This is a genomic window from Rhodoflexus sp. (genome assembly GCF_053489755.1).
On record NZ_JBRCHD010000032.1, the window covers coordinates 1 to 42,721 of the forward strand.

Here is a 42,721-nt window from a genome sequence, read left to right on the forward strand (position 1 = left end):
CGATGCAATACCGCGCCGATTTTACTTCAGTGATTCACAACTTTTCGCCTGAGGTATTTGACCCCTCGTTTTCTTCGGTGGTGAATCGCTGGCTGCCCAACTTCGGAGCGGGAGCTTATTACCGCACCGACCGCTTCTATGCGGGCTTGTCTATCCCCAATATCCTGACCAACAATTTGAACGGACAGACTAACGTGGCATTCATTGGCAGCAACCGCGCCCGTCAATTTCGCCATGCCTTCTTCACTTCGGGCTATGTGTTTGACTTGAACAAAGGTTTGAAACTGAAACCTTCGTTCCTGTTGAAATACGTGGACGGTGCGCCGCTGGAGCTAGATTTAAATGCCAATTTGTGGCTATACGACATGTTTGCCGTCGGGCTTTCTTATCGTTCGTTTGATTCCATTGATGCGCTGTTTGAGTTTCAGGTAACGCCGCAACTTTCTGTGGGCTATGCCTATGACTATACGCTCACCCCACTGGGCAAATACACCTCAGGCACGCACGAAATCATGATTCGCTATGAGTTTGGTTTTGGCAAATCGCGCATTATCACACCGCGCTACTTCTAAACTAATCGTCAATCACCAATCGCAATCGCTTATGCGTTACGTCATTACCTTACTTCTGTTGCTGACCTTGCCCGCGTTGGCACATGCGCAAACAGTGCGCATGAAATTAGCCAACAGCAAATACGAACAGTTTCACTATGCCGATGCGATTATGATGTTTGAAGACATCGTAGCATCCAATCCCAATAATTTTGAGGCAATTGAAAAGCTGGCGCACAGCTACCGCAAAGTCAATAACAGCAAAAAGGCTGAAGAGTGGTACGCCAAAGTGGTGCAAAATGCGAAGGCACAGCCCATCAACCTGCTCTACTACGCGCAGGCACTTGCAATGAATGGCAAATACAGCGAGGCGCGGCAGTGGTTTGCAGCCTACTCCGCAGCAGCTAAAAATGACCCGCGCGGCGATAAGTTTGCCCGCGCCTATGCCGATTCGGTTATGCGCCGATTCTTTCAGGATTCCGCCCGCTATGTGGTAGATACCGTCGGATTTAACTCACCACAGGCAGATTTCAGCCCGATGTTTTTCCGCAATGGCATTATTTTCAGCTCCAACCGCACCCCGACTGGGGCAACGCCCGTGAAGCATACTTTCCAGTGGAACAAAACCCCGTATCTGGATTTGTACGTGGCGGAAAGTGGCGGCAACAGCGCCAACCGTTTACGCAAGAGCATCAACTCGCGCTACCACGAAGGCCCCGTAACTTTTTATCGCTCCTACGACTCCATCATTTTTACGCGCAATAACTACAACAACGGCAAGTACCGGACCAGCAAGGATAAAACCAACAAGCTGAAATTGTACTTTGCCAATACCAAAACCGATGATTCCGAAGAGTGGACAAACATTACCGAATTCCCTTACAACAGCAACGAATACTCTACCGGACACCCCGCCCTGAGCGCCGACGGTCAAACGCTTTATTTCGTTTCCGATATGCCCGGTGGCTATGGAGGAACGGATATTTACATGTCCGTATTCCGAAATGGGCGATGGAGCAAGCCGCAAAATCTGGGTGCGGAAATCAATACCAAAGGCAATGAAATGTTTCCTTTCATTGACGAAAACGGCGATTTGTACTTTGCCTCCAACGGGCATCCGGGGCTGGGCGGTTTAGATATTTTCGTGGCGCGTAGCAAAAACGGCAAATACATTGCCCCGCGCAACATGGGCGCACCCATCAACAGCAGTCAGGACGATTTCGCCCTGATTTACAGCGAAGATTTGGACGAAGGCTATTTCACCTCCAACCGCGAGGGTGGCAAAGGCGATGACGACATCTACCGATTTACCGTGAAGCGTTGCAAATTCATCATCGTAGCCATTAACGCCCGCACTAAGGAAATCATCACACAGGCAAAAGTAGAGGCGATAGAAGAAGAGACAGGCGTAAACACCCGCATACAAGCGCTCAATGATACACTCTTCACATTCAAGCCGCGTTTTCAGGCGAACTACAAGTTGCGCGTTGTCAAAGAAGGTTTCAACGATGGCTACGCCACCATTTCCGACTCGGTATTGGCTGCTTGCTTGCTGAAAGGTTTAGACGTAAGCGATACTATTTACATTCCCTTAGAACTAACCACGCCCGTATTAGCCAAAGGCGGCGATGGTTCAACACCTGTGTCTGAGTCCACAGGTCGCCCGCGCTACCGCTACAAAGGCGATCCGAACGTAAAGGTGATTGAGGTGAAAAACATCTACTACGACTTTGACAAGTTCAACATCCGCCCTGATGCGGCGCGTGAATTAGATAAGCTGATTGTACTGATGAACGAGTATCCCTCGCTGAAAGTAGAGCTTTCATCACATACAGATACGCGTGCAGACAACCTGTATAACATTCGTTTGGCGCAGCGGCGTTCGCGTTCGGCCTATAACTATCTGGTGATGCGTGGCATTGACCCTGCCCGCCTGATTGTTAACTCGTTTGGCGAAAATAAATTGGTGATGGACTGCCCTGATTATTCAGATTGCAGCGAAGAAGAACATCAGTTGAATCGCCGCACGGAAATTATTATCTTGTCGTACTAAGCAAGTAGCATACCCTTCAGGGTGTGCTATTGCCATAGCTCGTGTCCGCATGAGCTACTTTGATACACATGCGTACATAGATGTTGTTCGTGCGGACACGAACAACGGATTAGTAGCATACTCTTCAGGGTGTGCTATTGCCGTAGCTCGTGTCTGCACGAGCTACTTTGATACACATGCGTACATAGATGTTGTTTGTGTGGACACGAACAACGGATTAAGGACGGCAGCGAACAATATGTAACATACCCTTCAGGGTGTGGAATAATTATCGAAAATAAGCAAACACGCACCCTGAAAAATCAGCGTTCTAAAAACGAATTGTAAAACGATTAACCGACAGCCGTCTATGAATAGATGGAAAATATTTGCAGGCATTATCTCGGCATTTTTTATCGCAGCAACAGCGTGGGCGCAGGGAAGTAAAGACATTGAGCCTTTCCCTCCTCTGGCAGGCTTTGAGGCTGTCTATGCCCAGCAAACCCCTTTCATGGTGCAGGGAGATAAACGCGGCGAAAAAATTCACATCAAATACAACTTCAAAGGCGACAATCCTCCTGCCTTTGTCGCTATTTTGGATTATTACCTGCAACTCGTGAGCGCCAAAGGCGGCAAAGCCCAAAAACGCCTGCCCAATCAGCAGATTTTTGAATATACCGAAAACGGAAAAGATACTTGGCTGCAAATAACAGAAACGCGAATAGGCTCTTACGAACTCATTGGCATTGAGAAAGATACGCCTAAGTTAAACGCCTTGGCTGAGGATGTTCCCCAAGATGCTGAAGGCAGCAAAGACTATCCGCTGTTGCCGCGACTTCCTAACTATTACATCGGCTCGTACAACGAAGAGAACTTTTTCTCCAACGGTCAGGTTTCAGGTTACAAGTATCAAATCAATTACAAATTTGATGTTGAATCGGGCGAAACCCCGATGAAGGATGAAAAAGTAGTGCAGCATTACATTGCCAAAGTGCGCGGTTATGGCGGTAAAATCATTCGCAACGACGGCGCGACTGCTACGCTGGAATTTACCAAAGACCAGATTTACCGCTGGGTGCAAGTAGGCTCGTTTGGCAATGCCTATGAGTTAATTGTAGTGGAAAAAGACCTGACAGGCAAAACGCAGTATGCGCAAAAATCGCAGCCTTACGAGGTGGTGCAGCCCGTGCCTGCTGAAAAGCAGCGCATAGTGGAGAATGCGCCCGCTAAAACCGAAATTGTAAAAACCCGACCTGCCGAACAAAAAACGCAACCTAAAGAACAGCCCGCATCCGTGCAGCCGAAGAAAGAATTGGCAGCTGTTGAGCCGCGCAAGGAGCAGCCTAAAACTGAAACCGTTATTACTACTACGCCATTGTTTGTGTCCCCACAAACAACAGCCCCTGTCATTTCGCAAGACATGACAGGGGCGCAGGACTATGACGCATTGGGTCGTTTCAAAGGCTATATCATTAGCGATTACAAGTTGGAAGACTTTTACATGGGTTACAAACTCAGCGGCGTAAAATACCAGATTAACTACCTTTGGGAAAATCCGCGCATCGCCCCCCCTGCTGATGAGGATGTTGTGGCATATTATATTGACAAAGTCAGAGCGCTGGGCGGTAAAATCATTCGCAACGACGGCGCGACTGCTACGCTGGAATTTACTGAAAACAACGTCTATCGCTGGGTGCAAATCGGCTCTTTTGGTTTTAATTACGAGCTGGTGGTTGTAGAAAAAGACCTCAACCGCGATTACAGCCGGCCACTGGCGCAAAACAAGCCTTACGAAGTAAGGGAGGACAAGTCGGGCATACAAATCCGCACGACTACGGGCGCTGACAATCCACAGGGCAGCACACTTTCCCGCGAACAGCGCGAAATACTGGCAAATGCCCGTCCGGTACCTGTTCCGCAGGCAGACATGAGCAATGCTCGCGATTACGAAGAGTTGCCGCGCCGCGATGGTTACGTGATCAGCAACTTCCGCGAAGAAGATTTCTACATGGGCTACAAACTCAGCGGCGTGAAGTATCAGATCAACTACAGCTGGAGCAACGAAGCAAGTGCGCCGCCCGCCGACGAAGATATTATTGGCTACTACAAAAATCTGGTCGCGCAGTACAAAGGGCGCGTTATCCGAGACGATGGTTCAACGGCTACGCTGGAATATACCCAAAACGGCATCTACCGCTGGGTACAAGTGGGTTCATTCGGCAGAAGCTATGAACTCATTATTGTAGAAAAAGACCTCAACCGCGATTACAGCCGGCCGCTGGCGCAAAACAAGCCTTATACAGTAGAGCAGCCACGCAGCGGCGGACGCATTGCGCAGGGTGCTTTGGCAGGCGCGGGCGTTCTTTCCCCTTCGGCAGTTGAACAAATCAGCGAACTGGGCATTACACCCGAAACTGTCGCGCCGCGCACCTATCCTACAGCCGATGTAGCAGGCAGCGGCGACTTTCGCCTCATGAAACGACTGCCCGGCTATCTGATTACAGCCTATAACGAAGGCGACTACAACCTTGCGCCCGGACAGACAGGTTACAAATACCAGATTGGCTATACATGGGCAGATCCCAACGCTTCCCCTATGCCAGATAACCAAGTTGTAAGCCACTATGTCAATCTCGCCCAATCCTACGGCGGCAGAGCCATCCGCGACGACGGCGAAACCGCGACGTTAGAATTTTACAACGGCCGCGCTTACTATTGGGTGCAGGTAGGCTCTTTCGGCAACGGCTACGAGTTGATTGTGATAGAAAAAGATATGACCAGCGGCAAATCTACAGCCAACATAGAAACGGCGACCAAACGCATGTTTCGCAACTTGACTATGCAAGGTAAAGTGGTGCTGCAAGATATTTTGTTTGAAAGTGGAAATAGCGCGGTACTGACCGCCGATAGCGATGCCTCTCTGGCGCTCATTGCCCGCCTGCTGACCGAGCAGCCGAATTTAAAAATCGTCATTGTGGCACACACCGCCAAAGGCAGGAGCATAGAAGCTGATTTGCTGCTTTCCGATCAACGCGCCAAAGCGGTTGCGCGGCGTCTGATAGACAAATTCAATGTTGCGGAAAGTCGTCTGGAGGCACGTGGAGTAGGCGCGCTCGCACCTATCACTGCCAACGATGCCAAAGGTCGGATGGAAAATGAGCGCATAGAACTTGTCCTCTATTAGGGCAGGTTGCGGGATAAAAGCTAACTTTGCGGTGCAAAATTCAAACGAGGTAGGGAAATGGTGTACATCTGCCGCAAAGAGCATTTTAATGCCGCGCATAGATTATATAATCCGAACTGGTCGCCCGAAAAAAACGCGGAAGTTTTCGGCCCTTGCGCCAATGCCAACTGGCACGGACATAATTTTGAACTCATTGTTACGATTAAAGGCAAACCCGACCCCGATACAGGCTTTGTAATGGATCTTAAAGCGCTAAGCACCATTATCAAGCGCGAGGTTGTGGACAAATTAGACCACAAAAACCTCAATTTAGACGTGGATTTCATGCAGGGCAAACTGACAAGTTGTGAAATCCTGATTCAGGAAATCTGGAAAATTTTAGCCCCGAAAATCAAGGAAAAAGCGCCTAACGCTGATTTATACAAACTTACGCTCTACGAAACCCATCAGAACTTTGTCGAGTACATGGGCGAAGAGTAACTATACATGTAACATACGCTTTAGCGTGTGAGAATCAAGTAAGGCGCACCCTAAAGGGTACGATACATTTTTAATTTGCTTGATTGCTTAAATAAAATCGCGCATCTATGAACATTATTTCGGCTGATAACATCGGCAAAACCTTTGACGGCGAGCGCTGGCTGTTCCGCAACCTGACTTTTGGGCTTTCGCAAGGCGAGAAAGTGGCTTTGGTAGGCATCAATGGCTCTGGAAAAACTACGCTGATGAACATACTGGCAGGTTTGATTTCGCCCGACGAAGGCACGGTATCAGTCCGAAAGGATGTGCGCATGGGCTATCTGACCCAAAACCCCATTTTTGATGAGCAGGCGACTGTTTGGCAGGCTGTTTTTAAGTCCGACCATCCTGCGCTGGCTGCCGTGCAAGCCTACGAACGGGCAATGACCAAAGGCGACGACGCAGCCCTGCAAAAAGCTTTAGAAGGCATGGAAACGCCCGGCGCATGGGAACTGGAATACAAAGTCAAGGAAATTCTGGGCAAACTGGGACTGCACGACATGGAGCAACCCGTTGCACAACTTTCAGGTGGGCAGCGCAAGCGGCTGGCGCTGGCGCAGTTGCTCATTTCCGAAGCCGACCTGATGGTGCTTGACGAACCTACCAACCACTTAGATCTGGATACGATTGAGTGGCTGGAGGGTGTGCTGGCAACAGCCAACCGCACGATCCTGCTCGTTACCCACGACCGCTATTTCTTAGACCGCGTCGCCAATGTGGTATTGGAATTAGACGGTGGAAAAGTATATCGCTATGCGGGCAACTACGGCTACTTTTTGGAGAAAAAAGAAGAACGGATGCAAATAGAAGCCGCAGCGGTGGACAAAGCCCGCAACCTGATGCGCACCGAGCTGGAGTGGATTCGCCGACAGCCCAAAGCCCGCACGACTAAAGCTAAATTTCGCGTAGATGCCTTTGACGAACTCAAAGAGCGCGCCGCCGGAAAAGCCCCTGAAAAGAAACTGGAAATCAACGCAGGAATGGTGCGGCAAGGCAAAAAAATTATTGAGGTTAAGCGCATAGACAAAGCCTTTGGCGATAAAATCATCCTCAAAGACTTCAGCTATACCTTCCTGCGCAGCGACCGCATCGGTATTGTCGGGCAAAACGGCATAGGAAAAACTACCTTCCTCAAACTACTCACCGGCGAACTGATGCCCGATCGCGGAACGGTGGACATGGGGCAAAATACCATTATCGGTTACTACACGCAACAGGAACTAATCGCGCCATCCGATTTGCGCATTATTGATTCGGTGAAAGCCGTTGCGGAGGTCATTACTACGGGTACGGGCGAAACCATTACCGCATCGCAGTTGCTGACGCTGTTCCGCTTTCCGCCTTCGGCGCAGTACACGCCTGTTTCGCGGCTGAGCGGCGGAGAAAAACGCCGCCTGCAACTGCTGCACGTGCTGATGAAAAACCCCAACTTCCTGATTCTGGATGAACCTACCAACGATTTTGACATCCTGACGCTCAATATTTTAGAAGACTTTTTGGCAAATTTTGGAGGCTGTCTGTTGATTGTTTCTCACGATCGCTACTTTTTAGACCGATTGGTTGAGCATCTGTTTGTATTTGAAGGCAACGGCACTATCCGCGATTTTCCGGGCAACTACACCGACTACCGCAACCAACTGGCTGAGGAACAGGCTGAAAAAGCATTTTTACAAGAAAAAGCAGCTAAAACAGCAGCAGCTAATCCTGTTGCAGCTGCCACCAACAAATCCGCCAGCGAAAAACGCCGCCTAAGTTTCAAAGAAAAGCAGGAATATGACAGGCTGGAAAGTGAAATTGCTGCATTGGAACAAGAAAAAATAGAACTTGAAACTCGACTTAGCGCGGGCAATGGTTCGTCTGAAGACTTTGCTCGTTGGGGAAAGCGCTTGCAGGAAATTGCCGCATGGATAGACGAGAAGATGATGCGTTGGTTGGAGCTGGCAGAGATGGCTTAAACGCAGCCGAAGAGCCTTTTGTGGCAAATACGAAAGTGCATTGTTAGGAATTTTCTGATAAATGCGCTATTTTACTGCGTTGGAAATTAAAAAGCTAGAAAGGTAAATTTTTATGCAGGGCCCGTCGTTGAATCTTCCAATCGGGGAAATTGTTGAGCCGATTCTTAGCGAGTCTTATGGTAGAGTGCTGTATTTGCCTCGTTTTCGTACAGTTTTTGTAGAAATGCTTGGCTCTTTTTCTCATAGCCAGTATCAGGGCGTTTATACAACTGCCTACGAGGCGCTCAAGCGCTTGCAAGCGAATGCTTGTGTGGTTAGTCAAATGCGTAGCTACGGATCTTCCTTTCAAGACAGAAACTGGTTGATAACATATCTTTTGCCGCAACTGAGTAAAAGTTTTCCTACCAAAGAATTTTTAATGATCGGTCTTCGGGAAGCAGATCATACCAATGCCAAGCGCTGGATCGCCAACTATTTGGAACGCAGTTTTACAGCATTTGCACCTTTTTCGGTAAAATCTGCGCCTGATTTACAAACCGCGCTTGCGCTGATTACAGAACACCAACAGTCGCTATGGCACTGAGCAATGTGGCATTTTATTGTCATTGCCCTTGCCATCCCCTGCCACGAATAAGCATGCCTGATCTGACGCCGGTGTGCCGTCCTTCGGCTACCACAATACTGCCATTGACAATCACATAGCTGATACCTTCTGCATAGGCATGAGGCTTTTCGAAAGTAGCGCGGTCGCGGATCGTTACTGGGTCAAAAATGACTATATCTGCCTGATAGCCTTCCCGCAGCAGTCCGCGGTTAGTTAGCCCGAAGCGCTGAGCAGGCATCGAAGTCATTTTGCGGATGGCTTCCTCCAGCGTCAGGATTTTCTTTTCGCGTACATATACCCCAAGTACGCGAGCATTGCTGCCGTAGCCGCGTGGGTGCGGTACGTCCCTGCCAAACTGGTAAATACCCGCATCGGAAGCAATCATTGTCAGAGGACTAGCCATGATGCGTTTGACATCCTCTTCGCTCATGCTGTGGTAGATCATTTGTGCACCGCCTTTGAGCAGCATTTCCATGATGGTTTCTATTTCATCGCTCAGCTTTGTTTTTGTTTTGCCGAGCCTTTTGGCGGTGATCTGGCTGATATTCAATCCCTGATAGGTGCTGTCGGGGCGATAGCGAGCTACGAAGGCATAGTCCATGCGCCCCGAGTTGCTGCGCCATGCCATATTTTTAGAGATTTCTGTGGCTATTTGTGCACGTGTTTTCGGGTCGGTCAGGCGTGCATGGATAGCAGAGTCGCCGTCTGCAAGCGCCCAAGCAGGAAATAAAACGCCCAGATTAGTGCTACTGGCAGGGTAGGGGTATTGGTCTAGGTTTACGTCCAATCCTTCAGCGCGGGCGCGCTCGATAGCGGCGAGCATTTCGCTGCTGCGCCCCCAGTTATTATGCCCAGAGGCTTTGAAATGCGAGATCTGCATCGGGATACCGCTTTGCCTGCCAATCTCCAGCGTTTCGTGGATGGCAGCAAGCACCGAGTCGGCTTCATTGCGCATATGGGTAGCGTACACCCCACCGTAGCGGGCAGCTACTTTCGCCAAACCAACGATCTCCTTTGTTTTGGAATAAGTGCCGGGAATGTAGATCAGTCCCGATGATAGCCCCAACGCACCGTCGCGCATCATTTGCTCCATGATAGCTTCCATTTTTGCTTGCTCTTCGATGGTGGGGTCGCGGCGCGAAAGTCGCATCACAGCCCGGCGAATTGTGTTATGCCCTGCCAGCGTACCTACGTTGGGCGAAATACCAATACTGTCCAATTCGTAAAAAAACTTTTTTAGATCGAGGAAAGAACCGCCGCAGTTGCCCGTAATCAGGGTCGTAACCCCATCGTAAATAAAATTTTCTGCCTGTGGCAATTCCTGAATACTGCCTTCTATGTGCGTATGTACATCAATAAAGCCCGGGGCAACGATCTTGCGGCGTGCATCTATTGTTTGGATAGCCTGTGCGTCTGTCAGCCGCCCAACAGCAACAATTTTTCCGTCTTTAATAGCAATATCTGCCTCGTACCAGGGATTGCCTGTACCGTCTGCAATCCGCCCGTTGCGGATCAGCAGATCATACTGTTGCGCGGTAGCTGAAACAGCAGTTAGTAGCACAAACAGAAAAAATGTAAGTGAACATAGTTGCATCGTTGTTAGTCTTTAAACTGCAAGTAATCATTAGCAGTGCTAAAGATAGCAATTTTATCGGTTGCTATTGGGCGCGAGGTAAATTCTTGACCACTTTTGAGTAAAATTGCAAGTATAAGCGCTTTTTGCAAAGTGAAGACACCTTGGTTTGAGACTTATACAGCAACTTACCACAGGCTGCGGAATTGGTTTGCTCGCACAAAGATTGATAGCTTATTTAATTTTTGGCCGCTGCGTGGAAAGCCCGACGAAACTACGTGGCAACGGTGGTCGCGCCGCAGTTGGAAAGGGCTCATCTATTTTTTGCTGTTGCTTCTTTTGTATTTTAAATCGGTAGAATACAATTTGCTGTACCTATTTGGCGATCTGCCGAGCATTGCCCAGTTAGAAAATCCTAAAATCCCCACTGCGTCCGAACTTTACACCGAAGACGATGTGTTGCTGGGGCGTTATTACTTGGAAAACCGTACTCCGGTCAGGTATGAGGAAATTTCGCCGTATCTGATCAATGCGCTGATTGCTACGGAAGATATTCGTTTCTACGAGCATTCGGGTATTGACCTGACAGCAATTGCATCGGTAATTGTCAATACGATTTTAGATGGCGGCAGGTCTTCGCGTGGCGGAGGTAGTACTATTTCGCAACAGTTGGCAAAAAATCTGTTCAAAACCCGCGAGGGCGGCACGCAGGGGCTGCTGGGGCGTATTCCCGGCATTAAGACATTGGTTATTAAGACCAAAGAGTGGATTACGGCGGTTAATCTGGAAAAAGCCTATTCCAAAGAGGAAATTCTGACGATGTACCTCAACACAGTAGATTTCGGCAGCAATGCTTATGGCATCAAAACAGCCGCCAAAACTTTTTTTGCCACTACGCCCAAGCAAATTAACCTGCAACAGGCAGCTACACTTATCGGTTTGTTGAAAGCTCCTACCTATTACAGCCCTATTTTGCGCCCCGAAAACAGTATTCGCCGCCGCAATACGGTACTTGCGCAGATGGAAAAGTACGGCTTTATAGACAGTGCTGTTTTTGCCAAAGCACAAAAACTACCCTTGGGGGTTAAGTTTACAACAGAAAATGCCGAAGAAGGTGCAGGAACTTATTTCAGGGGCGTGATGAACAATTACCTCAAAAAATGGTGTGAAGAAAATGGTTACGATTTGTATGCAGATGGCTTGAAAATTTATACTACGATAGACTCGCGGATGCAGTTTCATGCAGAACGAGCTGTTGCAGAACGGATGCGCGAAATGCAGGCAAAATTCTACGACCACTGGCGAGGTATGAACCCTTGGCGCGACCGCAGTGGCAGGGAAATACCCAACTATATTGAAAAAGCAGTAAAGGCTACCAAATGGTACAAAGCGCTGGTAATCAAGCTCAAAGGCGATACTGCGGCAATTAACAAGGTGATTAATACCCCGCGCCGCATGACAGTTTTCTCGTGGCGCGGCGAAATTGATACCCTAATGAGTCCTGTTGATTCTATCAAGTACTACAAACATTTTCTGCATGCCGGCCTGATGGCAATGGATCCTTATTCAGGCTATATCCGTGCATGGGTAGGAGGTATTAACTACAAATATTTTAAATTCGATCACGTGAAGCAATCGCGTAGGCAGCCCGGCTCAACTTTCAAGCCTTTTATCTATGCGGCAGCGATTGATTCGTTCGGTTACTCGCCTTGCTCTAAGATGATTGACGGACCTGTTGCCATCAGTTATGTAGAAAACGGCGAAAAGAAATTGTGGGCGCCTAAAAATGCAGACTGGACGTACAGCTACGATACGGTTTCGCTGCGGCACGGCATCGGGCGATCGCTGAATACAATCGCTGCCAAAGTGATTAAAGAAATTGGCTGGCATGCAGTGATTAATTATGCCCAAAAAATGGGTATTACAAGCCCCTTAGATACTGTTCCCTCTGTCGGACTTGGCACAAGCGACGTATCCCTCTACGAGATGGTAGGCGCTTATGGTACATTTCTGAACGGTGGCGTATGGACTGAGCCAATGTTCATTACGCGCATTGAAGATAAAAACGGACGCATTATCCAACGTTTCAACCCTAAAAGAAGGCGCGCACTATCACCCGAAAGTGCTTTTCTGATGGTGTATATGCTGCGCGGTAGTATGCAGGAGCCGGGCGGAACTTCGGGCAGGCTGTACTCCTACCGCGGCTTGTGGGGCAACGAGATCGGCGGCAAAACAGGTACATCTACCAATTATGCCGACGGATGGTACATTGGTATTACCAAAGATTTGGTTGCAGGAGTCTGGGTAGGCGGCGAGGATAGAAGCATTCACTTCCGAACCTCCGAACTGGGCGAAGGATCTAAAACGGCATTGCCGATTTTTGGCACTTTCATGGAAAAAGTTTACAACGATACCGTTGATATGGGTGTTTCCAAAGGGCGTTTCCCAACCGAAAAGGAATTAAAACTGCGGATAACGAAGCCCTACTTCTGCCCTACACCGATCAAGCCCAAACCTGACAGTGTGCGCATAGCCGACTCGCTCAGGCAAGTGCAACTCCTGCTCAATGCAGCAGGCAATTAGCGCCCGATCCAGTCTAATGCTTTGTCTATGCTGCCAAAGAAGCGCGTATATAGCGACTTTGCCCGTTGTTCGTCGAAGGTTTGGTCTAAAGACATTGCTTCCACAACGTCTTTGGGGTACACAAAAGCAATCTTCTTAACACCCATCGCTTCGTATTGTGGTACTATTGTACAGTCGTGCCATTCTTGTATGTGGGGGAGCATGATAAAGTGTCCCAATGATGCATCTACCAAAAACTTTTTTATTCCTGATGTGCGCAAAAGCTCTACTAGCCGCAGGAGATGCTGCTTGAATTCCTGTTCGGGCATATTCGAAGCTGTATCTTTCCATCTAATCAGTAGCAAGTCATTGCTATTGGCAGTAATAGTCCAATAAAGTGTCTGATCAAGCATAGAAGTTTAGGTTGGTTGAGTAACTGATGCAAATCTCTGTAGAAAACTTTAAACCCTGTATATTGCAATTATCTTTAACAACTGCTGACTATGCAAATACTTTTTAAGTGCCTCGGTGCAGCCCAAACCGTTACGGGTTCTAAGTATATTCTTGATATAGGTAAGTTTCGTTTGATGGTTGATTGTGGCTTATTTCAGGGATTGAAGGAGCTACGGCTGCGCAACTGGGAGTTATTCCCCATCGAGCCTTATACAATTAATGCTATTTTGCTTACCCATGCGCATATAGATCACATTGGCTATCTGCCTCGTTTGTACAAACAGAGCTTTCGCGGGCCGATTTACTGTACCGAAGCAACAGCCGATCTGCTCCCGATGATGCTGAAAGATGCCGCCAAATTGCAAGAGGAAGAGGCAGCTTATGCAGCGCGAAAAGGCTATTCCAAGCATAGTACGCCTATGCCGCTCTATAACTTCAAAGATGTAGAAGAGGTGCTGCCGCTGATTGTACCTGTTCCTATCCGAACCGACCATTCCTTCCATGAGCAGATCAGTCTGCGCTACGAGGATGCGGGGCATATTGTCGGCGCAGCCTCGCTCACGCTCACCGTTACAGGCAATCACCAGTCTAAGAAAATAGTATTTTCCGGTGATCTGGGCAGTAGCCACGATCCCTTGCTCAATCCGCCTACGGCACAGCAAGCGGCGGACTGTCTGATTGTAGAATCTACCTACGGCGGACGTACCATGCCCAAAGTAGATGTTTTAGAAGCCCTTGCGCAGGAAATAGAAAGTGCTTTTGCCGAAGATGGCTGCCTGCTGATCCCTGCTTTCGCACTTGGACGCACGCAAAACCTATTGTACTACCTGAAGCAATTGTTTGACAAACGGCGGTTAAAACCTTTCCCTGTGTACGTGGACAGCCCAATGGCCATAGAAGCTACGCGGCTATATGCTAAGCATCTCTCGCTCGACAATCATTCGAGGCACTACGATGCAGATGAACTTTTTCACTTTCCCTCGCTGCACTATTGCAGCGAGATTGCAAATTCCAAAAATATCAACGAAGTGCGCTCCGGTGCAGTAATTATTTCGGCAAGCGGCATGGCAACAGGCGGGCGCATTTTGCATCACTTGTACAACCGTCTGCGTCGTCCGCAGGATACTGTACTTTTTGTAGGCTATCAGGCAGAAGGCACACGCGGCTGGCGACTGCTGGAAGGGGAAACCGAGGTGAAAATATTTGGCGAATATGTGCCTGTCAAGTGCCGTATCCGCGAACTGCCTTACTTTTCTGCACATGCCGACCATGCTGCACTGATCAACTGGCTGCGCAATTTTGAAGACTCACCCAAGATGACCTTTATTACACACGGCGAAAAGCCGGCTGCCGAAGCCTTGCAAAAGACGCTCATCGAGGAGCTGAAATGGCATAACGTAATCGTGCCTGAATACCTCGAAAGTTTTGTGCTTTTCGATGGAATTTAGTTCTACGTGCCTTTTTCTTACCTTTGTCGTGTTTTATTTTCTAAGATCTGATGTATCTGCAAATCATACGTCTGGGCTGGACGCTCGTTGTAGCTGGATTTCTTTTCATTATTACGTGGGTATTAGCTGTCAGCAACGACTGGGGCGGGCTTTTTGGGGGGATGCCCGACCTGACTAAATTGGAAAATCCCAAGTCTGAGGTTGCTTCCGAGTTGTGGTCTGCCGATGGTGTGCTTTTGGGCAAGTACTTCCGACAAAACCGCACCCCTGTCCGTTATGAAGAACTTTCCCCCAATCTGCTCAATGCCCTGTATGCTACTGAAGATATTCGCTTCGAGGATCATTCGGGCATAGATTTTCAAGGAACTTTTGCCATAGTATTCGATTTGCTGCGCGGCAAGCCACGCGGCGGTAGTACCATTACCCAACAGTTGGCAAAAAACCTGTTCAGCACGCGACAGAACCTGCGAGGCTCTCTTAGCGATATGCCAATGCTTGGTACAATCATTGCCAAAACCAAAGAGTGGATTCTTGCTATTCAGTTAGAGCGTTCTTACACCAAGCGCGAAATTGTTACGATGTACCTCAACGAGGTAGAATTGGGCAATAATGCCTTTGGCGTAAAAGTAGCAGCGCGAACCTACTTCAATACCACTCCTGATAGCCTTACTGTGCCGCAGGCAGCCGTTTTGGTAGGTATGCTCAAAGCGCCAACGCGCTATAATCCGGTGCGCAATCCCGATCGCTCGATGCTACGCCGCAATACGGTTATTAGTCAAATGGAAAAATACGGTTTCATTAGCGAGCGCGATGCCGAGCGCTACAAGCGCGAACCTATCAAAGTAGAAAACCTACAACCAGACGATCATACGGCCGGCTTGGCAACCTACTTCCGTATGGAAATACGCAAAGATCTGCTGGCGTGGTGCGCTAAAAACGGCTACGACCTGTTTTCCGATGGTTTGAAGATTTATACAACGATAGACTCGCGTATGCAACGCTATGCCGAAGAGGCGGTAGCCGAGCATATGAAGGACTTGCAAAGCAAGTTTTTTGCACATTGGAAAGGCAGAAACCCTTGGGTAGATGAAAACTTTCGCGAGCTGCCCGGCTTCGTAGAGCGGGCAATCCGCCGCACCGAGCATTACCGCGTACTGAAAAACATGTATGGCGATGATACCATTTCGATCTATCGCGAACTGAACAAGCCTGTGCGCATGAGGGTATTCAGTTGGACTGCCAAAAATAACGAGATAGATACAGTAATGAGTCCCATTGACTCAATCAAATATTTCAAAAAGTTCCTGCATGCGGGTATGATGAGTATGGATCCGCACACAGGGCACATCAAAGCATGGGTAGGCGGCATTAACCAGAAGTTTTTTAACTACGACCACGTGCGGCAGGGCGCACGCCAGCCCGGATCGGCTTTCAAGCCCATCGTTTATGCCACCGCCATCACCGAGCAGGGCTACTCCCCGTGTACGGAAGTAGTAGATGCGCCGCAAACCTTCGTACTGGAAAGCGGACAGACATGGACTGCCAAGAACTTTGGTGCATACACAGGTAATACCTACACCTTGCGGCAGGCGCTGGCGCAATCTATTAATACAACGGCAGCCTTTCTCATGCGTCGCGTCAAACCTTCGGAAGTTATTAAGTACGCCCGCCTATTGGGTATTACTACACCGCTGGAGGAAGTGCCATCCCTCTCGCTGGGCGCAGGCGGCGATGTTTCTGTCTTCGACCTGACAGGTGCGTATGCTACTTTTGTCAATAAGGGAACGTGGATAGAACCTACCTACATAACACACATCACCGATAAAAACGGCAAGGTGCTGCACCGATTTATCCCGAAAAAGCGCGAAGTCTTCAGCGAGGAAAATGCCTACATTATGACTTATATGCTGCGCGGGGCAACCGAAGAGCGCAACGGTACGGGGCTTGGTCTGTATCGCTACAAGTTCCGGCAAGGGACGCAGATCGCCTGCAAAACAGGTACTACGCAAAACTACTCCGATGGCTGGTTCGTAGGCATGACCAAAGACTTAGTTACCGGCGTTTGGGTAGGTGGAGACGAGCGCAGTATCCACTTCCGCACCGGCGATTTCGGACAAGGTTCGCGCATGGCCATGCCTGTCTTTGGCTTGTACATGGACAAGGTTTTTGCTGATCCGCGATTAGAGCCTTACAACACGAAAGGCGAGTTTCCCAAGCCTGCTAACCTGAATGTAGAATTAGATTGCTCAAAAGCACGCCTAAACAGGCTCGATTCTGCTTCCTATGTGCTGCCATCAGGTAATCCGCTGAATGATTTTTAGGCTACAGGTATTTGTCTGGAAAGTTGATTATCACGTAGCAATGCCTTTTATACCTAATCAGCGCACAACGGTAATTGCGCCTGAGATGACAGGCATATTGCGCACTTCGAGGCGATAGTAATAAACACCGTCGGGAAGTCCTTCGGCATTCCAATCGTTGCGGTATTGGCTTGTTTCGAATACAGTGCGTCCCCACCTGTCCATGACTCGCAGCAGATGCCCTTCGTATTTGTCCAAATGCTCTACTACCCAGGTGTCGTTAATGCCGTCGCCGTTGGGTGAGATGACTTGCTGCTTCGGTCGGATAGTGATGTCTATGGGTTCTACCACAATAGTAATGGATGCGCTTGCCTCACAACCTTTAGCAGTGCGGATGCGGACAGTATAGGTGGTCGTCTGTGTGGGCTTGGCGATTGGGTTAGCTATATTGGTAGCACTTAGGCCAATCGCAGGCGACCACTCGTAGCTGATGCCGCCTGTTGCTTGGAGTTGCGCTTGCTCAAATTGGTTAATTGTGGTTTGGTTGGCTGTAATTTGCGCAATCGCTGCCGGAGCTTGCGGCACAACAACAGTTGCAGTTTTGCGACAGCCTTCTGCGCTGCGAATTTGTACCTGATAGCTGCCTGCCGCCAGTGCGCCAAAGTGAAAATGTTGTGTCCAGTCGGTGCCGTTCAAGCTGTAGAACAGGGATTGCTGCGACAGACTTTCAATCTGAAAAAATCCGTCTGCATTTTCCCGACAGGTTGGTGCTTGTATCCGTACGATGCGATAGCGAATAGGTTCTGCAAAGCGAACATCGGTTGAGGCGCTTTCCGAACGGCATCCATTGGTACTGATAGTCAGGCTATAACGTCCCTGCATATTGAGGTTATAGGGAATATCTATCGCCGATGTGCGCGCTGTGAAACCATTAGGCCCGCGCCATTCATAGTCTGCATTTGCTATTTCAGGTGCGGCAAGGCGAATACTGCCGCCTTCGCAAATATCGCCACTCTGTATAATAGTAGGTCGGGCAGGTATCGGTTGTACGGTAAGATCAATTTGGGCAGTATTGCTGCGGCAGTTGTTGGCAATGACTGTCAGACGGTAGCTGCCCGAACGCTCGACAGTTAGTACCTGACCGCTGCCAATTAACTCACCTTGCTCGTTATGCCATTGATAAACAGCATTAGGGACAAAGCGGGCTGTAACAGTGCCGCGCCCGCAAAACAGCAGCGGCTGCTCGTCAATAAACTCAGCCACAGGGATAGGATGAACTGTTACTGCTACAGGGGCGGATGTAACACTACAACCATTCCTACGGGCGATCAGGCGATATATGCCGCTTTGCGTAACGTTAAGTTCCGTACCTTCGCCTACTGCTACCGCATCGCGTTGCCATTCATAAGTGGTTTCAGGTTCGGCTTCGGTGCGTAGCAAACCCGCTCCGCAAAAAATGCGTTCGGTCGTACTGATAACAGCACGCGGTCTTGGCAATACTGTAACTGTAATAGCTGTTCGGGGGCTTTCAAGATTTTGAAAAACTGTTGCCAGAAAGAAAGTTGTTGTTGTATCGGCGCGTACTACGGCCACCTCGCCGCTTCGATTGGTTTGAAACGCTGTTCCGCCATTAGCTACTCTATACCATCGGAAACTGATGCGGTTTCCTTGGGCAGGCAACTGTATCTGCACCTCGCCTGCGCCGCATAAGATGAGGTCAGCTATGCGCTGCGGTGCGGTTGGCGGCGTTGGAATCTGAATGGTAGCCGATACAACATCGGGTTGCCCGGCTGCCATCGCAACAATCCGATACTCGTACAAAGTAGCGGGATCTGTTTGCCCGTCGGTGTAGCTTCGGTCTGTACCGGGCAAATTGGCGATGCTGCGGAAGGGCTGGTTACTGCCTGCCACTCTTCGCTCGATGCGGAAACCCGAAGGCGTTCCCTGTCTGATTTGCCAGCTAAGTACAGGGCTGCTGCCTGCGTTATAGCTGAAGGTCGCGATGGGTTGTGAAACAGCAACTATTGGCGCGGGGCTAACAGCGCCACCTCCTGCAACGGGAGGCGTAGGACTAGGTGCGTTTACGTTGCCCCTGATTGTAAAATTGAAAGGGTTTTCGTCGCTGTCATTGTTGGCGAATGAAATGCTGCCGCTAAATGAGCCTAATGCGGTTGCAGCGAGTTTTATTTCAAAAGTTGCGCTATTGCCTGCCGAGAGTGTTCCTGTAGGAAAAGCACCAACTAACTCAAAGCCGATGGGCAGCGCTGCCAGCGTACCGATCGTCAGGTCAGCTGTCCCTATATTGCGTATTGTGAAAGTTCGGCTGATGGGCGTACCTCGAAGTGTATTGCCAAAGTTGACATTGCCCGTGTTGTTGGGAATATTGGTTGTACCTGTAAGTACCTGTATTTCAGGAGCAGGCGCTATTGTAACTGTTCCGCTGCAATCTACCCCTGTGCCATTGTCCCAGCCGACTGCCGATGCACAGACAGCCGTTGTCAGATTGGGAGTCAGAATGAGCGTATAGTCAAATGGCGAATTTCCTGTGCCTGTTTGCGTCATGGCGGTTCGGTCGGTGCGGCGCGGCGAAAACCAAGAGTCGGCACGCACAACTAAATTGCCGCTACTGTTCACCGTAATATCTCTGACTTGTAAAGAATTGGTACGATCAGTACTTGTACGGGCGGTAATGAAAGTTCCTTGCCCTGCAATGCCCTCACCGGTTGCCCTATCAATTTTGAGAATAACGGCAACTTTGGGACCGCCACCCCCTCCGGGAGAGGCATCGGTATAAGTTTTGAGCCAGCCACTGCCTGTAAATCGGCGAAAATCTTCAGCAATCGTACCTTGCGTTCCATCCGTAGAAAATACGGCATACAAATCTGTGCCTGACCAAAAAAGTCCATAGCCGCGTCCGTCAGCACCTGTGGTTTCGTAGTCTTCGCGGCACCAGTCCAATACTCCTCCAGTAAACTTTGCCATGATAGGGTTTTGGTTGATGGAAGTTACCTGCCTTGTGCCGATGTAGTAGGTAGAGCCTGCAATGGTGAGGCGGGCTGCACCTGTGGCTGCAATGGCAGCTTCACTCATCCCACAGTTGAACATTGGCGCGCCGCTCGTTACGATAGATGCGGGCAGTGCAGGCGGCAGAGGCAAACCTCCAAATTCTACCGCTCCTGCGTCAGGATTGCCCGAACGGGCTGCGCCTGTTTGGTCGGTAGTAGGTGCGCCACTTATTACCCCTGCATTAATGGCAGGGCTGCCCGCTTGCAGGCTCATCGTAGGGGCAAAGCCTCCGTTATTGGCTAAGGCATTGAGCAAAGGGTTAGCGATGGTTACTGTGGTACTTACATTCCGATTGTTCGGGTCGTTGTTTGCCTTATCAGGGAACTGAATGTTACCACCCAAATCCGTAAAATGCTCGCTTGCTTGTTGTCGTATGTTCCAAGTGTTTCCGCCATTGCCTGCGGTATTTTGAAAGAAGATATTGTTTCTAATTCTGACTGAAGCGGGTCCTGCAATGGCGCCACCTACCCAGCCGGCGTAGTTGTTGGCAAAGGTACAGTTGGTAATAGTAACCGTAGAGCTACCCACATTGAAGAAGGCAAGCGCACCACCATTAGCAGCTGTTCCCCCTGCCGCTGTTGTGGTCAGCAGGGCGCGATTGTTGAAAAACGTACAGTTAGTAATTTCCGTATCTGCCCAGTCTATACGTACAGCACCTGCCACAACCCCTGCTCTGTTGTTGGAAAAGGTAGTGTTGCGCAGTACAAAGCCGCGATTTCTTTCATTGTTCATGTGCTGGATTGCGCCGCCTGAACCGCCTGAACCGCCGCCTGTGAGCGCGCTGACCTCATTGTCGTTGAAATAGCAGTCTTCTATGAGTACATCATCACTCGCATCGGTATAAAGGTAGCAAGCCCCGCCTTCGCCTCTGGCACGGTTGCCTTCAAAGCGGCAGCGGCGGATAACAATGCTTCCCAAAAGCGTTGTGGGTGTGGCAGGGCTGGCGCGATCGGTATAAATAGCCGCCCCAAAGCCACGCAAAAAGGGATTGGGCTTGCCTGTGTCATAGAAAGCAGCAGTCGTATTGTTATCTGTGAAGTTACAATCTTCTATAAGCAGCCCGGCATTGAGTCCGTTGATCCCTGCACCGTTGATTCCTCGATTGTTGATGAATTCACAGTTACGTATCGTGTGCGCATGTGGCCCCCAGAGCATGACTGTCGAGCCGCGTTCGTCGTTTAAGGCAATAGATACATTATTTTCAAACCGACAGTTGCGGATAGTAGCGCGTCCTTCAAAATGACTGAAAACAGCGCTGCCACCTCTGTGCGCGTTGTTATTTTCGAAGATGCAGTTTTCAATAGTCATAATGCCCTGATGTTCCGAGCGTATGCCTGCGCCAAACTCAGTATGAAAACCGTTGATAATCCGCAGGTTGCGCAAGGTGAGCGAAGTCGGATTGACCGAAGTGGAGCGCAGCAAAAATACACGCACCGCGTTGTTGCCGCTTATGGTCAGGTTAGCAGCTGCCCCTCCGTCAATGGTTAGGTTTTTTCCTACGGGAATTTCTAAAGTGGAGGCAAGCGTAATGGTTTGATTTGCAAGACTTGGCGCAAAGGTGATCGTCTGCCCTGAGGTGGCACAGGCTATCGCCTCGCGGAGGGTATTGGGGCCTGTATCTGCGGCGCTGCTGACGACTAAGCTACAGCGAAATAAACCTTTCGGCAAATTTTTACCATCGTTGTCCCCGTAGCAACGGGAAGGATTGTAGCTAAGTGCTACAAGTATTGCCAACAACGACAATACGCATCGAAAGTGTTGCATAAATCAGATTGTGCTTTATTAGGGTTGCAGCGATATACTTGCTTTATTTAACGATAAACATAGCAAATTATTGCGTCTAATCATGCATTTTGAAAATATTTTTTTGCACTTATCTGTGTTTTCTTTTTACAACTGTGCCAGATTGAATCGTACTTGAAAGCCAAATGCTGTATTGGTTCGGCGGAACGAGTTGGACACCAGCGGATTATTAATCTGACGATCGAAGTAGAGTTGTGCGCTCACCTGCTGATTGACTACATAGTTGATCGTCGGGCGCAGTTGCAGGTTGTAATTGCCCATGGTGGCAATGCTTTCCTGCAAATTGTCTTGAATCAGGCGTTGGAGGGTGCGCGTATCGCGAATGGTGAACGACATGCGGAAAGTCAGGTCATTTTTCAGCACTGTGTAGCCGCCATCAATTTTGAACGGTATCCGCAGGTTAGCCTTTGTAAAGCCCACATCTACTGTAATATCATCATTCCGCATTTCGCTGATTTGTGCGTTGTTGAGTGTCATGCCAAGCGTGCGGCGCTTGTTGTAGTTCACCGTAATGGTCATATTTTTATTAGTGCGCATCGTTAAGCCCACCAGCGGCGCAAAATTCTCATCAATCGTTACCTGATTCAGGACGAAAATTGGCACAATCGCCTGCGTAACAGGGTCTATGATCGGAAAAGGCAGGGCGTGTTCGCGAACATCTAAACGGAGAAACTCCGGCCCGTACAGCAGCGAGGAGGTAAAGTTGCCAACATTATAGTCGTTTTTGTAGCTGTGTTTGATCTGGATCTGGCGGAAGTACTGCTTAAAGAATTCTAATTGAGTCAGACCGGTATAGGTCAGCTGCCAGTTGGGGAGCGGCATACGCGGGAAAGCCGACAGCGGCTGATTATTCGCGTCTCTGCCCGTGTAAGCAGCCAAAAATGCCGGAACAAGTACATCTTGACTGTTTAGATTGAAATTAGCGCCGGGCACCTCTGTCTCCAAACGGCGGCGGATCACTTCGCGATTGCTGATGAAATCATCGAATAAAGGCGATTGATTAGCCGAATTATCGCGGCGAAAGGCTGTCCGCAGTGTATTGAAGCTAATGTTATACTGCCCGCTGCGCATTGGTGACTGCGATTCGTGCGCCCCCAGCGCTGTATTGAATCGGAATACTTCGCTGTAATTACCTGTCGTGATTTTGCGCCAATCCATGCGCAAGTCGAAATCGCGGGTAGGGGAGATATTGGCAATAATGTTCAGGTTAGTATTGCGCCCCTGCATGAATGAGTTGTTTTGCAGCGGACTGATAGAAAGCGCATTATTTTGTGCGAGTCTGTCCTTAATACCAATATCTTGGCTGCCAAATACGAATCCCCAGCCCGGATTGTTAAAATCTCTGTCCATGCCGAGGAAGCGCGGCACAGTAAGTACGCCCGGAATCATCGTGTTGCGCGTAGCATCGTAATTTACCTGCACGTTCTGTACCGATGTAAGCAGGCGTGCGATAGTTGCCGGAGCGCCCGTCGGCTTCAGTGGTTCCGATTTTTTGATACCCTGCTTGGCTTCTACTGCTGCTATTTTGGCTTGCAGTCGCTTAATTCGGGCATCAATTTTGGCTAAGCGCTTCTCTAATCGCGCCGAGTCAATCGGCTTTACTTTGGCTGCCTGTTTTAGCAAACGGATGCTATCTTTTACCCGCATTGCTTCTGTAGGATTCATTTTGAGTTTCAAACGCTCAATTTTTCTACGGAAACGATCAATGCGTTTGGCATAGCGCACCGAGTCGAACAGAATTTCAAGAATGCTGCCTTCGTAGCGGTCTATCTTAGACTGGTAGCGCATTTGACGCGGTGAAAGCTCGATGGGAAGTTGCCCGCCCATTGCTACTCTGTCATCGGTTTTTGTACCTGTAAGCGCGTCTTTTCGCCTACTGTTGCGGTCTATGCGCGCCTGCAAACGCCGTTTTCTGGCTTCGCCCCAAGGTTCGGTTTGTGCAGGCTGCCCTTGCCTGTTGGGGCTGAGCAGCGCTTTTAGAATCCTACTTTTGTTATATAGCGTCCGCATGTTCATTTGCCCCGAAATGCGCATACCGTTGTTGTTTTGCATGGTATTGCCCAACGTATCGGCTATACCCACAGCTCCTGCCGTCCATGTGTAGCCTGCCTGATAGCGGGCGTTGGCGCTCAGCCAGTCTGTGGCGGGGAACATCTTAAAGGGTACTTCGTATTGCACTCCGACCGTTTGTACATAGTTTCTCATGCGCCCCAAACGGAGGATATTATTAATCACAGAGTCGCGGCGGGTAACATTCCTGCGCGGATCTACCAATTCATTATTGATCTCGCCAATAGGTTCGTCTATGATGGTAAAAGCCTGTGCGTTGTAGTCCATACCCAGCGATTTTGTCAGACTCCAGCGCAAGTTGTAGGCGCGGTTAAAGGTGAAAGCCTTCTCGAATAGTGGGGCTACGCCAAATGTATTGAGTTCTGCATTGCGCAACTGCGTTTTGATGAATCGCCTGTCTATATCGCCTGTTACGGTGATGCTTGCAGGCATCGGATTGATGTTGAAATCTTTCAAGAATTTGAGATAAGGCGCATCGAGAAAAACCACATTTTTGAACGGCTCGAAAGGCGAAGGCGACGGGTTATTGAAATTGTATTGCAGCCCGACTTTAGTAAAGCGTTCGATGTACTCGGCTTTCAGAATATTGGTGTTCAACGCGTCTGCATAAGCTACGTTGAGCGCAAGGTTCTCCACGTCCCAAAGGTTGGTTTTTGCGCCTTGTCGCATTTTGGTTTTACGCACATTGGTAAAGTTGATGCTGCGACGCACCATGTCGTCGCGTACGAGGTTGCGCAGCCCGATCTCTCCTGCGTTAGGGCGCGTTGCCAGCGCAAGCTCCAGCGGCATATCAGGATCTAAGGGATTGAAATAAGGTGTCATCAGGCGACGTTCGTAGCTGACGAACATAGGCAGGTTTAAACCGATCCGCTCCAATCCGAATTTGTGCAGTTGAATGGTTGAGGCAATGTCGTATTCCATCGAATGCTCGCGGGTGCGGTCGGAAATCCTGTCTTGTATTCCACCAAAAAACGGCGAAGAGTATCGAATCGAGGCATTCAGCACAGCCAGATCGGCAAGTGTTGCATTCAGACGTGCCTGTGCAGCCCATCCCGGACGGCGGTTGAAGCCCGTAACGCGCAGTTCATTGACCCAGATACAGGCAGACTGCGGTCGTCCGTCAGCAGTTTCGGGGTTGCGAATGCCAATCATAATGGTTTGCACGTTGCTTAGGTCGGGGTTGCCGACAATAGTAACCTGAAAGCGTCCGATTTGCGTAATGTAGGGCAGCCGCACCGATAAACCCAGTCGGTTGCGTTCGGCTTTGGCTTTTACCAACTCCATTACCCCGATATCGAGGCTGTTTTCTTCCGGCCAGATACCTTCTGCTGTAACAGTCCCCAAGGGGGTAACTTGCGAAGGCATTTGTATTTCGTAATAGTTTTCTTTAAAATCCGTGCCGAAGCGGACAAAAACGTTGATGTCGTTGTCATTCAGCGGGATAAAGCGGTTAAACGGACTTACATGGACGAACATTTTGATGCGTTCGTAGTTTACCATGTCCACAATGTAATTCTTGAACACGGCTCTTGCATCGCGGTCGGCGAGGTTGTCTACGCACAAACGCAGCGACTGCTCGTTGAGACGCGCCTGTGTATTGCTGGCAAAGTCCAGATCGCGGACAAAACCCGGAGGCAGTACATAAGGCGTGCGTCCCGACTCGGTTTTTTCAGGACCGTTTTCCTCTGCATTGACCGATGAGATAGTGAAAGTGGTGCGGGTCAGCTCGCGTGGTACTTGTAGTCCGGGCTGCTCTAAACTTTCCAGAAAAGGCCGCCACTGCGCACCTACCAATTGGAAATGTGCCATCCGAAGTACTACGGGCTGCTCCCAGTCGGTCATATAAACACGAATAAAGCGGATAGACTTAAAATCGTTGATCCCCCCTACAGCACGTGTGAAATCGCGGATAGGAATACGGAACAAATACCATGTTACGGTTTCCTCGCAACTGGTGCGCGAAGAAGTTACAACCCTATCTACTACGTAGGGATTGCTGCCTAATCGGCCCGGACGCAGGTCTATTTCGTATTCGTAATAAGCGTCAATATCGTTGAGGGTATTATCGCGGTTAAGATCTTCATTATCAGGCAGAAAACTATTCGATTCTGTGCCTGCGCCCTCGGGCGAGTTGCCGTCCATGCCATTGAAAAAACGATAGCGATCAAATATTTTCAGGTCTTGTGCGGTGGCTTCTTCCGAAAGATAGAATGAGAAATTGTCTGCCGAAGGGTCGCGCTCGATTGCTGCGAAGGCAGCGCCGCTTACCCGCCCACGCACCTGGTTGAGGTAGTCGCGGAAAAATTGTCGCTCACCCTCGTCGTTAAGCCCGTCCATACCTACATCCTGACGCAATCTTGCACCCGGTTCGGCGGCAAAGGCATTGGTCAAATAGGGTTTGCGGGTAACAATCCCCCAGTCTGTGCGGACTGTGTCGCGGTCGGTGTCGGTGGTTGGTAAGCCATTTTCAAAGCCATGCCGCCCGTCGGGAATGTAATCTTCCGAAATGTTACCCAGATTCAGGAACAGTTTGCCGCCCGTTGTATTGTTGGTGGCTACGTTGCGTCCGTTGATATTGCGCACGATTTGTCCATTTTGTCCGCTAATGAAGGGATCAAGCATCCAGAACTCGATGTACTGAATGTTGATATTATCAAAATCAATGTCATGTATGATGCCTTTGGTAATAGCGCCAAAGTTTTGGCGCGGGTTGGGTAAGCGTCCCTCAGGTGTAAGGTTAGGATTGTAGTTGTACATACCTCGCTCGTCGGGATAAAAGGCCAGATCCATCGTTAGTTCAGGGTTATTGAGCATCTGCGGATCGCGGCCTCTGAAAATTTCGTCAAAAGCAATCGGACGTACATAGTGATTACATCTGTCCTGTTGGGTGATGTTGGCGGGCGGTGCTTGTCCAAGTCCTCGATTGAAAAATACAGTATTATCAACCGTGTACCAAGCCAAGCGCGCACGGCGATAAGCATACTCTAAGGGATTGCCGGGTGTTGCCGGGCGAAACTGGTTGGGCGTACTGCCTAATGCCCAAGTTTGGGGCTGTCTTCCCAGTTCATAAGGCACTTCAGCCCCCTCAAAGTCGTCAATGAAGGCTGTTCCGCCATTTGCACCAATAAGTTGGTTGGCACCGGGGATAATCTGCGCAAAATCGCCGCTGAAAGCAATTGTGGATGGGGCTTTGGTGCTGACAAGCGGTAGTTTGTCTATCATGCGCGTCAGCCAGCGGCTTTCCTTGCGGTAGTTTAAGCCCATACCCCACAGCGTATTGCGGGTCGGTTCTGCACCGATGCTCACACGCGTAATATTCGGGCGCTCGTTCATGTGCATCAGCGTTGTATGAATGCGGAAATCGTTGCTGAAGCGGTATTCCAGATCTGTACCAACAAGGTTGCGGGTTTGGAAATTGAACAGATCCTGCCGTTCATACTGGATTACAATCTCTTTGCCCGAACTCAGGATGCCTGTGTTGGTGATACGCACCATACCCATTTGATAATCAACGGTATAGTCAATACCTTCCATGAGCATTGTACCGCCGGCGCGGATTTGCACCGATTGCGGCGCAATGTTGATGCCGTTCAGGCGGATTTCGCTGGAACTCGCCGATTGGAAACTTCCTTTAATGAAAAACTTGCTCTTGTTTGTGAGCAGCATCGCGTCCATCCGCGTACCGCGATAAAGTTCATTAAAGACGTATTGATTGATTAGCTGTTGTTCGACCTGTGGAATAAACTGCCGTTCCAGATGCGATCCGAAGGGTTCCAGTACAGGGAAGATGATCCGCCCGTTGCGCGAATCTACAGTAATGCCTTCAATAAAATCCATGTTGCCATCGGGTTGCGGATCGTTGTTTTGGTTAAGTAAGTCCAGCCGCATGACCTGTACCAGCGGAACATCGCGCAGATTAGCACCTTCCAACAGGCTCGGGTTGTCAATCCCCGTAGCGTCGTCGCGATAGACAATGCGCAACTGGAAATTGTTGCGCTCCAGTTGTTGGGTTTGCAGGGAATAAATATTTTTCATCATCAGATCCCACGAAGGAATGTCTTTCCGAATGGTGGAAGGGCGCAGCATCTTCATCAGGATGATGTCGTTGTTAGGGCGATCTTGGTAGTTTTCCGTCAGTTCGCCTACGCGATAAACCTGCCCGTTGAATGTATATTCAAACGACACTGCCAAGACTTCATCGTTGCGCAGCGGAGTAACCAAGGATATGTAGCCTAAGTTAGGGTGGAGCACGTACTCGTTGGGTTGCAGGCGACGCGCACCGCGCAGCAATTCGTAGTCTGTACCTCTGACGAGTCCGTATTGGCGCTCCATTACATCGCGAAGCCGATCCGGGTCGCGCACAGCAGGGTTGGCCTCCAAATTGGCAAACAGGCGATTAGCATTGTTGTCAGAAGGCCCGCGCCCTGTTGCAGGAGCAATATTAGGATTGTCGGGTCGGAAGGGTTCACCCTCGCCTAAGTCCAGCATTGCAACCACGTTGCGCAGCGTTTGTGTGTTGTTGTTGCGGTTGGTTACATAGATTTCTACGCGAGTTACTACTACCCCCGATGTAATAACGGGAATAGTTCGCAGGGAAGGCTCGTAGTTATGGCGGAAAAATTGTCCCAGAAAAAAATGTCGGTTTTCGTCGTAGCTATCGGCGCGGATTTCAAAGGGGCGAACCTGCGCTCCGCCGCGAATACGCATTGTTTCTACTGTCCCGCGCGATTGTGAGGCGATGGCATTGATCCATAATTTACCGAAACGCAGGCGGGTTTTGACGCCGAAGAGGTTCTGAGCACCTGTAATCAGACCATTGCTAACTGGCATACTGACGTTGCCTACGTTTACCTCTTGGATGATGTCTTCTTCCTGTGCCGTGTAACCTGTCAGGAAGGTATTCTCAAATTGAAAAGAGCTTTTCGTGTCCCAGTTGAAGTTCAGGTTGAGCTTAGTTCCAATTTTTCCGACCAAGTTGAGTTGAATTTGTTGGTCAAAAAATAAACCTCCGTTGCGTTGTTGTCGTAATAGAATCTGAGGGTTTTCTATTCGTTGCCATTTGCCGCCCAAATCGAGTAAAATTGTGCCATTCGGCTGGATATCTATGTTGCTGCCCCCAAAAAGGCGATCGGCCAGCGGGGGGAGTTTAATCAAAGGAACCAAGCGCCCCGATTTAACAGGATCTGATCCATCGGCAGCGCGAGAGAGCGTTCGGTAATAATTGCGCGAAAGTTCGGCAGCCCGCGCCCGTTCAAGTTCGCTGAAAGGTGTTCTGGCTGGTATTCGATAGTTGAAGTTGCCGAGTTGCTGTCGAAGATTGTAAAACTGCCCGCTTGAGTCCAATTCTATCTTAGGACTGATAGAAGGGCCTAAGAGGGGCGAAGTGCGCTGGCGATAGGGCGTAAAAAAGCCTGAGTAGCGCTCTATTTCCCGATCGCGGAGCGAAAAAGGTTGTGTAGCTGCTCTTCTGTCAATACCGCTGCCCAAGCGCGTAGTATCCGGCTCGTCAAAGTCAGTAGTATCCGGCGCTATTGCCATGTCAGCAGCCGGATTAGCAGGTCTTGTTTGAGCTGGTCGGTTAGTTGGGTTGCGTTCTGGATTTCCCTGTGCATGTACTTCTGATATCCAAATTGTTGCACAGAGCAATAACAAGTAATATATACCTGCAAAAGAACTATTTTTAAGCATTATCCCCTGATTATTGCGCCAATCGGGTAAAGTTTCGTCATAGGCGAATTGTAACTTTATGCAAAGTAAGCAAAAAAGACATGGACTTTACAAATGAAAGGAATAATCAGCGTTTCAAGATTCTAATACGTGGCGCAAAATTTCACTTGCCTTTTTGGGATCAATTTTAACCGCGGAAGCCTTCATTACCTCTCCCATGAACATGCCGATCAGGTTTTTCTTGCCTTTTTTATAGGCGGCAACCTCGTTGGGAAACCTTGCTACTACATCTTCAATAAGCGGTAGTAGCGTATCTGTACGGCTGTCGTGTATCAGATTCAGGCGACGGGCAGTTTCCTCAGCTTGTGCTTCGGGCTGCCCGGTCAGCGCGGTAAACAATTCTTTGGAAGCGACCGAAAAGCTGACCGAACCTCGCTCAACCAGTTCTGTTATATCTGCCAGCTGTTTGGCTGTCAGCGGTATTATGTTACTTCCGTTATCATTCTGATAAGACTTGACAGGCCCCATCAGCCAGTTAGAGACAGCTTTGTAGTGCTTAGTAAGGTGGCAAACTTCCTCAAAAAACTGTGCCAGTTCACGCTCTTCTGTCAGTACAGTTGCGTCGTATTCGGGCAGTTGGTACACTTTGCGGAATTTTTCGATCAATTGCTCGGGCAGTTCAGGCATCTGTGCACGAATGCGGGCGAGTTGTTCTTCGGTTATCACAAATGGCGCTAAGTCCGGCTCGGGAAAGTAGCGGTAGTCATTGAGTTCTTCTTTGTTGCGCATAGCAAAAGTACGACCACTATTAACATCGAACAGGCGCGTTTCTGAGGTAACTTTTTCGCCATTTTCTAATAAAGTTACCTGACGGACAAATTCATGCTCGATGGCGCGTTGTACGTTGCGCATCGAGTTCATGTTCTTTATTTCCACTTTTTGCCCCAGTTGGGGATTGCCTTTTTTACGGACAGAGACGTTGGCATCGCAGCGCATTGAGCCTTCCTCCATGTTGCCGTCGCAAATGCCAAGATAGCGCATCAAGCGGCGCACTAGATTCAGGTAGGCGACAGCTTCTTCTGCGCGGCGAATATCTGGTTCGGTTACAATTTCGATCAGAGGCGTACCTGCGCGGTTCAGATCAATTAGCGAATAGGCAGCATCGGCAGGATGGATTGATTTGCCCGCATCTTCCTCTAAGTGGATGCGATTGAGGCGAATACGCTTTACCCAATATTCTTTGCTGTTGCCTTGGCGGGCTTTTACGTCTAAGTAGCCACCTTTGCAAATGGGAGTTTTGTCTTGTGTAATTTGAAAGCCTTTGGGCAAATCGGGGTAGAAATAGTTTTTGCGATCGAAGATGTTGTACCGAGAAATTTCACAATGGCAGGCTAATCCCATTTTGATTGCCATTTCGACTACGGCTTGGTTCAGCATGGGCAGCGTACCCGGATGTCCGAGCGTGATTGCGCTTACATTCGTGTTGGGCGCATCTCCAAAGCGATTGGCATCTGCTGCAAAAATCTTACTTGCTGCGCTCAACTGCGCATGCACTTCCAATCCGACGACCAACTCGTATTGGGATAACGTGGTTTCCGAAACTGTTCTCATAATGCTTGTGCCTGCGAATTTAAGGAAAAACCTATCAGATTTGTCCTCTAAATTCTTCTGATCCTCTAAAAATGTATATAGTAATATAAAGGTACACGTGAAAGACTATCCGACATAGTGTTCAAAACCGCCTTGAACAAGCATTCTGTGAGTGATTTACTACTAAATATTTGCCTGATGCTGAATGTTTCTTTGTAAAAAACGACTGTTGGGCATGAAAACATACAAGCTCAGCAACAAACCCGCTCTTAAAAGACTATACGCGCTCGGTATTTTTGTCGTTAATCAATAAAATATATAACTATTCTAAGGTTGTATGAAAAACTCTCTACTGCTTTTACTGTTACTTGGATTTTGTCGCCTGCTTGCGTTTGCTGAGGGGACACCCCAGATGCGACCAACATATGCCGATGGAGGTTTTCTGCACCTGTTAGATCCCAATACAACAAATAATTTTGCTGCTTACGGTGCTACAGACGAGCGGCGCATCTATTTCCGCATCAGGAATACAAATGAGCGTGTGTATATAGGCTTTGGTCGCTATAAAACTACCAATATGGGTAATAATGCTAATATAAGCCCGCCCAACGAGGCACTGCCTTTGCCTGCTGCAGCCAATGCACCTGCGCGCGAGTTGCGTTTTCGGATTTTAGATCCTACAGGAGCGGTTGTCTTGCCAGAGCAGGCTGTTCCTGTAAGTGGTGTAGGCTTCATTGGTGAAGAGAATCTGGCTGCTTACAACCGCTGCGTGGCCGGGCCAGCGCAGTTAGTAGGTGCGGGAGGTTATCATGCGCTGATGTTTACTCCTAATATGACAGGCGATTTTCGCATTGAGTTCGAAACATATGACATAGCTACCAATACAGTTGTTGCCCCTGCAGGCGCTCGTAAAGCCTTATTACAGTTATTTGATCTGACGGTTGCTACTGGGGTAGGAGGTTTTACTGTTACGCAAACAGGCGGGGATGTGAATACAGGTGTAGTTACCTCTGTAGCAGGCGGGGTAACTGCTACTGCTATCCCCGGTCGTCTCTGGTCGCGGGCTTGGTGTTGGAACACAGGCGATGGCAACGTACCTTACAATGGACGCGCCTATCCCTACTCCGATGACGGCGTAGTAACAGAGATCAACTTCAATGGGATGCGTCCTTTTGGTTTTGTGGTGAGCTGCAACCGCGATGGTATTGCTACCCTGCCCGCTGCTCCTGCCAATAATTTTATTGTCAATAGGCGTTCGCGTTGGGGGCTGAACGCTCCTGTGGCGCTTCATTCGCCGTTGTATCGCATTTTTCTGCAAGATCCAGACGTAAACGAGTTTCCTAACGGTACAATCGGTTGCTTATTTACTGCTTCGGTAGTGCAGTGCGATCAGAACTCGCCTTATTGCATCAACGTAGTGGCGCAGGCTAATGGCGAGGTAGAGGTTATCATAGACCTGCACCCGAGTATTCCCGATGGTGTATTCACACCCGGTACAAGAGATGTACGCCTGACTACACAGTTCAATGCGCCCGGGGCACCTGAAACCAAGTGTGTTGCGTGGGATGGTTTAGACGGCTTAGGCGTACAGGTACCCGATGGCGATATTTCTATCATCGTCAATTTTCAGGCAGGCAGAACTAATTTACCGATCTACGATATTGAAGATCATCCCAATGGCTTTGTGGTGCGATTGGTACGCCCGCTGACAAATGCCTGTGGCAATCCTGTAGCGCCTCCGCGTTTGTATTGGGACGATACCAACGGCACGCTCAATATGCCAACGGGAACAGCCTTAGACGGGCATATCAATCTGGCAGGCTGTACGTCTTCGCCCGTTCCACCTGCTTATCCTGCGCCTATTCCGGCGGGTACTATCGGCTGCCACCGATTTACAGGCAGAGGCGCCAACGGCAACTCTGAAACCATTAATACTTGGTGGTATGTAGCCGAAGATAAGATAACCATTCCATTTTTTAACGACAATTCGTTGTTTGATATATCAGGACTCTTTCCTGGTGCAGACCCTTGCGTGTTTACCAATGGGGAGTTCATGGATGTAAATATAGTTTACAGTGATGCTAAATTCTCGTTACCTGCGCTGTCTTTTACAATTACGCCTACTTTGCCAAACTACAGTTTTGCCAATCCGATAACTGATACTCCGGTTGTCGCTAATGCGGCGGCAAATGCTCCTAACGGCCCTCAGGTAGTAGGAAATATCCTTCTGGGTGGCACACCAGCCAAGCGACAGGTTACATTGCGCTACAAAGTCGTTACCTCTGGAACGCTTAACGATATGGGCTACAATTTCACTGTTTCGACCAATGCCTGCGGCAGCGCACAAAGCAGCACGGCCAGTATACTCTGTAGCGAGTTGATGCCCGTAGAGTTGGCAGACTTCAGGGGCGTTAATAAAGGCAGGGTTAATCTCATCAGTTGGACAACCGCGTCAGAGAGAGATAACAAAGGCTTCGGATTAGAACGCAGCCCCGACGGCGTTGTTTTCAGAGAAATTGCCTTCATAGCCGGAGCAGGTAATAGCAACCGCTTACAACGGTATGGCTATGAAGACGTGTTGGAAGTACCACAAACATTTTACTACCGCCTGCGACAAGTCGATTACGACGGTACGGCCAGCTACTCCAAAATGATTGCCATTACTGTCAATGCAACAGACACCCGTCTGACAGAAATTTATCACGATGGCAGCAGCGCCGAAATTGCTATTCGGACAAATTTTGATAAACCAGACAACGCTTTCGTTACTATTTATTCGCTGACAGGGGCTGTGGTCAGCCATCAGTCGCTGGAAATTCCTATCGGCAACCACATACAACGTCTTGCGCTTCCACGAGCAGCCAAAGGAGTTTATGTCGTAGAAGTACGTACTTCAGGCGGCATATCTAAGCGTCATAAGATAGTGTACTAAAAGAATCCGAAAAAATTGTGGCGAAGTATTGCAAGATAAAGATCACTGCCCTACCTTTGTGCCACAATTAAGGAACGCACCGTTCGTCTAGGGGTTAGGACGTATCCCTTTCACGGATAAAACACGGGTTCGATTCCCGTACGGTGTACGAAAGCTACTACTCATTTTGTAGTAGCTTTTTATTTGCCCGCCAGTAAAAATATTGTCTTCTTACCAACGGATGCGCTAAATAGTTTGTAATTTTACAGTAATCTAATCCTTTGGTAAATTTGATGTCAATCGGCTTACATTACTTTCTTTTCTAAATCTTCACCCGATGGAGTTTCTTAGTAATTCATCTACCTTCTACCACATCATTACCGATCTGGAAGGCAGATATGTTTATGTAAATGATTATTTCATGCGCAAGTTCGGATTTGTAGAAAAAGACCTGCTTGGCAGTGACTTTGCCAATTCGGTGCATCCCGAAGATGTAGAGCGTTGCAATCAGGTTGCCTATGAAATTATAATGAACCCTGATAAGGTCATCCCGATTGATGTGCGTAAGCCAAATAAAAACGGCGATTTTTTCTGGACAGCATGGGAGTTTTCGATGGCAAAAGATCTGGAAGATAAACCTATCGGTATCCGTTGCATAGGTTTTGATATTACCTCCGCACAAAAAGCCCGTAAAGATCTGGAAAATTATACCCAGAAACTTCAAAAATTAATGATGTTGGAAGATCATAAAAAAGAAAGTATCAAAGGATATTTATCGCAGTTGCCCGCTGAAGTGAAAGACGCATTGATCGGTATTTTCGGCTTGCTACAGGTATTTAACTTCGATGATTATCAGGATGATTTCAATAAAGTAGTAATCGAGCGCATGGTCGAATACAGCGAAGTACTGGATAAATTGATTTTTGAATAAACCCCAACTGCGAGCAAAGTTTGATTGGATTGCTTGCAAATAAAAAGCGATCCCTTTAACTTTGCGCACCCAAAAGCAATCGGCTATTGAAACCGCTTAAGTTATATGACATAGATATTCTTGCGCTCAAGGAAAAAACGCATCGCTATGAATACAAAATAGACGAAGCGTTTTTTCAATTATTCGAAGGCGGAATATTGAGTCAGGGCGGCTGCATGGTGGTGTTAGATTTGGAAAAATCTTCGGGTGTATTAACGCTTAATTTTACCATTACAGGAACGCTGGAGCTTACTTGCGATCGCACGCTTGAACTTTTCACCGAGCCGATAGAGGTTCACGAGCGCGTATTCTACAAGTTTGGTGAAGAAGACAAAGAACTCGCCGACGATGTGATGGTCATTTCTCATGGAACACCAACCATCAATATTGCGCATCATATCTATGACTTTATCGCACTTTCCGTACCGATGAGGAAACTACATCCCAGTCTGCGTACTGACAGCGCCAATGGGACAGATGATGATGAAGCATTGCTTATTTACTCTTCTCGGACGGACGAGGACAGCGACGAGGAGGAAGCAAACCAACCTTTAGACGAGCGCTGGAAAGCTCTTAGAGACAAATTTAAGAATTTGGAATAAATTTTTGAACGATTTAATCATTAGTAGTCATGGCACATCCCAAGCGAAAAATATCCAAAACCCGTCGCGATAAAAGAAGAACACACGACAAATTGACACCGAAGCAAACAACAGTTTGCCAGACGACAGGTGTTGAGCACCTGCCACATCGCGCGTATTTCTTTGAAGGCAATATGTATTACAACGGCAAACTGGTTGCAGTTAAAGAAGCCGCAGAGGCTGCCGAAAACGAGCAGTAGTTTTTCTAATGAAGATAATTGCCTGAAAAATTTACACCTGAAGGAGAAGTGATTGCGCTTCTCCTTTTTATATTGCAAAACATTTTTTATCAACCAAACCGTATGGCAGCGATTCGCGCAAGTATTACCGGCGTAGGCGGCTACGTACCCGATGGCGTTCTGACAAATAAAGATCTAGAGTTGATGGTAGAAACCAACGACGAATGGATCGTAAGCCGCACTGGTATTCGTGAAAGACACATCTTGGAAAAAGGCAAAGGCTCTTCATTCATGGCCATAAAAGCCATAGAACGCCTGATGGAAATGCGCCCCACCGATCCTCTGGAAATTGATGCGATTGTCTGTTGCACAACTACCCCCGACTACATATTTCCTGCAACTGCCAACCTGATTGGTGCAGCAATTGGAGCTGCCAATTCCTTTGGTTTCGATCTACAAGCAGCCTGCTCCGGGTTTCTCTACGGATTGACCGTAGGGGCACAAATGATCGAATCGGGCAGGTATAAAAAAGTCCTCTTGGTCGGTGTAGATGCAATGTCGTCTATCATTAACTACGAAGATCGCACGACTTGTATTATTTTTGGCGATGGGGCAGGGGCAGTATTCTTAGAGCCGGATACTTCAGGCAATGGATTTATAGATGCCTACCTGCGATCCGATGGCAACGGTGCCGAGTTCCTGCACATGAAGGCAGGGGGCAGTCGCCGTCCTGCTTCGGCTGAAACCGTAGCTAATAAAGAACACTTCGTATATCAGCAAGGGGCAACGGTATTCAAATTTGCCGTAACCAAAATGGCAGAAGCTGTTGAAATTCTGATGCAGAAAAATAATCTCAACAGCCAAGACATTGCCTATCTTGTTCCGCATCAGGCAAACAAGCGCATTATTGATGCAACTGCCGAACGCGCAGGTCTGCCGCCTGAAAAAGTAATGCTAAATATTGATCGCTACGGCAACACAACCAATGGCACGTTGCCACTTTGTCTGTGGGACTATCGCCAGCAACTCAAAAAAGGCGATAATCTGATTTTTGCAGCCTTTGGTGGAGGGTTCACTTGGGGCGCAGTTTATTTGAAGTGGGGCATATAAGTACAAGGCGCAGGTAAGGTAAAAGTGAAAAACCTTTCACTTTCCAGTTTAAACGCATAATTTAGTCCCCCCAAAATTAGGGTGATGTTATCTTTTATCTTATGGACGCAAAAGAAATTCAGGAACTCATCAGTTTTATTGCCGGCTCAGGTTTAGATGAGGTCAATATCGAGACTGGCGATTTTAAATTACAGGTCAAGCGTCACTCCGAAGTGAAGGGACTTACCGTAGCAGCCCCTGTTGTAACCCCGCCAGCAATGATCGCAGCGCCTGCGCTTACTCAAGCGCAAACCGTGCTTGCAGAAAGTAAACCTGCTGAGGTGGCTGCACAGCCTGCGGCTGAGTCTTCCAAAAAACTGATCGCTATTAAGTCGCCAATGATTGGTACTTTCTATCGCTCTTCCAAGCCCGACAATCCGCCCTATGTCAACGTAGGTGACGAGGTACGCAAAGGGCAGGTCGTCTGCATTATCGAGGCGATGAAACTGTTCAATGAGATCGAGTCGGAAGTAGAAGGCCGCGTAGTGAAGGTATTGGTTGATAATGCCAATCCGGTAGAATACGATCAGGAGCTATTTCTGATCGAGCCATTTTAAGCGGTAGGATAAACAACACAGGCGCTCTGAAATAAACCTGCACTTTCATGTTCAAGAAAATACTAATTGCAAATCGCGGTGAGATCGCACTGCGTGTGATCCGCACATGCCGCGAAATGGGCATCAAAACCGTAGCAGTGTACTCTACTGCCGATCGCGAAAGCCTGCACGTAAAGTTTGCCGATGAGGCTGTTTGCATCGGGCCGCCCCCCAGCAGAGAGTCTTACCTTAATATCCCGCGCATTATTGCAGCGGCCGAAATTACAAACGCCGATGCCATCCATCCCGGATATGGCTTCCTTTCTGAAAATGCCGAATTTTCAGCAATTTGTGCGGAAACCAACATCAAATTTATCGGGCCAACTCCCGAGATGATTCAGGCAATGGGCGATAAAGCAACTGCTAAGGCTACTATGAAAGCTGCCGGCGTGCCTGTAATCCCCGGCTCTGAAGGTCTGCTGGAAAGCATGGAGGAAGGAATGCGCCTTGCCGCCGAATTCGGCTACCCTGTGATTATCAAGGCAACGGCGGGTGGCGGAGGCAAAGGTATGCGCATTATCTACGACGAATCGGGCTTCGAAAAAGCATGGCACGATGCTAAAATGGAAGCAGGTGCTTCCTTTGGCAACGATGGACTGTACCTTGAAAAATTCGTAGAAGAGCCTCGACATATCGAGATTCAGGTCATAGGAGACCAGACAGGCCGCGTTTGCCACCTTTCTGAACGCGATTGTTCGATCCAGCGCCGCCACCAAAAGCTCGTTGAAGAAACACCTTCGCCGTTCATCACGCAAGAACTGCGCGACCGTATGGGGCAGGCTGCTATTCGCGGGGCAGCATACATCAACTACGAAGGCGCCGGAACAATTGAGTTCCTTGTGGACAAATACGGCAACTTTTATTTTATGGAAATGAACACCCGCATTCAGGTCGAGCACCCGATTACAGAAGAAGTAACCGACTTCGACCTAATTAAAGAACAGATCAAAGTTGCAATGGGTGAACGTATTTCCGGCAGAAATTATTATCCGCAACTACACGCGATGGAGTGCCGCATCAATGCGGAAGATCCTTCACGCGACTTCCGCCCTTCACCCGGCAAAATCACTAACCTGCACCTCCCCGGCGGGCGCGGTGTACGCGTAGATACCCACGTTTACGCAGGCTACGTGATTCCCCCTAACTACGATTCGATGATTGCCAAACTCATTGTATCGGGGCAAACCCGCGAGGAGGTAATTGTGCGCATGAAGCGCGCCCTGCAAGAGTTTGTTATTGAAGGAGTGCAAACAACAATCCCGTTTCATATCAAACTGATGGATGATCCGCAGTTCCGTGCAGGGAACTTTACTACCAAGTTTTTGGAAGGATTTGATCTGAGCAATCTGTAAACTTAGGCATCGGATAAATATAAAAACCCAACAAATCCGATAGTTCGTTGGGTTTTTTATTGTTGTCGGGATTGATTAGGAATTGATAAACGCTTCTTTCATGCTGTTGATTGCCTGATTTAGGAAAGCTGGGATCAGAGTGCTGTAAGTCAGCATAATTTTATCGGGATCGTTGAGGTGTGCAATCATGTCCTCATACTTTTGCAGCCCGTGATTCTTGATCACCTGATCGCGTTTTTCTTCTTGCTGGAAGTAAATGCTCATACCAATCGGATCGGCTTCAGGGTGGAACTGTGTGCCGAAGAACTCATTAGAGATTCTCATTGCCATCACTGCACGTTCCAGATCTACGTGTGGACGCATTTTTTCTAATGACAGAATTTGCGCACCTATTTCGCGCATGCGGTTGAAATTGGGCTGTACGACCTGCCAGTCGCGCGAGTCCACGGCATAAAACGGATCGGGCAGTAGTCCCAAAATGCTGTCATTCATGCCCTCTACGGTCTTATGTACGGGAAATACGCCAAACGAAGTGGAACGACGTTGAGTTACATGCCCCAAATCGAACAAGCGCACTACCATTTGGAACGAGTGGCAGATGAAAAGAACGTGCTTTTTATTTTCTGAATAATTCTGGTTATGACTCCAGAGTTTTTCGATGAGTCCAAAATAGTTTTTTTCCCACTGCTTGCCCTCGCCGTCGTAGGGGCTGCCTGGCCCACCTGTAGAAATGTATAAGTCATACTGCTCCGGATTGGGGAACTCATTGCGATAGCGACACTCAAAAACATCAAAAGCTAACTGTACTCCATCGTTTATGCCGCTCTGTTCGTGAATAATCTGCTTGATACAACGCATCCCCTGATTGGGAAAATTGTCGTACAAATCCAAAATGGCAACTCTTAAAATTGATTGTTCGGTAATGATCCCCATACCTGCAAAAAATTATGTTCAGATTTCTTTGAAAGTTACAAACAAGCAAGTTAAGTAATTTGTTTAATTTGTTCTTGGAATAACTGTAAAACAACTGTTGATTCCTCCTGCGTGTTGGCATTAGTCAAGTCTTGAGGAAAGTCAGATGTTAGTAGATTCACACCGTTGTCAATCAGTGCTTTGCGTGAACATTGAGAGCATATGCTCAAGGACTGTAACAATATAGGATAGGCTTGGGGTTCCCGCCTAGTAACTAAACTCTTCAAAATTGATTTTTACCCCTTCCGCCTCGCTGTATTGGCGCAGCATGTAGGCGATTTCATCGGGATAAAATTCCATCACTACTTTAAAATCCGTAGCGATATTTCAGGGGCTATTGGTTTGCGCATCGTTAGGATTGCGCAGCTTGAATTTCAGCGATTTAATGTCGTGTACGCCTGCCAAAACCACGCTGTGGAAAGTAGGCAAGAAGTGTCTTTGAAGATACTTGTTGCGCAGCGTAGCCAGAAATTGCAGAAAAACATCATAGTTGCTACCGGCATCCACTTCGTCAATCAGTAAAACCAGCTTTTTTGGGGTGCTTTTGCACAATTCAGTAATGCGTTCGGATAGCTTGGAGAAACTTGTCAAAGGTGCAAACGCGGATAACTTGTCGGCGAATGATTCATCTACCAGACGAATTGCGCCGACAAGGTTATGCCAGAATAACTCACTAAAAAAGTCTTCCGATTCATTTGCTCGCTGAGGCAAGCCCTGAAAATCCATTTTGATGGGTAGTTAGTCAGCAGTCTGCCAAAGATGTTTCATCAAGGCAAAAAGCATGGTTGTTTTCCCATACTGTCGCGGGCGGTTGATGACAAAGTAGTTGCCGTATTCCACCATTGCCATGATACTTCGGAAACGGCGACTATCATCCATCATATAGTGATCTTCTGAGAGACAGGTACCCGTGATATTAAAGCGTTTTTTTTCATCCTCGGCTTATCTCAAAACAATGTTTCCTACTGCAAACCTGCAAAGAAGAAGTACATACCGAAAATGTACTGCTGAATAGCGCTCAGGTGGTCGCCGCCTTGGATTTCAACTAATTGCACATCGCTTGCACCGCGCTGACGCATCGCATTGAGGGCATCGCGTGAGTGGAACAGTGGCACTGTCGTATCTGCTGTGCCGTGATAGAGACGCACGGGAGCTTGTGGTCGCCAGTCGTGTACGTCGTTGTCGCGTAGGGCACTGATAAAAGCTGCATCGCTGCGGTTGCGGATACCTGTAGCAAATTCTGTGGTAAACAACTGCTGCGGATTAGGATTGACCGGCGCAAACACGCCGTTTGCCTGCACTGCGCCTGCTGAGGGCTGCGTCAGCATTGCCGTCCACGGGCGGTTGATGCGATAAATGCGGTTGTAGGTATCCAATACCCACAAATAAAGATTGATAGCAGGCTGCGGCTGGTTTGCATTGACCAGAAAATCAGCAAAACCTGTTTTGTTGTAGGCGCCTGCACCGGGAGCGCTTCCTGTAACGCGGAACTCGTTGGCAGCTTCTTCCTCAATTTTTTTGTGCAGCGCCATTGTTGCGCCGCCGCCCTGTGAGTAGCCCGTTAGGAACAGTTTGTCGTTGAGCTGCACATTGTTGGTGCGGCAGTATTCTTTAACGGCGCGGAGCATGTCCAGCGATACCTGCGCCGTGTTTTTGGCGTGTTCGTAGGGGTGCGGAATATTGCGGGAAACGCCGTAGCCCAAATAATCAGGTGCGGAAACGACATAGCCCGCTGAAGCAAGAATAGTCCCAATAGACCATGCCTCGCTCTGGTTGGTATAGTTGGAAGGTGCCTGATTATCATTCGTAATCGTACCGTGGTGATGGCTCAACAGCGCCAGCGGACGGTTTGGGTTGGTCGGGAAAATCAGCGCACCTGATGCCTGCACCTCTTGTCCCTCAGGGGTTCTGGTGCGATACACGATGCGCACGACACGGACATCAAAAACGGTCAAGTTGGCCACCAGCGGTATGCCGGGCAAGCGTGAGGCAATATCTGCCTTGCTAACATTGGCAATAGTAGTGGATTCAACCAGAAACTGCGGGACAATTTCTTCGGTTTTGTTAGTACAGGCATTCAGGAAAATAAGCCCTGCCAGCGAAAGGATGGTCAGCAGACGGCTGAATTTGAGCATGGTGTTCATTTTTTACGCAAAATGGTTTTGATCAGCGTGAAATTAGTTCATTTTGCGGTTAAAACCTTACAAGAGTAGGGGGGGATATTGGCTATGATGCGGGTGATGCTAACTGCGGAAAAGGCGGGCTTAGTAGCACTACCGCTTCCACACGCACAAAAGCCAATAGAAAGCACAAATGTTTAATTTAGCACGTCTGCCCGCCTTGCCACAAATGCAATGTTGTCATTAGTTTTTTGTTTTTTTATAATAGAGTTTTTGGAATTTAACATACTGGTAATCAATTACTTGAGTATTTCAATTTGTAATTATGTAAGCCTGCACTTAGTTGAAAATTCTCAAGTATTTGCTCTCTTTGCTGAAAGCGGCTCCTGATTTGATTGATAAAAAAGTGCTTACAGCCGGCTAAGGCATTTTCTACACGAACTCTAAAACCTGA

General features: G+C 48.6%; 26 protein-coding genes and 1 tRNA gene. 18 read left to right on the forward strand and 9 right to left on the reverse strand.

The window, feature by feature from the left end:
• The 7 genes from ACWIP2_RS07145 to ACWIP2_RS07175 form a co-directional block, all read left to right on the forward strand.
• On the forward strand, positions 1-572 hold a 572-nt coding region (locus tag ACWIP2_RS07145), incomplete at its 5' end, for a PorP/SprF family type IX secretion system membrane protein (RefSeq protein WP_448519228.1).
• Positions 573-603: 31 nt separating this feature from the next.
• On the forward strand, positions 604-2,604 hold the full coding sequence (locus ACWIP2_RS07150) for an OmpA family protein (RefSeq protein ID WP_448519229.1): 2,001 nt from the start codon (positions 604-606) through the stop codon (positions 2,602-2,604).
• A 49-nt stretch (positions 2,605-2,653) separates the two neighbouring features.
• A complete protein-coding gene (locus ACWIP2_RS07155) occupies positions 2,654-2,848 on the forward strand; it encodes a hypothetical protein (protein WP_448519230.1) in 195 nt (64 codons plus the stop codon).
• A 105-nt stretch (positions 2,849-2,953) separates the two neighbouring features.
• On the forward strand, positions 2,954-5,767 hold the full coding sequence (locus tag ACWIP2_RS07160; RefSeq protein WP_448519231.1) for an OmpA family protein: 2,814 nt from the start codon (positions 2,954-2,956) through the stop codon (positions 5,765-5,767).
• A 57-nt stretch (positions 5,768-5,824) separates the two neighbouring features.
• Positions 5,825-6,247: a 6-pyruvoyl trahydropterin synthase family protein gene (locus tag ACWIP2_RS07165; RefSeq protein ID WP_448519232.1), complete on the forward strand. Its 423-nt coding sequence runs from the start codon at positions 5,825-5,827 to the stop codon at positions 6,245-6,247.
• Positions 6,248-6,354: 107 nt separating this feature from the next.
• Positions 6,355-8,241, forward strand: coding sequence for an ABC-F family ATP-binding cassette domain-containing protein (locus ACWIP2_RS07170; protein WP_448519233.1), 1,887 nt, complete (start codon positions 6,355-6,357; stop codon positions 8,239-8,241).
• Between the two features lie 112 nt (positions 8,242-8,353).
• Entirely contained in the window at positions 8,354-8,824 is a 471-nt protein-coding gene (locus tag ACWIP2_RS07175) for a hypothetical protein (RefSeq protein WP_448519234.1), read from the forward strand.
• A gap of 19 nt (positions 8,825-8,843) precedes the next feature.
• On the opposite strand, the gene ACWIP2_RS07180 is transcribed toward ACWIP2_RS07175, so the two are convergent.
• Positions 8,844-10,439 carry an N-acyl-D-amino-acid deacylase family protein gene (locus ACWIP2_RS07180; protein ID WP_448519235.1) on the reverse strand — a complete coding sequence of 532 codons (1,596 nt, stop codon included), beginning with the start codon at positions 10,437-10,439 and terminating at the stop codon, positions 8,844-8,846.
• A gap of 132 nt (positions 10,440-10,571) precedes the next feature.
• Here ACWIP2_RS07180 and ACWIP2_RS07185 point away from each other — a divergent pair, with 132 nt between their 5' ends.
• A complete protein-coding gene (locus ACWIP2_RS07185) occupies positions 10,572-13,001 on the forward strand; it encodes a penicillin-binding protein 1A (protein WP_448519236.1) in 2,430 nt (809 codons plus the stop codon).
• On the opposite strand, the gene ACWIP2_RS07190 is transcribed toward ACWIP2_RS07185, so the two are convergent.
• Positions 12,998-13,393, reverse strand: a complete 396-nt coding sequence (locus tag ACWIP2_RS07190; protein WP_448519237.1) for a hypothetical protein — start codon at positions 13,391-13,393, stop codon at positions 12,998-13,000. The two genes, ACWIP2_RS07185 and ACWIP2_RS07190, sit on opposite strands and share 4 nt — an antisense overlap.
• Positions 13,394-13,483: 90 nt before the next feature.
• Between ACWIP2_RS07190 and ACWIP2_RS07195 the strand changes: the two genes are divergently transcribed.
• Positions 13,484-14,881, forward strand: a complete 1,398-nt coding sequence (locus ACWIP2_RS07195) for an MBL fold metallo-hydrolase RNA specificity domain-containing protein (protein WP_448519238.1) — start codon at positions 13,484-13,486, stop codon at positions 14,879-14,881.
• Between the two features lie 50 nt (positions 14,882-14,931).
• Positions 14,932-17,202: a penicillin-binding protein 1A gene (locus tag ACWIP2_RS07200; protein ID WP_448519239.1), complete on the forward strand. Its 2,271-nt coding sequence runs from the start codon at positions 14,932-14,934 to the stop codon at positions 17,200-17,202.
• A 57-nt stretch (positions 17,203-17,259) separates the two neighbouring features.
• On the opposite strand, the gene ACWIP2_RS07205 is transcribed toward ACWIP2_RS07200, so the two are convergent.
• From ACWIP2_RS07205 to gatB, 3 genes are all read right to left on the reverse strand, one after another.
• Positions 17,260-22,011: an Ig-like domain-containing protein gene (locus tag ACWIP2_RS07205; protein WP_448519240.1), complete on the reverse strand. Its 4,752-nt coding sequence runs from the start codon at positions 22,009-22,011 to the stop codon at positions 17,260-17,262.
• A 126-nt stretch (positions 22,012-22,137) separates the two neighbouring features.
• Positions 22,138-29,658 (reverse strand): T9SS outer membrane translocon Sov/SprA, encoded by a 7,521-nt coding sequence (sov, locus tag ACWIP2_RS07210; protein ID WP_448519241.1) that lies wholly within the window; start codon positions 29,656-29,658, stop codon positions 22,138-22,140.
• Between the two features lie 264 nt (positions 29,659-29,922).
• On the reverse strand, positions 29,923-31,398 hold the full coding sequence (gatB, locus tag ACWIP2_RS07215; RefSeq protein WP_448519242.1) for an Asp-tRNA(Asn)/Glu-tRNA(Gln) amidotransferase subunit GatB: 1,476 nt from the start codon (positions 31,396-31,398) through the stop codon (positions 29,923-29,925).
• Positions 31,399-31,789: 391 nt separating this feature from the next.
• On the opposite strand from gatB, the gene ACWIP2_RS07220 reads away from it, so the two are divergent.
• The 8 genes from ACWIP2_RS07220 (at position 31,790) to accC (ending at position 39,175) form a co-directional block, all read left to right on the forward strand.
• Entirely contained in the window at positions 31,790-34,309 is a 2,520-nt protein-coding gene (locus tag ACWIP2_RS07220) for a T9SS type A sorting domain-containing protein (RefSeq protein WP_448519243.1), read from the forward strand.
• A 76-nt stretch (positions 34,310-34,385) separates the two neighbouring features.
• Positions 34,386-34,457 (forward strand) — tRNA-Glu (locus ACWIP2_RS07225).
• Between the two features lie 168 nt (positions 34,458-34,625).
• Positions 34,626-35,219: a PAS domain S-box protein gene (locus ACWIP2_RS07230; protein ID WP_448519244.1), complete on the forward strand. Its 594-nt coding sequence runs from the start codon at positions 34,626-34,628 to the stop codon at positions 35,217-35,219.
• Positions 35,220-35,305: 86 nt separating this feature from the next.
• The gene (locus ACWIP2_RS07235) at positions 35,306-35,860 is read left to right on the forward strand and encodes a YceD family protein (RefSeq protein ID WP_448519245.1); all 555 of its coding nucleotides are present in this window, start codon (positions 35,306-35,308) and stop codon (positions 35,858-35,860) included.
• A 29-nt stretch (positions 35,861-35,889) separates the two neighbouring features.
• Positions 35,890-36,099, forward strand: coding sequence for a 50S ribosomal protein L32 (gene rpmF, locus ACWIP2_RS07240; protein WP_448519246.1), 210 nt, complete (start codon positions 35,890-35,892; stop codon positions 36,097-36,099).
• A gap of 102 nt (positions 36,100-36,201) precedes the next feature.
• Positions 36,202-37,188 (forward strand): beta-ketoacyl-ACP synthase III, encoded by a 987-nt coding sequence (locus tag ACWIP2_RS07245; protein WP_448519247.1) that lies wholly within the window; start codon positions 36,202-36,204, stop codon positions 37,186-37,188.
• A 101-nt stretch (positions 37,189-37,289) separates the two neighbouring features.
• Positions 37,290-37,784, forward strand: a complete 495-nt coding sequence (gene accB / locus ACWIP2_RS07250; protein ID WP_448519248.1) for an acetyl-CoA carboxylase biotin carboxyl carrier protein — start codon at positions 37,290-37,292, stop codon at positions 37,782-37,784.
• Positions 37,785-37,831: 47 nt separating this feature from the next.
• Positions 37,832-39,175, forward strand: a complete 1,344-nt coding sequence (accC, locus tag ACWIP2_RS07255) for an acetyl-CoA carboxylase biotin carboxylase subunit (RefSeq protein ID WP_448519249.1) — start codon at positions 37,832-37,834, stop codon at positions 39,173-39,175.
• Positions 39,176-39,250: 75 nt separating this feature from the next.
• On the opposite strand, the gene ACWIP2_RS07260 is transcribed toward accC, so the two are convergent.
• The 4 genes from ACWIP2_RS07260 to ACWIP2_RS07275 all read right to left on the reverse strand — a co-directional run bounded on the left by ACWIP2_RS07260 (position 39,251) and on the right by ACWIP2_RS07275 (position 42,291).
• Positions 39,251-40,108: a type 1 glutamine amidotransferase gene (locus ACWIP2_RS07260; RefSeq protein ID WP_448519250.1), complete on the reverse strand. Its 858-nt coding sequence runs from the start codon at positions 40,106-40,108 to the stop codon at positions 39,251-39,253.
• A 366-nt stretch (positions 40,109-40,474) separates the two neighbouring features.
• Positions 40,475-40,873, reverse strand: coding sequence for a hypothetical protein (locus ACWIP2_RS07265; protein ID WP_448519251.1), 399 nt, complete (start codon positions 40,871-40,873; stop codon positions 40,475-40,477).
• Positions 40,874-40,885: 12 nt separating this feature from the next.
• Positions 40,886-41,029, reverse strand: coding sequence for a hypothetical protein (locus ACWIP2_RS07270; RefSeq protein ID WP_448519252.1), 144 nt, complete (start codon positions 41,027-41,029; stop codon positions 40,886-40,888).
• Between the two features lie 80 nt (positions 41,030-41,109).
• Positions 41,110-42,291 carry an alpha/beta fold hydrolase gene (locus ACWIP2_RS07275; protein ID WP_448519253.1) on the reverse strand — a complete coding sequence of 394 codons (1,182 nt, stop codon included), beginning with the start codon at positions 42,289-42,291 and terminating at the stop codon, positions 41,110-41,112.
• Between the last annotated feature and the right edge of the window lie 430 nt (positions 42,292-42,721).

Excerpts from the sequence above, each read along its gene's own strand:
- accC (WP_448519249.1), top strand. The coding sequence starts at position 37,832 with ATGTTCAAGAAAATACTAATTGCAAATCGCGGTGAGATCGCACTGCGT.
- ACWIP2_RS07165 (WP_448519232.1), top strand. The coding sequence starts at position 5,825 with ATGGTGTACATCTGCCGCAAAGAGCATTTTAATGCCGCGCATAGATTA.
- ACWIP2_RS07195 (WP_448519238.1), top strand. The coding sequence starts at position 13,484 with ATGCAAATACTTTTTAAGTGCCTCGGTGCAGCCCAAACCGTTACGGGT.
- ACWIP2_RS07180 (WP_448519235.1), bottom strand. The coding sequence starts at position 10,439 with ATGCAACTATGTTCACTTACATTTTTTCTGTTTGTGCTACTAACTGCT.
- ACWIP2_RS07190 (WP_448519237.1), bottom strand. The coding sequence starts at position 13,393 with ATGCTTGATCAGACACTTTATTGGACTATTACTGCCAATAGCAATGAC.
- gatB (WP_448519242.1), bottom strand. The coding sequence starts at position 31,398 with ATGAGAACAGTTTCGGAAACCACGTTATCCCAATACGAGTTGGTCGTC.
- sov (WP_448519241.1), bottom strand. The coding sequence starts at position 29,658 with ATGGCAATAGCGCCGGATACTACTGACTTTGACGAGCCGGATACTACG.
- ACWIP2_RS07265 (WP_448519251.1), bottom strand. The coding sequence starts at position 40,873 with ATGGATTTTCAGGGCTTGCCTCAGCGAGCAAATGAATCGGAAGACTTT.
- ACWIP2_RS07155 (WP_448519230.1), top strand. The coding sequence starts at position 2,654 with ATGAGCTACTTTGATACACATGCGTACATAGATGTTGTTCGTGCGGAC.
- ACWIP2_RS07175 (WP_448519234.1), top strand. The coding sequence starts at position 8,354 with ATGCAGGGCCCGTCGTTGAATCTTCCAATCGGGGAAATTGTTGAGCCG.
- rpmF (WP_448519246.1), top strand. The coding sequence starts at position 35,890 with ATGGCACATCCCAAGCGAAAAATATCCAAAACCCGTCGCGATAAAAGA.
- ACWIP2_RS07270 (WP_448519252.1), bottom strand. The coding sequence starts at position 41,029 with ATGATGGATGATAGTCGCCGTTTCCGAAGTATCATGGCAATGGTGGAA.
- ACWIP2_RS07205 (WP_448519240.1), bottom strand. The coding sequence starts at position 22,011 with ATGCAACACTTTCGATGCGTATTGTCGTTGTTGGCAATACTTGTAGCA.
- ACWIP2_RS07275 (WP_448519253.1), bottom strand. The coding sequence starts at position 42,291 with ATGAACACCATGCTCAAATTCAGCCGTCTGCTGACCATCCTTTCGCTG.
- ACWIP2_RS07230 (WP_448519244.1), top strand. The coding sequence starts at position 34,626 with ATGGAGTTTCTTAGTAATTCATCTACCTTCTACCACATCATTACCGAT.
- ACWIP2_RS07260 (WP_448519250.1), bottom strand. The coding sequence starts at position 40,108 with ATGGGGATCATTACCGAACAATCAATTTTAAGAGTTGCCATTTTGGAT.
- ACWIP2_RS07245 (WP_448519247.1), top strand. The coding sequence starts at position 36,202 with ATGGCAGCGATTCGCGCAAGTATTACCGGCGTAGGCGGCTACGTACCC.
- accB (WP_448519248.1), top strand. The coding sequence starts at position 37,290 with ATGGACGCAAAAGAAATTCAGGAACTCATCAGTTTTATTGCCGGCTCA.
- ACWIP2_RS07160 (WP_448519231.1), top strand. The coding sequence starts at position 2,954 with ATGAATAGATGGAAAATATTTGCAGGCATTATCTCGGCATTTTTTATC.
- ACWIP2_RS07170 (WP_448519233.1), top strand. The coding sequence starts at position 6,355 with ATGAACATTATTTCGGCTGATAACATCGGCAAAACCTTTGACGGCGAG.
- ACWIP2_RS07220 (WP_448519243.1), top strand. The coding sequence starts at position 31,790 with ATGCGACCAACATATGCCGATGGAGGTTTTCTGCACCTGTTAGATCCC.
- ACWIP2_RS07200 (WP_448519239.1), top strand. The coding sequence starts at position 14,932 with ATGTATCTGCAAATCATACGTCTGGGCTGGACGCTCGTTGTAGCTGGA.
- ACWIP2_RS07150 (WP_448519229.1), top strand. The coding sequence starts at position 604 with ATGCGTTACGTCATTACCTTACTTCTGTTGCTGACCTTGCCCGCGTTG.